The organism is Psychrobacter cibarius, assembly GCF_016107535.1.
In the GTDB taxonomy this organism is placed as follows: domain Bacteria; phylum Pseudomonadota; class Gammaproteobacteria; order Pseudomonadales; family Moraxellaceae; genus Psychrobacter; species Psychrobacter cibarius.
The window spans coordinates 230,686-288,356 of sequence record NZ_JABASQ010000001.1 but is presented as its reverse complement, the minus strand read 5'-3'; the positions used below and the strand labels follow the sequence as shown (position 1 = coordinate 288,356).

Genomic DNA, 57,671 nt, shown 5'->3' with positions numbered 1-57,671 from the left:
GAGGCTAAAGGTAGTGGTCAAAATGATTTTAAAATACCGCTGACTCGTCGTCTACTCAAACAAGTTATTCAACGCGCATTAGCGGGCAAGGGAGCATAATCATGTCATTATTGGATTCAATATTGCCAGCAGAACCGACCAAAAAAATGATGATGAATGGGTCAGTTGAGTCGCTTTTTGATAAAACAGCGAGCAAATTGGTGGGTAAGCCCATTAACCGAGTTGAGGGATCACTCAAGGTCAGTGGTCAAGCACCTTATACGGCAGAGATTCATTTAGACAATCAAGCCTATGGTGTTTTGGTGAGCGCAACGATTGCCAAAGGGCGCGTTAAGAAAATTGATAGCAGCTCTTTAGAGGGTATTCCCAACATTATTAAAGTAGTTACTGATCCTGAGCATTTTTTGCGCAATGCACAACAGGGCGGTGCAACCAAATCACCTAAGCAAGGCGTCAGTGAGATTTTTTATCATGGTCAGCCGATCGCGGTCGTCATCGCTGAGACGTTTGAGGCGGCGACAGAAGGTGCAAAAGCGCTCAAAGTGACTTATGAGGATGAGACTGAGCAGGCGGCATTAAACTTTACGACAGAGCTGCCAAATGCTCATGAGGTTAATGAAAAAAAAGGTTCGGATAAAAATTCAGAAAAGGGTAATCCAGAACAAAGTCTTGCTGATGCTGCGGTAACCCTTGACCGCTTTTATCATACGCCAAGTCAAAACAGCGCAGCGATGGAGCCTCATGCAACGCTTGCTCACTGGAAAGGTGAGAAGCTGATTATGTACTCCTCTAATCAAATGCTTTCTTCGTGCAAAAAGCAAATCGTTGATGCATTGGATTTGGATGCAGATAATGTGCAATTAATCGCTCGTTATGTCGGTGGGGGTTTTGGTAGCAAGCTTGGGATTTCTCCAGAATCGATAGCCGCCGCACTAGCAGCAAAGGACTTGGGTCGTCCCGTGTTAATCACTATGACACGTCCGCAAGTAATGGAGGCAACGATTAGACGCTCAAACACGCGTCAACGCATCGCAATTGGTTGTAGTAAAGACGGTATTATTGACACCATGATTCATGAGACGGTCTCTAGTAATTTGCCAGGAGAAGCCTTTTTTGAGCCAGCAGCACTCTCTACGCATTATTTGTATCGCGGTGAAAATCGCCGGGTCAACTATCAGCAAGTAGATATGAACCAAGTTTTGTCAGGCTCAATGCGTGCCCCCGGTGAAGCAGTGGGGCAGATTGCCCTTGAGTGTGCGATGGATGAATTGGCAGAGCAACTCAACCTAGACCCTGTCGAGCTGCGCCGTCGTAATGAGCCTGAGCAAGATCCTAGTAAAGGTGTCCCGTTTTCCACGCGTAAGCTCATCGCTTGTATCGATCAAGCGGCTGAACAGTTTGGCTGGAATCAACGCAATGCTAAGCCTGCCAGTCGCTTAGAAGGTGATTGGTGGATGGGTATGGGTATGGCAGCGGCAGCTCGCGGCAACAGCTTAGCGCCATCAGAAGCACGGGCGACCCTGCAAATAGATAACTCAAAAGCACTAGGCGTCAAAGCTGTGATTGAGACAGACATGACCGATATCGGTACAGGTTCTTATACCGTATTTACTCAGGTTGCTGCAGATTTATTAGGACTACCAATAGATCATATTGAAATGAAGCTTGGTGATACCAGTTTGCCACCTGCGGTTGGTTCAGGGGGCAGTATGGGCGCTGCCAGTTCAGGCAGTAGTATTTACCTTGCTTGTCAGCAGCTACGTGAGATGATCGCAGAAAAAGTCGGTCTATACCCTGACACCATTCAGTTGGATAACGGTCAAATTAAGCAGGTAGGTGAGCATGAGGCTAACTTTGTAGAAACCGTTATAGAAGCAGGAAAAGAAAAAGTAGCAGGTTTGGGCGATAATATCGTAGATAAAGTCGCTGATTTAAAAGACAAATTAGGTGAAGTAACGGGAATCTCACTAACTGAATCGAAAGAATATGACTTTAGTAATTTCCAGACTCATTCATTAGCCGATATCGTCGCTCAATATGATGACCAAAAAGTCAGTGCCAAAGGTCAAATTGCACCGGGTAAAAATGCCAAAAGTCATCGCCAAGCGTCATTTGGTGCCAATTTTGCCGAGGTCGCTGTACATCGAGTGACTGGTGAAATACGCGTTAAACGTATGACTGGTGCCTTTGCAGCAGGGCGTATCCTCAATTACAAAACCGCGACCTCACAGTGCTACGGCGGTATGATATTTGGTATTGGTTCTGCGTTGATGGAGCAGGTGATTCACGATAAGCATGACGGTCGGCTATGTAATCATAATCTTGCAGAATACCATGTCCCAGTCAGTGCGGATGTTCCTCAGCTTGATGTTATCTTGGTAGAAGAGGACGATCCGTATACCAATCCAATGCACATAAAAGGTATTGGGGAAACGGCGATTGCTGGTGCTGCCGCTGCTATTGCTAATGCCGTTTACAACGCCGTGGGTGTACGAGTTTATGACTTTCCTATTACCCTCGACAAATTACTTTATGAACTACCAGAGTAGGTTTTTAGTCAAATATATGGACAATATAAACCCTCTAATTATAGTCGTTAACGGGTTTTATAAACTGGTTTTGTAAGTTGGTCATGATGGATGTAGACCGTATATAGACATCAATGATAGAGAGTATATAAGAGACATTATGAATCAAATCGCTGATATTCTTAAGCTGGCACGCGAGGCTCAGCAACAACAGGTTGACGCGGTATTAGCAACCGTCGTGCGTACCGAAGGGTCAGCCTATCGCCGCGCAGGCGCGATGATGCTCATCTGTGAAGATGGTCGTTCGGTCGGGATGATTAGCGGTGGCTGTTTGGAGCCACATATTATTAAACGTGCTTTTTGGCTCACGCGTCAAGGTACAAACGTACAAGTCTATCAAACAGGCGATGATATTGAATATGCTGAAAATGGTAATGTGCCAGCAAGCGTATCAGAAGAGGGTTTTGACTTTGATAGAGGCAGTGATAATAAGGGTACAGATAATAAATACGATGAACAAGATATTGATTTGGACGAGTTAAATTTTGGATTAGGCTGTAATGGGCGCGTACATGTGTTGTTTGAAAGGCTAGTGACAGCAATGTCTTTGTTAAATGTCATCAGTCAGGTTCGTCAGTCTCAGCAGCCGGTAACGGTAGCAACTTTAATCCGCTCTACAATCCATTTTAATAACCAAAATAATCCAAACTCTCAACTTCAAATTGGTTTGCGTCTTAACCTAGATAATTATATCAAGTCAGGAAAACTCACCGCTATCGACGCTAATAATTCAGATAAAGTGGTATCTAATGCTTCAAGCACAATTATCCATGCTATTGAAAGTTTATCCGAATATAAACTGCTCCATAAAAATGCTGAGTACGTTATCGTAAAAGATGACAATGACAATGACAATGACAATTTAGTCACAGAATGGCTGATTCAGCGCCTACAACCACAAATTCGCTTGCTGATTTGTGGTGCTGGCAATGATGTGATGCCACTAGTTATGATGGCAAAGCTGCAAGATTGGCATGTGACAGTGGTAGACAGTCGAGCGCAATATGCTACGCAGCGGCGTTTTCCTCAGGCAGATAGCGTGATGGTACTGGCGTTAAATGATAGTGATACTTTACTAGAACTAAGTAAAAATGCTGCTGTTGCTTTGATGTCGCATAGTCTCAGCCAAGACCGTGCTCGCCTTGGCGTATTATTAGAGCATGCTAATCACTATAAATATCTTGGACAACTAGGACCACGCTACCGTACCGAGCGCTTAATCGAAGAAATTAGTACAAGGCTTACAAATCCTGCCAGTTTAAACCTAGGTATCAAAAAACTGCATTATCCGATTGGCTATAAGCTGGGCGGAGATGGTCCTGAAGCTTTAGCACTGGGTATCATGGCACAAGTCAATGCGGTCGTCTATAACCAGCTGCCGCCAGCAGAAAACTCAGACACTCATCTGTCAAACACTAACTTTACAACGCTATTTTCTACGCATATTGATTCTATAGAGATGACTGCTACAAGTGCTCGTGCATCGATAAGTTTATCATGAGCCGCGACGCATCTATTTTGGCATCTACGCAACTAAAGCCAATAAATCTATCAAATCCACCAAACTATGTGGTCATTATTTTGGCCAGTGGACTGAGCCTGCGTTTAGGTCAAGCAAAACAGTTACTGTGTAAAGATGGCGAACCCTTAATTTGCTTCATGACCAAACTCGCACTTTCTACAAAACCGCAAGCAATTATTATAGTCATTCCTGATAATCAGCCATCAATAGCCAGTGCGATGAATGAATTGGCTTTTCAGTACTCTATGATTCAAATGGTCGTAAATTCTACGCCTGAAATAGGTATGGCGTATAGTTTGAATTTGGCTATTGAGGCAGTCACGCAGTTGACAAGCTCATTAATCGAGCGCGTCGTCATTATGGGTGTTGATCAAGTTTTACTCGATGAGCAGCATTTAATGGGACTGCTGGCAGGTAAGGAGTCAGTGGTAGCAAGTGAATATAGTAGCTGGCAGCATTTAAATAATATGAATTTAAATGAAACGTCTGCTGCCACTGCATTAAAGCAAAATGTTATCGGACTACCTTTAACGATTGATTGTGATTTATTCAGAGAGTGGCAAGCATTGCTGGTAGGCGATAAAGGGCTGCGTTATTTAATTAGAGGTTTGCCGCCCAGTCAGATGAGTACCGTTGTTAATAATCAACTGAGCTATGATATCGATACTCCTGAGCAACTTGCTCATGCTAAGCAAAAAGGCTGGCTGGATAAATAGTATTAATAGTGTCAATCCATAAGTGATAAAAATGATAAATGTGATAGAAACAGAACGTCTTTACCTCAGGCAATGGCAAGCAAGTGACTTTGCTGTTTTTGCTGAAATAAATGCTGATCCTGAAGTAATGAAATATTTCCCCAAGTTATTAACGCCTAAAGTAAGTGACATCATCGCTAGTAAATGCCAGCAGCTTATTGCTAATCAAGGCTGGGGGCTTTGGGCCGTCAGTTTAAAAGATAGCACCAAAACATATGATGATTTTATCGGTTTTGTTGGCTTGAATGATACCCACGCAGATATGTCTTTTGCCCCGGCTGTCGAGATTGCATGGCGACTACATAAAGATTATTGGGGACAGGGCTATGCTACAGAGGCGGCACGCGCGGCGCTGAATTTCGCTTTTACTGAGCTGTCGCTCGATGAGGTTGTGTCATTCACAGCGGTTATCAATAAGCGCTCGCAATTGATTATGGAGCGTATTGGCATGATGGATACCCGAGCCAACTTCTACCACCCAGCCCTTAACCCTAACCATCGGCTGGCTGAGCATGTACTTTATAACATGACGCGGCAACAGTGGAACAATCAGTTAGCAGGCTTGTGACCACAAATCAATGCCCACACTCTGATATTAACAGGACTACTCGAAGATATTACTACCGTTATACAACACAAGGTAAGGTTTGCGATATAATTTATTTTCTATTAAATGTAAAATAAGGTCGTCTTATGAATCGTACACTGTGGTTAGTCATTGGCATCATTAGTATTCTTGGCGGTATCTTTGCATTTTTTAATCCTCTTAGCGCCACTTTGGCCGCTGAGCAGTTAGCAGGTTTTATCTTCCTTTTAGTGGGTGTTTTACAGTTTATTGCCTTGTTCCGAGCACATAGTACCACTGGAAAAGTGCTGGCTGCCATCGGCGGTGTACTTGGTGTATTGATTGGTATTGAATTATTACAAGATCCGTTGCAAGGCATATTAACCTTGACCATGGTCATTGCTATTTTATTTATGGCAACAGGTATAGTCAGAGTTGTTGTTGCTTTCGGTCTCCGTCGGACAGTGGCTTTTGTCCCAATATTACTCTCAGGTCTGCTCTCGATTATATTGGCTATCATGATATTTACCAGTTATCCGCAGTCAGCGACGTATATTCTTGGCATACTGTTGGCCGTCGAGTTGATATCTAACGGCATATCATTAATTATGTATTCACGTATACCATCAATTATAGTGCGCAATATATAAATGTAGTTCTAGGGCGTGTCCTCAATTCAATTGATCATATCTAAACGGGCTAAAAATGGCTAAATTTTGCCAAATATCGTTAAATAGCTGGTTAATATCCCGATATTATCTGCGCTATTTTCCTCGTTTGACGGCAATTTAACTCATTTTTATCACCATTTTTGAAATGAGGACACGCCCTAGCAATAAACAAAAAAGACGCTGTAAATAGCGTCTTTTTTTTATTTCATAATTTATTTGAATATCACATCTTAATAATGCGTAAAGCCTAAGTGCAATTTGTAATACCTTATCCTTGTATACAAATCGGCTATAGCAGAAGATGAGAGAAAGAGATTGAAAGAAGTGCGCTTGGTTTGATATAAGCGCACGGGTCAGTATGGCAGCGTGTCATACTGATATTTAATGGTATATCAAGCGGTTTGGTTGATTTAGCTAAGAAATCTTAAGCCAGACGTTTTCAATGCCCATACCATCTCAACAAAGGCGCGGCTATTAGTTAAAGGCTCGCCATCGATGATGAGGGCGTAACCTGAACCATCAATCCATAAAAACACAAAGCTGGTCTCAGGAATCAGTAAGTCAACTTGTTGAAAAAACGAGATGGCTTGGCTTTCGACCGCCCAGCCGCGTTGTTTTTGGCGAATCATAAAACCTGAAAAGTCAGCAGCTGCAACACTTAGCATGTCCGCTTCTTCTTGGCTGTAACCGATTCGTGCTAGGCAAAACCCTTCATCAGAGCCAATAGCGGCACGGCGTTTACCGGATAAGCTGGCAACCACATACGGTAAAAACTGGTCCAATGGCAGATTGGGTGCGGGTAACAACAAAGACAGCTTTTCAATCCAGCCGTGTTCTATAAAGCTCTGTAGCCATTCGTCAGAATAACGCTCAAGCCAATCAGCGGCGAGCAACGTCTCCCCATAGGACATTAAGTCTTGTAATGACAGCTGTTCATCAGTGGGCTCACTTTGTGAAAATGCCTCAAAAATACCGGCTGGAGTGAGGGTTAGATACGTTTTATCAGCATTTAAGTAAGAGGACATAGCGGCTACCATTGTGATGAAAGGGTTAAATCGGCGATAAATTAGGTCTTGATGGTCTGATCAAGATGCTGTTGACAGTTGTTCCAGCGCTCATCGAATTGCCAGTCGCTTTTACCCAAGCGAAACCATACTAACGAGAAGGCAAGTCGATCATTGCGAGCGATACAGTGAGCAAAGAATTCGTTTTCGATCTGCTCAATCGTGCCCCAATCTTTATCTTCACGCGCTTGCATGAGCTCAGCGGTGATGTCTTTGGATATTTCTTTGGCGTCATCGCTACTGATAAGCAATCGCTGTTTTTGCTCATTGAGAGACGGCGATATCAGGACACTCCAGCGAGTCGCCAGCATACTATTGCGTTGAATATATCGCTTCTTACTAATACAATCGCGAAACCCTTGCTGGACATGAGGGTACAAGCGATCTTTAATACGCGTAAACAGGTTATTTACATCGTAAGGAATGTCATACCAGCAGCCATAAAAAAAGTCTGCGACGGCACCTTGCAGCGGCTCTTTTTCGGTTAAAAGTAATGCGGCATTGATACGTTGTTCATGAAAATGACGGTTATTGGGTGCCAAAAACACTTTACGCGAATATAAACGAAATACTCGGCGCGCTTCCATCTCATTTTCTTTAATAAGGTCTAAATCAGACATAATAGTGTCCTTTAAGTCATAGTGTCTATTGTATGGCTAACAGCTTATGGCTAATATCGTATGGTCAAAATGATATAGCCACTATTGAGCGACAATAGCCTATGACTTCACTAAGCGAAACGGTGCAACGTGCCAATTAATAAGTAATAATTAATCAAGTAAAGTTTGCATCAAATCTATCATAAATTCAGCATCTTCTTCGTCCATGGCTTCAAACCCTTGAGGCATGCCAAGTTCAGCCAATGCTTCTCTACCATCGTCATCATTATGCAAGTTCAGGATCGCATTCATGAATATTTCTGTATCAGGAAAGCCATCTTTAATCAATAATACATGGCTAATATCTGCCAAATCACTTTCGATTAGCACTGACAGCTGAGTTTTGGTCAAGCGTGAAAAGCTATGAAAAATCTCTGCCAAGAAGAAAGCCGCTTGAGCATCACCTTTGATGACTTTACGGGCGGCTGCCTGATAAGTCTCAGTGATATCCCAGTTAAGATCAGACTCTTCTATATCCACAGCTTCTAGCAAGCGTAAGCCAATCAGCTTAACATCACGGTTGTCTGCCATTGCTACGGTCGCACCCGCTTTAATGTCTTCTAAGCGCTTGATATCACTGTTTGCCGCAGCAGCAATGACCATCTCATCCGATTTGCCGATAGGGCGTGCAACAGCGCGATAGCCTTGTTCACGGATCAAAGTAGCTGCATCAAATGGGTTGGCATAGATAACTTGAATGTCACCTGCCTCAATGATTTGCTCTTGTTCAGCATGTGAGGTAGGTATGTTTAGATGCATATTTAGGTTGGCACGTTTTTGAATCAAAATATTAAACATGTGCCAGCCTGCAAAACGCTCAGGAGAAAAATCAGGGGCGATTAACATATTGTGTGTCGTCATGATTTAGCCTTCCTCATTTTGATTCATTTGGGCATACTGAGCCATAGCAGCTTCGATTTTGCTACGTGATGGCTTACGGCGTACCGAGGTATAACCCACTGTTTCGCCGCGACGAATGTTCGGCACAACGGTCGCATAGACCCAATAGTGACTACCATCTTTGCATAAATTCTTAACGTAGCCATGCCATTTTTGCCCAGCCGCTGCGGTATCCCACAAATCTTTATAAGCGGCTTTTGGCATATCAGGATGGCGCAAAATAGATTGTGGCTGACCAATAAGCTCATCAACGCTGTAGCCACTGATTTCGACAAAAGCATCGTTGACGTGAGTCAGCACACCATCCAAATCGGTGCGAGATACAATCAGCTTGCCATCAGGATAAGGGCGTTCAATACCAGTATCATAGACAGTCCGTGATGTACCATCATAATAAGTCAGAGTAATCTGCTCAGCGGGCATATCAGGCTTATGTGCATCAGGGATTGGAGAACCCATCGTAATCTCCTTTATTTATCGTTATATTTATAATGATTAAAAAGCCAATCTGGTGTGGTAGTTGTCGATAACATCAGGTTGCCTTTCAGCTCAGTCGTCGTCCCAATATTTATCAGGCTATTATTCCATACAAATAATGTGTGCCATCTTAAATATTTTTTATGAGACAGTCACTTCATTTTGATTTAAAGTCATATTTATCAGTCGCGCTATGTGCTATATGACGTTAAATAATAAAAAATGTGTTATCGACAAAAATCCAAATTTACCAATTAGATAAGTTTTGCAAGGGCTTCTGAGGCACGCTTGATATCTAAGAATATCAAACCAAGTTTTGCATTCGGTTTTGCCATAATGGTAAGTACCGCTTCATCTCCAGATGAGGTCATAATCACGTAGCCTTTTTCACCTTGAATCATAATACGATCGATACTACCACGTGCCAACTCACGACCTGCGCGGTCACCCAATGACAATAAAGCCGCTGACATAGCGCCAACACGGTCTTCATCAACGCCCGTTGGTAGTGCTGAGGCAATCATCAGACCATCGTTAGAAATAAGGGCAGATGCTTCAACATCGGCTGATGAGCTGTTTAGGTCTTCCAAGATTTGCTGGAATGAATCTGTACGCATATCGCTTTCTCTATGACGGGTTATTCAATTAATCAAATAACAGTTAGTAATGGTGGAGAATAAATGTTGACTAAGTCGGCTATTATAAACCCTTGCTGTTAATATTGATATACATCAGCTCGAGCAAAAAGCCAAGTTTTTGGGTTTTTTATACCGTTTGGTGTTGATTATTGACCCTTCGTCTTTACTTAACGGTTATCAATACACAAATTTCCATTAATATTTGATTTATTGACCGATTAGAAAAACGAAAATTTTTTAGTAATACAGGACTATTTTTAGCACAATCAATGAGATCTGTAAGCTCATCAGTCGGTGTCTCAAGGTGCTATGCAAAGGCGCACTCTAGACTGTGCCAATAAAAATCGCTTATAACTTTTCATGATGGTGATATTTACTAGACTTATACGCCTCAAAAATGATATATATTATGGGATAAAAAATGTTCTTGTCTCTGAATGTGGCATCTAGGCATAAATTCAGTCAGCTTTTTTAATCCCATTTGTCTCTACACAAGCCAGCGTGTCGGGGCAATTTCAGTTTTACACCAGTGTCTACAATCCTCTCGTTTGTTGTCATACGATGTGACATCGGTGTAAGTAAGCACGATCACCATTTTTACCCTAAGGAAAAGATATGAGTATCAGTCAGGCCATCGAAAAAGTCGAAGCGCGTTACGCCCATCAACCTGAATTCGTTCAAGCGGTAAAAGAAGTTGCAATTACGATTGCGCCGTTATACGACGCCCACCCAGAATATGATACTTTTAAGATATTTGAGCGCCTCGTTGAGCCTGACCGCGTTATTGCTTTTCGTATTAACTGGGAAAATGACCAAGGTGAAGTTCAGGTTAACCGCGGCTGGCGTGTCCAGTTCAGCAATGCGTTAGGTCCTTATAAAGGTGGCGTGAGATTTCATCCGACTGTCAACCAATCTGTTTTGAAGTTTTTAGGCTTTGAGCAAATATTCAAAAACGCTTTGACTGGATTGCCAATGGGCGGCGGTAAAGGTGGCTCTGATTTTGATCCCAAAGGCAAAACAGACAGTGAAATCCGCCGTTTTTGCTATGCCTTTATGCGTGAACTACATCACTATGTGAATAAAGACATCGATGTACCCGCTGGTGACATTGGCGTGGGTGGGCGTGAAGTCAGCTATATGTTTGCTATGTATAAGAATTTAACGCACGAATACGGCGGCGTTTTGACCGGTAAAGGCGTTGGCTTCGGTGGTAGTTTGATGCGTACTGAGGCGACAGGTTATGGCGCGGTGTATTTCTTAGAAAACATGCTTACGGCGCAAAATGACGATATCAAAGGTAAAAGAGTATTGGTTTCAGGTGCTGGTAACGTCTCATTACATGCTGCTGAAAAAGCCCATATGCTGGGTGGCATCGTCGTCACTGTGTCAGACTCACAAGGGACTTTGTATGATGAAGCGGGTCTGAATCAAGAAAAAATTGATTGGCTCAAGGCGCAAAAAGCAAAAAGCAAACCGTTGGCTGAGTACGTCGATGTTTATGGTGGAGAGTGGTTTGCGAAGCAAAAGCCGTGGCAATTCAAAGGCGATATCGCGATTCCATCTGCGACGCAAAACGAAGTCAATGAAGAAGATGCCAAGCTCATGGTGGAAAATGGCATCACATACGTTGTCGAAGGTGCCAACATGCCATTGACTGCTGAAGCCATCGACTATATTCGTTTGCACCGGGTGCATTATGCCCCAGGTAAAGCCGCCAACGCGGGCGGTGTAGCAGTCTCTGCGCTTGAGATGTCACAAAACTCAGTCCGTCAGTATAAGAGCTTTGAGCAAATCGACTTGCGCCTCAAAAATATCATGAGAAATATCCATGACTGCGCAGCTGATGCCTCAGAACAGTATGGTCAAACGGATAATGGCTATATCAACTATATGGCTGGTGCAAATATCGTTGGCTTTAAACGAGTTGCCGATGCATTAGTTGCTTACGGTATTTTAAACTAAGCATTTTTATCATAGCCACCTATTAACGAATAACGCGTCTGTTTTAACGATAGGCGCGTTTTTTATGGATGAACCCTACCGTGAACAGTCAAAGTGGTTTTTATGAAGTGATACGATTGACCTATTGATAATGTGTGTTTTTTAAAAGATAATAATTTTAGAACACTCAATAAGATTAATTTTGTGGAGACCGTTATGAGCAAGATTTTCAAGCCATTTTCGCTAACGACTTTGGGTACTCGTGCTGCAGTAGTAGTGGGTGCGGCTATGTTAACTACGACAATCTATGCCTCTACGCAGCAACCGCTAGCAAGTGAGGTGCAAGCCGCCAAAGCCAGCAGAATAAGCTTACAACAAGCAATAAATATTGCGGCGAAAAAGTCATCTGGTCTATTGATGAGTGCCAGCTTTGATCACGATGATGATAAAGCGCAAGGCGGTGTGTATGAGATGGAATTTGTAACCAGTAGCCGAAACTATGAAATCAAAATTGACGCCATGAATGGTAGAGTGATTAGTACGGATGTGGAACGATTAGACAGTGATGATCTGGTAGATTATAAGGCACTTAAACAAGCGAAGATTGATGTTAAACAGGCAATGAAAATTGCTGAAAAACAATCGGGCGGCCGTGTTATCGAGATTGAGTTTAAAAACGACCGAGATTATAGTGATCATGCGTCCTATTATGAAGCTGATATCCTCAAAGGTAATAGTATCGTTTGGCTAAATGTTGATGCCAATACTGGCAGTGTATTCAACAATAAGTTTAAGAAATAGCTAAGTAAGTTAGACATACATACAGATAGATAGACAGACAGACAGGTATCGCTAATAGTCGTTTTTCTTACTACTCAGTTTTTTGAAAATGGGATAGCAAAGCTGTGCATTTATTTTTAAAAAAGCCCCAATCATTCAATGACTGGGGCTTTTTTAATGTGAGTAGTTAGATAAGTTCGCTATACCGTCTCACGCCACTTGCCTTGAACCATAATGCCGTTAATAGGGTTTAGTCCCATCTGATAAGCCAAATCCGCAGGGCGGGCGATATCCCATAGGACTAAATCTGCATCACAGCCAATCTCTATTTTGCCTTTATTAGACAATCCCAGCGCTTGTGCTGCATAAACAGTTGCCCCTGCCAGTACCTCTTCAGTGGTTAAGTAAAATAGCGTACAGCCCATGTTCATCGCAAGCAATAATGAGGTAAGCGGTGAAGTGCCAGGATTACAATCAGTAGAAATAGCCATGGGTACTTGGTGTCTTCGTAATGCCTCAATAGGTGGCAACTTGGTATCCCGCAGGGTATAAAATGCACCGGGCAATAGAACGGCAACGGTATCACTGGCCGCCATTTTTTTGATGTCGTCTGCTGATAAATGCTCTAAATGGTCGCTTGATAACCCTTTATATTCGGCAACCAATGCACTTCCGCCTATGTCAGATAATTGCTCAGAGTGCAGTTTAACTGGAATGTTTAATGAGCGCGCGACTTCAAAAACGCGTCTGATTTGCTCAGTGCTAAAGGCAATATTTTCACAAAAGCCGTCGACCGCATCGACTAAACCTTCTGAATGTAGTATCGGTAGCCAATCGCACACTTGCTCGATATAGTCATCCGAGCGGTCCTGCATGTGAGATTTGTATTCAGGTGGTAGGGCATGCGCTGCTAGATAAGAGGTGCTCACATGGATATTGTGCTTGTCACCAAGCTGGCGAGCAACCGTGAGCATTTTGCGTTCAGTATCTAAATCTAAGCCGTAGCCCGATTTGATTTCGATACTGGTCACGCCTTCTTTCATCAGTGCAAGCAACCGTTTTTCACTTTGTGCAAATAGCGATTCAATATTGGCAGCGCGGGTGGCAGTGACAGTTGAGACGATACCGCCACCTTGTGCCGCAATGTCTTGATAACTAGCGCCTTGCAAACGTGCCTCAAACTCGTTACTGCGATTGCCACCATAGACGATATGAGTGTGACAGTCGATAAGTCCAGGAGTTATCCATTTACCATCTACGTCTGTGATTTGGTGGTCTTGATAGTGAGTCAGATGAGCAGTGATTTGATTGTGCTCACCAATCCAAGCAATGCTGCCATTTTTAATACCGATAGCAGCATTGTTTAATTGACCATATGGGATGCTATTTGTATGTTCATCTGTAGACATGCCAAAACCATACTGCACTGAAAAAGTCGCAAGATTGGCATTGATAATGATGTGGTCAAACGATGTTAGGATGTCTTTATCATCTGTAGTATTGATAGATTTGTCGAGTATCTGTGCGCTAGAGTTGTTCATAATAAGCTCCTGCTTAATACTGATAGTCAGGTGAATATATAAAATTTATCTTTAAAGTTTTATTCATAAGTCTTTATTTGTAGAGTCAGTAAATGCTGCTCTATAATAGTCGCTAATAGTCTTGCCGCAACTTTGCAGCTACGCGCATCAATATCAAAGGTGGGATTAATCTCGGCAATGTCGGCCATTTTTACTTTACCAGTAGCCATAATGGTTTTTACCATGCGTTCAACAAAACCAAGCCCAATACCATAAGCCGCTGGGGCACTCACACCGGGCACAACACTGGCAGGCAAGCAGTCCATATCGATGGTCAGATAAACCACATCAACTTGATTGATAAAGCTTATAACCTGATCGGCAAGTATCTGCCAAGGCTGATAATGGCAGTCTTCATCACTGATGATATGCACGCCCAATTGCTCAGCACGATCAAACAGCGCCGCCGTGTTAGAGAACCGACTGACGCCAATGCAGCAATAATGAAAGGGCTGAACATGTGCGTCAAGATGCTCGGCAATTTGGCGAAACGGTGTACCAGAAGTCGCCACATCAGATTGACGAATATCAAGATGGGCGTCAAAATTAATGATGCTGATGGTAGGCGTGGCATTTGCTTCGCTTTCATTTTCTAATGCCTGCCACAATCCCAAAAAGCTACCATAAGCGATGGCATGACCACCGCCAAGCCCGATGGGTAAGCCGCCTTGTTTGACGATAGCGCTCACTTTATCCGCATATTTGAGCTGAGCTTGCTCAAGAGTGTGCGCAGCAAAGTCATCATCGTCATGACAATAGATATCGCCTGCATCACCTAGCAATGTTGCCAGTTGATTGTCATATCGTATTTGCAATGGCGCAATGACTGGCAGTGTCGCAAACGCTCGGCGAATCAGCGGCGGGGCAGCTCGTGCACCCACGCGGCCTTGATTGCGCCTAACCCCTTGATCACATGCAAAGCCGATTAGCCCAATATTTTGATCCTCGTAAGGCTGAGCAAGCTGGTACCAATAGCGGGCACGCGTAGTCTCAAATGGCTCTGCACGACCTGTCCACTCGGTCATGTCAGCAGGTGTATGGCCAATGGGTGTGGTATTCGGTGCTGTTGTTATCGCTATTGTCATCACTGCTCTCCGCACATCAATATTTATTTAGACTCGTACCAATCGCTGCGTAGTGACTGCCAATGTTCAGCAAGCGTACCGTCTAATACCAACTGCTTGGCCGCTTCGATATCAGGCGCTAGGTAGCGGTCTTTATCATAGAAAGTCACCTTCTCACGCAGTTTCTTATGTGCCACTGTTAAAGGCTCTGAAGTCTCTAATCCGCGATGAAAATCAATCCCTTGACCGGCAGCCAGTAGCTCAATACCGATGATAGTGGCAGTATTCTGTGCCATCTCATATAGGCGGCGTGCGCAATAGGTCGCCATAGACACATGATCTTCCTGATTGGCGGAGGTCGGGATACTGTCAACGCTACCCGGATGAGCGATAGACTTGTTTTCTGAGGCAAGCGCGGCTGCGGTCACATGGGCGATCATAAAGCCTGAGTTCACCCCAGCATTGTCGACCAAGAACGGCGGCAGACCACCTGACAGCGTCGCATCGATTAGCAAAGCGACACGGCGCTCAGACATAGAGCCAATCTCGGCGATTGCCAAGGCCAGAATATCAGCGGCAAAAGCGACTGGCTCAGCATGGAAGTTACCACCTGAAATAGCGACTGGGCCATCTTCATTATTAAAAATAAGTGGGTTGTCGGTCACCGCATTGGATTCGATTAGTAGCGTTTTACCTGCTTGATTGATGATATCAAGACAGGCACCCATGACTTGCGGCTGACAACGCAGGCAGTAAGGATCTTGTACTCGGTCATCCTGCTCGCCGTCATGCGAGGCGCGAATCGCACTGCCTTTAATGAGTTGACGGTGTGCTTTGGCGATTTCAATTTGACCATGATGCCCACGTACTTCGTGAATACGGGCATCAAATGGTGAGTCCGATCCTTTGGCAGCATCAATCGACAGTGAGCCTACAATGGTGGCGGTCTCCAGCAAGTCACGCGCTAAGAAATAACCCCGTAATGCTAATGCTGTTGAGACTTGCGTGCCGTTGATAAGTGCGAGGCCTTCTTTGGCTGCAAGAGTAATAGGCTCAAGTCCATGCTGAGCTAGGGCATCAGCGGCAGGCACTTTTTTACCACCAACAAAGACATCGCCTTCGCCCATCATCGCAAGCGTCATGTGTGACAAAGGGGCTAAGTCACCAGAGGCGCCAACTGATCCTTTGGCTGGGATATTTGGCGTGATTTGGTTGTTTATTAAGGCCAGTAAACTATCTACTACCTTGCGGCGTACACCAGAGAAACCTTGTGCTAGGCTGGCCACTTTCATGACCATAATCAGTCGTACTACGCCTGCAGGAAGTGCTTCACCAGTGCCCACTGAGTGAGAAACGATCAGGTTGCGCTGAAGTAGCTCAAGTTGGTCGTCACTGATACGCGTCTTTGCCAAGAGGCCAAAGCCCGTATTGATACCATAGGCGCTTTTGTCTCGGGCAATAATCGTACGCACATCTTCATGTGAGGCATCGATGGCCTTATAAGCACTCTCGGGCAGTGTCAATATGACAGCCTGCTCGTAGATATCACGTAGCATTTTAAAGCTAAGCTGGCGAGGGTGTAGCGTTAATTGTTTGATATCGTTCATAGGGGTAATCCTAGTTGCATAGTTATCTGGCTATTTATTTTTATAAAGTAAAATGATTCGAATTATTTAATCATCGGCAAATTTAGACCATAATCTTTCGCTGTTTTGATCGCTAGCTCATAACCTGCATCGGCATGACGCATAACCCCTGAACCGCAATCGTTGACCAGTACCCGTGCTAAGCGTTTGGCAGCGGCATCAGTACCGTCTGCGACGATGACCATGCCTGAGTGCTGCGAGTAGCCCATGCCAACGCCGCCGCCATGATGCAATGACACCCAAGTGGCACCACCTGCCACGTTGAGCATACCATTCAATAATGCCCAGTCAGATACCGCATCTGAGCCGTCTTTCATGCTTTCTGTTTCGCGATTTGGACTAGCCACTGAGCCTGTGTCTAAATGGTCACGACCAATGACAATAGGGCCTTTTAGCTCGCCGTTTTTGACCATTTCATTGAATGCGAGCCCTGCTTTGTCACGCTCACCCAATCCTAACCAGCAGATACGGGCAGGCAAACCCTGAAACTGAATGCGCTCTTTTGCCATATCTAACCAGCGATGGATATGTTGATTTTCAGGGAACAGCTCTTTGATTTTTTGATCGGTTTTGTAGATATCTTCTGGATCGCCTGACAGCGCCACCCAGCGAAATGGGCCTTTACCTTGGCAAAACAGCGGACGAATATAAGCGGGGACAAAACCTGGGAAATTAAAGGCATCTTTAACGCCTTCATCAAAAGCCACCTGACGGATATTATTACCATAATCAGTCGTTGGAATGTCCATTGCTTGTAAATCTAGCATCGCCTGTACGTGTACGGCACAAGACTGAGCGGCGGCTTTGGTTAATGCTGCATGTTGCCCTGAATCTTCTTGGGCAGCTTTCCATGCTTCCACTGTCCAGCCACTTGGTAGATAGCCATTGATCAAATCATGCGCTGAGGTTTGATCGGTGACCAAATCAGGCTTCATGCCACCATCGTGCGCACGCTTGACCATCTCAGGTAAGATGTCTGCTGCATTACCAAGTAGGGCAATAGAGACCGCTTCACCTGCGTCGGTATGCTGTTTGATGAGCTCGTAAGCATGGTCGAGATCATCGGCTTGCTTATCGACATAACCAGTACGTAAGCGGAAATCGATACTAGACTGTTGGCACTCAATGTTCAGTGAAGTTGCCCCTGCAAAAGTAGCCGCAAGTGGCTGCGCGCCGCCCATGCCACCAAGACCAGCGGTTAAAATCCAACGTCCTGCCCAGCTACCATCATAATGCTGACGACCTGCTTCTACAAAGGTCTCGTAAGTACCTTGGACGATGCCTTGGGTGCCAATATAAATCCAGCTACCCGCGGTCATTTGACCATACATCATCAAGTCTTTGCGATCGAGCTCGTTAAAGTGCTCCCACGTAGCCCAGCGTGGTACAAGGTTAGAGTTTGCAATCAATACGCGCGGCGCATTTTCGTGTGTTTGAAACACGCCAACAGGCTTGCCTGATTGCACGAGCAACGTCTCATCGTCTTCCAATTCTTTTAATGACGCTAGGATTTGATCATAGCTTTCCCAATTGCGGGCTGCGCGTCCGATACCACCATAGACCACGAGGCTTTTTGGGTTCTCAGCCACATCAGGATGCAAATTGTTTTGCAGCATGCGATAAGGTGCTTCGGTCAGCCAGCTTTTGCAATGTAGAGTATTGCCAGTGGGCGCGGCGATTTCGCGGCTCTCATCACGGCGAGTCAGCTTAGTCTCTTTATTGGTTCCATGGTCAGTAGTCATTATCATATCCTTGTGATATCTGTTAAGACGATAAAGTAATCAAAGTAAGTGTTTTACCGTCAGTCTATAAATTCAGCGAAATATTGATTAGATGACGCAGATTTTTTAGCACTGTCGTAAAGTTGTATATACAAATTATCAAAGATACTTTTTTCATGCAAGCAATTTTTTATAAATGACTCAATTATTTTTATGAGGATTTTGGTAGATAGATAAATGTCACAGTGTTTTGACAAGGTTCATGACGTTATCTCGTGATATTATGGCGCTACTCTTATTGGTGAAATTAACGGTTAAACACGGACATGACAAAGACGATTCCGGCATATCAGCGCATAAAAAACGCCATATTAGACAATATTCACTCGGGTAAATGGCAAGCGGGTAATGCAATTTCTACAGAAATGGCGTTGGCAAAAGAGTTTGGCGTATCGCGTATGACGGTCAATCGCGCTCTAAAAGAGCTGAGCGAAGAGCGAGTGCTAGAGCGTCGGCAAGGGTCGGGGACGTTTGTCGCCCAGCAGCAGTTCAATCACACTTTTGTAGAAGTGCGTAATATCGCGCAGGATTTAAAATCTGCCAACCGTGATTATCAGGCGCAAGTGGTGAGTAAACGCATACTTACGGCTGCGATGTTGGATGATGAATTACGGCGTAAATTTGATATTAATGAAGTAGCTGTGTCTTCTAATACAAGCGCTAACACAAACGCTGATACAACCGTGATGGATGACAGTACTGGCGCAGATAGTAGTAGCGACGTTGCTGTTTTATACGAGGTAAAAATCATTCACTTTGCGGATGGTCAGCCCATACAGTTCGAAGAGCGCTGGGTGGATGCGCAAAAGGTGCCAGAATTTATTGAGCAGGATTTTAGTGTGGTCAATACCAGTGATTATCTCATTGCCAAAAGTCCACTAGAGCGTGGTCGCTATACCATTCGTGCACTAGCGGCACCAGATGAGATTGCCGCGCTACTGCAAATCGCACCGCAATCGCCGACATTGGTATTGCGTCGTCAGACGTATTCAGCAGGTCGAGTATTGACCTTTGTGAAGATGTGGCATGCAGGCGATCGCTATCAATTCTCCGGTGAATTATAATAGTCTTACGCATGCTCACTGTTTTTGTACGTTTATTCTTTCTGAAGTGCGTTAGTATACGAATAAATGGCTATTTAATCGGCAATAATAACGTTAATATCTGCCTAAAAAATGTCCAAAAATTCAAAGATAATATAGAAACAGTATTGAAAAATATGCTGATCATCCTCAAATCGAGCAGCCAAAGCTAAATAATGCGGCGCAAATACTTTATTATAGTATTTGCCTGTGCTGGTCTTATCCTTATTTGTTGCTATGGTTTTATTGGCACGATACCTTTTTGCATTATTCATTCACTCTTATAAGGACGTCTTATGAAACGTCGTACTCTTTTAGCACTTGCCGCCAGTACTATGCTACTTGCCGCTTGTGGTCAGTCTACTACCAATGAAGCAGAAACCAATGCGACAGACAGTGCCGCGACGGGTGGCTCTGATTTGCTGCAACGTATCAATAATGGTGGCACCATCAACGTCGGTACAGAGGGTACTTATCCGCCATTCACTTATCATGATGAGAGTGGCAAGCTAACTGGCTATGATGTCGAAGTGACACGTGCGGTTGCAGATAAACTAGGCGTAGACGTCGAATTTAAAGAGACCCAGTGGGATGCTATGCTGGCAGGTCTTGACTCAAAACGCTTCGATATGGTGGCCAATCAAGTAAGCTTGACCACGCCTGAGCGTTTGGCTAAGTATGACAAAGCCATGCCTTATAGCTGGTCGGGCGCGGTTGTACTAGCACCGACTGATGACAATCGCTATAGCTCGTGGGAAGGTTTAAAAGGTCTGCGTACTGCGCAATCACTGAGCAGCAACTATGGTGAGCTTGCAGAACGCTACGGCGCAGAAATCGTCCCTGTCGATGGTATGGCGCAAGCGATTCAACTGGTTAAGCAAGACCGTGCTGACTTCACGATGAATGACAATCTGGCAGTATTGGATTATCTCAAAAAATTCCCAGATGCAGCACTTGAAATCAAACTGACAGCGCCTGCGAGTGAGCAGACTGGTTCAGGTTTAGTACTCATCAAAGGGGATGACGCTGTGGTGGCAAAACTAAATGAAGCAATGGCCGCATTAGCAGCCGATGGGACGCTGACCAAGCTTAGCGAAGAGTTCTTTGGTGCTGATATAAGTCAACAAAAATAATGCTAGCGTCTATCACGTCAATGCTAGCTGAGTTACTGGCACTACTACCATTTATGGATCCTGCGCGGGCGCAAATTGTCATCAATTCATTTTGGCCAATGCTCAAAGGCGGTATTTATTATTCGATACCGCTGGCGTTGATCTCATTTGCGATTGGTATGTCTATTGCGCTGACAGTAGCGCTGATTCGTATCGTACCGCGTGCTGGCTGGTTCCATGAAATCATATACAGATTTGCCCGTATTTATGTGTCTGCCATTCGCGGGACACCAATGCTGGTTCAGCTATTTATTATTTTCTATGGCTTGCCAAGTATCGGGGTAAAGCTTGATCCTTTTCCCTCAGCGATTATTGCCTTTTCGCTCAATATTGGCGCGTATGCATCGGAGACGGTGCGTGCCTCTATTTTGTCGATTCCAAAAGGGCAGTGGGAAGCAGGCTCGACCGTAGGCTTGACGTATCTACAAACCTTTCGCCACGTGATTTTGCCGCAAGCACTTCGGGTGTCAGTACCCCCGTTATCCAATACCTTTATTAGCCTAGTAAAAGACACCTCTTTGGCGTCATTGGTATTGGTGACTGAGCTATTTAAGCAGGCGCAAATCATCACGGCACGTAACTATGAATTTATGTTGGTCTACACCGAAGCGGCGATTATTTATTGGGGTATTTGTCTGTTCTTAACCTTTATTCAAGGTAAGCTTGAAACCAGACTTGATCGCTACGTGGCGAAATAAACCCTTGATAATGGGGGCAGTATAGGATGGTAATACCGCGTCGATAAGCGTGTGTTATTAGCAAACAGATATCAGTACAACAGGAAGCTTTATGATTCAAGTCACTAATATTCACAAAGCTTTTGGTGGCAATCAAGTGCTTAAAGGCATCGACTTGACCATCGAAAAAGGCAAGGTAGTGGTGATATTAGGACCGTCAGGGTCTGGTAAAACCACTTTTTTACGCTGCTTGAATGCGCTGGAAATTCCTGATCAAGGCATCATTGCTTTTGATGATGGTAGCTTAACGGTCGACTTCGCTACCAAGCCTAAGAAAAAAACATTGCTGGCGCTGCAGCGTAAATCAGGCATGGTATTTCAATCTTATAACTTGTTTCCACACAAGACCGCGATTGAGAATTTAATGCTTGGGCCGACGGTAGTGCAAGGGCAAACTAAGGCGCAAGCACGCGAACAGGCACTGGCATTACTTGATAAAGTAGGCTTATCGGATAAGGCAGATCTGTATCCGTTCCAGCTCTCTGGTGGTCAGCAGCAACGTATTGGCATTGCTCGTGCACTGGCTATCAAGCCGTCATTATTATTATTTGATGAGCCAACGTCTGCGCTCGATCCTGAATTGGTACAAGATGTACTGGGCACGATGAAGCAACTGGCATCTGAAGGCTGGACGATGGTCGTTGTGACTCATGAGATTAAATTTGCTCGTGATGTGGCAGATCATGTGGTGTTAATTGAGGATGGTCATGTGGTCGAAGAAGGGAGCGCTAAGCAGATGTTCGAAGTGTCTACTCATCCACGTACGCAGGCCTTTTTGCAGCGTATTGAACAGTAATATCATCAAGACAGTCCAAGTTATTTAGCAACCGTCTATGGCATAAATACTTACCTCTAAAGCAAAGTGTCAAGCAGAATAAAGCCCCGACTATATCGATATAGTTGGGGATTTTTTCGTTTGATAATACAGATATAAAAATATTTAAAATAATCAAAAGTCACCACTAAATTCTTTGTCGTCTTTTTAGCCAGCGTGGTACGCGAGTGGCAGTGCCTTTTAATATGGCATTAAATAAAGCTGCCAGTAAGATTAATACCACGCCCACATATTGAATCCAAGATAAGGATTGATGCAGTAATAGTATGGCAAGGGCAATGGCAGTCAATGGCTCAAAAATCGTAAATACTGATGCACGAGTGGCAGGTAATTTCTCTAATGCTTTCATATAAAGGGCAAAGGGCACGACGGTTCCAATCAAAGACAACCCTAAGGCATAGCCCCAAGTATGTAAAGGTAAGTTCAATAACTGCCCATAGGTTTGATAGGTTTCAGGTAATAATAACAGTACACCAGCACTGATGATAATAGAGGTAAAAAACACCAAAGGCGCAGGGTGTGCATCGTGCATCGCGCGCTTGCCCAGTACCCCGTATAAGGAATAACAGACGCCTGCTAGCAGTCCTAATAGGATGCCCCAGTTGACTTGCGCTTGCTCACCCAACATCGTCAATCCAACACCAAATACCGCCATGAGCGCCAGTAATGCCGACTGGCGAGTGATAGATTCATCAAGCAAGAATGCCGAAAACAATAAGCTAAACACAGGTGCAGTATAAAGCAAGGCAACCGCAGGGCCAGCACCGACATAGATCACAGCAAAAAAGTAGCATACTGACATACCAAGTACGCCAATCAAAGACTGCAATGCCAGTCCAAGCCACTGCTTTCGACGAAGCTTGATAAGATGCGGCCATAATTTTGGTAGCATGACAAGAATAAGAAAAGCCGCGGTCACGATACGTAAGATCGTAATCTGCCAACCACTAAAGCCGATTTGATTGAGGTAGGTCGAAAATATCCCTAACGTACCCCAGCAGACCGCCGCCGTGATGATTTGAATGGTGCCTATCCATGACTGCCGTGCTGACATTACGCCATCGGTATTTGCCATATCGCTCTCTATTTTATTTTCTAGAAAATCCAAACAATAAGCTATGTCAGTTTTTTAGTTAAGGGTGTTTTTTTTGACTCGTCGCTCATTACTGTGCTGAAATAACAAAAGACAACCTTGTTAAAGGCTGCCTTTTGTTTGTTGTTTTCAGTCTATCATTAAAGCGTTAATTAAGTTCGAACACAAGTCAGTTAGACATAAAATTCAATTTATTTGAGTTAGAGGTACGCTTGTTTTTAGCTTATGTCTTTAGCTTATTATTCTTTGGTGTCATATCCCCCAAACTTAAGCATCAAGATTTACACTTGTAGTAAAAAATTCGTCAGCAAGCGTTTGGCACCTTCCGTCGCAAATGACTCTGGGTGAAACTGCACACCTTGAATGGGATAGTCTTTATGCTGTAGTCCCATAATCTCCTCACCTGCTAGCGCAGATTCGGTTAGGCTGAACCCAGCATGAGAATTATTGGCGACGACAGCTGTGACAGTCAAGCAATCTGGTAAGGTATCCGCTTTTACCATCAAGGAATGGTAACGCATGATTTCAATCTCTTGCGGCAATCCTTGATAAACACCCGCGCCATCATGGCGAATCGATGAGACCTTACCATGCATCGGCACGCTTGCCCGTACCACATCGCCGCCGAACACATGCGCAATCCCTTGCATACCTAAGCAGACACCCAATAACGGCGTCGTCTTACCCATGACTTCAATTACTTCGGCACAAATACCGAAGTAGGCAGGGTCGTCAGGAGCGCCAGGGCCCGGTGAAATGATAATGCGATCAAGATTCATGGCCTGTACATCTGCTAACGTTATCTCATTATTACGTTTAACAATGACGTTTGCGGCTTTATCGCCGTCCATCGTCTGTAAAATCTCGCCGATATATTGGTAAAGATTAAAGGTAAACGAGTCGTAGTTATCTATAATTAAAACATTCATGGGTTATCAACTCTTTGGCAAAATATACACAATTTACGGATTCATAAAGCTGTCTAAAACTACTTTCATGGCAGACAATTTACGCTGAATTTCTAGATATTCATCAGCAGGATTGGAGTCATAGACATTGCCGCCACAGGTTTGCGCATAAGCGGATTCGCCATTGATGAATAGGCTGCGAATAGGAATGGCAAAAATACAATCACCATTGAAATTAAACGATCCAAGTGCACCACCATAAGCACCGCGACCATCTGGTTCTAGCTCATTGATGACTTTAATCGCTTCAACTTTTGGTGCGCCTGACAACGTCCCAGCGGGGAAGTTGCTGGCAAGGGCGCTAAACATATCTTCATTAGGATGCAAGATTCCGACGATTTCAGACGAGATATGTTGCACGTGAGAGAAGCGTTTGATATCCATGAGACTACGTACTTTGACGGTGCCAAATTGTGCCACACGGCCGATATCGTTGCGATGCAAATCGACTAGCATATTGTGCTCGGCAATCTCTTTGGCATCGTTGAGCAATGCACGGGCAAGCTGTCGGTCTTCGATGACATCGACACCGCGCTTGGCAGTACCGGCCAGTGGATAGGTTTCCATCTCACCTTGGCGCAAGCGAAATAGCAGTTCAGGCGAGGCACCAATGATGCACTGCTGGGCAAATTTCATAAAATACATGTGCGGCGACGGATTGACCGACCGCAATTTCTCATAAATGGGCATTTTATCGCCGGCAATACGGTATTTGGATTTAAAGCCAACCTCACACTGAAAGATACGCCCTGAGATGATGTCTTCTTTGACTTGCATCACGACTTTGGCATGCTCTTCTTGACTCATGCCATCACCCAAAAACTCAACTGTAGGCGGCTCATAGTTTGGAATTTGCTCATCAAGTAGCGCTTTGATTTGCTCGATACGGTTTTCTTGCTGCGCAGTTGGATAGTAAAAGTAGAAAATCTCACCGGTCATCTTATCGAGCGTCAAACCATCCAAATATACGCCAAATTTAAACGGTTCAAAGTCATCGCTCGCTTTAGCATTGAGACTGGGTTCAAAGAAATTGACACTGTCGTAACCCAAATAACCGACAAGACCACCGCTTTGGTCGCGAGCAATGACGTGCTGTGGCGTAATTTTGCGCAGTAGCTCGTAAGGATTATCCGTTTGATAACGGCTAGTTTCAGCAGTTTTATTATCAGTAATCGCGAGGGTTGTACGATCGATGGCAGCAATGGTCATAACGGGGTCGAAACCAATGGCATGGTGGCGCGCCATATGTCCATCTTCGCCCAATGATTCGAGCAAATAACAAGTCTCAAAAGCGCGCTCAATACGTTTGAACAACGCAAAGAAATCAATATCCTGAGTGAGTTTAATGCGCTGTGGTTTACTAGGAATGTCAATAGCAGCAGGTTGGTTAGGTTTTGAGTTAGGAGAGGTCATAACAATATCCAAATTGGTTCAATGGTTGATCAAATAAAAAGTAAGACAAATTAAAACTCTAGTTTCTGATTAATTAGGCGGCCTTTTCAGCTGTGTCTTTTATGAATTTTTTCTATGAGTCATTAGTAAGGCACTCACATCATGAACTTGCATGGCTTTGGCGCCGCGCGAGACGGTAGCGATACCGACACCTAGCTGCTCGGATATCTCGCGCTGGGTGACACCGCGCTCAAGCAAGTCAAAAATGCGGATACGATTGGCAATTTCCTGCTGCTCTTTTTCCGTCAATAGCGCACTGAATAGTAGGTCGATAGCGGTGCTGTCATGACAACTGGCTAAATGGCTTAATAAGCTTTGATAAGGGTCTGTGCTCATAACATTCATCTTAATGGAAAAGAAAAGGGAAGCTTACTTCGTTTCAGTATTCTAGTACGATAGTACATAAAAGGCAAGTAGCCTATGTAGATGTTTTGCTACTGCTGTTAAATGGGTACTGTGTTTTGGAAGATGATTATTTATATAGGATGGATCCTACATTCATAAAGATAAAGCCAGCTAATCTTTATTAACTGGCTTTATCTTTATGAATGGTTAACAGCTCGTTTACAGACCCTAATTAAACGGAAGAGTGCTAACTGGCAAGTTCAATTTGCACCTGCCAATCCTCTATATCCAGCTCATAACAGTTTTTGCCTTCGCCATTGATGCGATCTATCACCAAAAAATCAGAGTCACAACCGAGGGCAAGTAGCGGATGATGCCAGACATTGGCATCGTATTGCACACCTTGATGAGATTGGACATAAAACACGGTCAAATCATCTGCAGACTGTGGCGGCGCACCAGCAGACGCAACGATGACGATATAATCCTGACCATTCATCGAAAAGAACGCTTGCGTGCCAAACGGATGATATTCCATTACCGATAAGGCAATAGGAAATTCACGCTTTTTGGCGCGGAAGATACTCATGCCGACATCGCCGCCGTCCAGTTTGGCTTCAGCGATGGCGTGATGGCGGCAGGCATAGCCTTTATTGATATGGTAGCTATTTTCAGGCGTCTGTGCTGCCTTGTCATAGGGTTCTATTACGGTGCCGTAGGGCGCAAACTCAGCTTTGGTTAAAGGTCTTGCAACGATCGTAGTCTTCATAAGAGTACTCATGACTTTGCCTTACTTTTGGTGATCACTGTTTATAATTGCTATGAGCCACTTTGCCATAAGCCCGTACGCGAATTAAATCAACATCTGGGAATAAATGACATATTCGAATGAACGATTATGCCGCTATATTGCTCATCGTTCTGAATGGTTTGTTGTTCTGGTTATTATTTACTGCGCAGGGCTTATCGTGCTGGGCGAATAAACGGCATATGACGATTCACGTCTTTGTATAGTAAGTATCTAAATGGACCAGGTCCGCCAGCGTAACAAGATTGTGGGCAAAATGCGCGTAGCCACATAAAGTCGCCCGCTTCCACTTCTACCCATTCACCATTTAAGTGATAGACGGCTTTACCTTCTAGGACATACAAACCATGTTCCATCACATGAGTTTCATCAAATGGAATCACGCCACCTGGCTGAAATGTTACGATATTCACATGCATGTCGTGACGCATATCCGACTGCTCGGTAAATCTGGTGGTTGCCCATACGCCATTAGTACCCGGCATCTCAATCGCTTCAACATCGTGATCGCTGGTTACAAAGGCTTCAGGCACTTCAATACCTTCACAGTGTTGATAAGCTTTACGAATCCAATGGAATTTAACGTGCTTGTCGCTATTGTTTTTTATCGTCCATTTGCAGCCGGGTGGTAAGAATGCATAACCGCCCGCTTCAAGATGATGCGACACGCCTTCGATAGTCATGTCCATTTCACCTTCAACGATGAATATAACACCTTCAGCGTTTGCATCTAGCTCAGGCTTTTCTGAGCCGCCATTAGGCTCAACTTCGACGATATACTGCGAAAAAGTCTCAGAGAAACCTGAAAGTGGGCGTGCAAGCACCCACATGCGCATACCTGTCCAAAACGGCAGATAGCTAATAACAATGTCGGTCAGTACACGTTTGGGAATAATGGCATAAGCTTCGGTGAAGATAGCGCGATCTGATAGTAATTGTGTTTGTGGAGGCAAGCCGCCAGTGGGTGCGTAATATGTACTCTTTGTTGACATTGTTGATGTTCCTTAGTGGTGTTGTGCCGCAATAAATTTGTGTCTAAACGTATGGTTACATCCAGTTTGCAGTGTTATCGGCAGTGGCTGGATGGCTTTTATACCAGTGTTTGGCAATGTCATCACGGCGGCATACCCAAACATCGGGCTTGCTGGTGATATATTGCAAAAACTTTTTGAGGGCAACGATGCGACCGGCGCGACCAATGATGCGGCAGTGCAGCCCGATGGTCAGCATCTTGGGTGTGTGCGTGCCTTCCTCGTATAAGGTATCGAAGCTGTCTTTTAAGTATTGATAAAAAGGCTCGGCGTTGGTAAAGCCTGGGCTTGAGGCAAAACGCATGTCATTGGTCTCTAAGGTATAGGGAATGACCAAATGCGGCTTACGAGCGATTTTATTACCGTCTTCTACTTTGACATTGAGCCAGTAAGGGAGCTCATCTGCGTAAGAGTCTGAGTCATAAATATAGCCACCTTGTTCGGTGACCAACTCACGAGTATTCGGGCTATCTCGTCCCGTGTACCAACCAAGCGGCTGACCGCCGATCATGCTCTCGAATATTTCAGTGGCACGGCGCACATGCTCGCGCTCGGTCTCGCGGTACATATTTTGATAAGTAATCCAGCGTAGACCGTGACTGGCGATTTCGTGCCCATCTTCTAATACTCGCTCGATAATATGTGGCGTTTTTTCGGCAGCAGCAGCGCAAGTGAAGGTCGTAATAGGCAAACCGTATTCTTTAAAAGTATCCAATACTCGCCAAACGCCCACACGGCTACCATACTCAAATGCCGACTCAATCGACTGATGACGATTGTTAAATTCTGGTGTCCCCAAGACATCCGATAAAAACCGCTCTGATTGACCGTCACCATGAATCACGCTGTTTTCTGCGCCTTCTTCGATATTGAGGACGAACTGTACAGCGATTTTAGCGCCGCCTGGCCAGTTGGCTTTTGGCGGCTTATCAGCATAGCCTTTTAAGTCGCGAGGGTAGGCGTCTTGATTGAAATCGCTGATTATTTTTTTGGTCATTGTCAATATATCCTAAATATTTTAAAGCAACTTAAGTCAATTAAAGCAAAATAAGGCGTAACTTTGGATCTATATAATATTTATCTGCGACCTTTATCTATAATCCCGATGCGTAAGCCACCATTTGCTGACGTTCTTCATCAGTCAATTTTGTGAGATTACCCAGTGGCATATAGCCCGTTTGTACGGCAGTGACGATTTTTGCTTTATGAGTTTTCATGTCGGTCGGTGTTTGCAAGATGATACCAGCTGGCGGCGCGGCAAATCCTTGCTGAGTAGGCTGAGCGGCATGGCACGTGCTACAGCGCGTGTGCACGACATCCATAATGGCATCATCAGCAGAGGCAGTTACTGGCACGACGTCGGCAGTGATATTTTCATTTGAGGCTGCATCAGTGCTTATAGTAGAACCGTCGACTGCACTATCAGTAGTTGTTGGTGGCACACTATTTGGTGTCGCCGTTTCAGCAGCGACTGCAGCATTGACAACAGGTAATGGCTCAATTGGTTCTGGGCGCATCCAAATAATTAATGATACGGTTAAGACAGCAGGGATGACCAAATAACGCGGCTTATGATTGTCTAAATGCTTTTGGTTAAAATAGTGACGTACAATAGCCGTGATGATACCCACAAATACCAATACCAACCAGCCGTGAGCATGAGAGTACATCATCGGATAATGATTGCTAATCATGGTAAAGATCAGCGGTAAGGTAAAATAGTTGTTCATCAGCGAGCGATTTTTTGCTTGTAGTGCCAAGTCCGCTACTTCTTTGCCTGGTTTTTCGCCACGCCTCACGCATTCTACCAGCGCTCGTTGAGCAGGCATGATGCCGAAGAAGACGTTACCTGCCATTACCGTACCTAAGATAGCACCGATATGAATGAACGAAGCACGGTCACTAAATAGCTGATAAGAACCCCAGCAGGCGATGATTAATAGGATAAAAATAATGGTGCTAAAAATGAAGGAGTTTTTGCCTAAATGGCTGCGGACAATTACTTCATAAATGAAATAGCTGCCGAATAAAAATAACAAACTGGTCGAAATGGCACCGATACTACTACCAAAATCGACTTTGCTGGGATCAATCAAGTAGGCAGTCGCATTGGCATAATAGACGATAGAGAGCATCGCCATACCCGTCAGCCAAGTGGTATAAGCTTCCCATTTAAACCAGTGCAGGGTCTTTGGCATCTCTTCGGGCTCAAGCTTATATTTGGCAATTTCATAAAAGCCGCCACCATGTACCGCCCATAAGTCGCCTGAAATACCTTTGTCAGCCTTCCACTGTGGTGGTTTACGTAAACTAAGATCTAGCCAAACAAAGTAAAAAGACGCACCAATCCATGCCACGCCAGCGATGACGTGGAACCAGCGAAAAAATAAGTTAAACCAATCGAGATAATAAGCGCCCATGTTGCAAATGTCCTTTTTACAATTTTCTTTTGTTCAGCTTTTTTCAATTTTTCGACGCGTTTTGCTATGGCGACGTGCTTTTATGATGTTCTTTTATATGGTGATGCTATATAACTACATAACTACGAGCCGCGATACGTGCTGTAGCCATGTACGCTAAGCAGTAGCGGTACATGATAGTGACCATTATCACTTATCATAAAATCAATGACTACTTTTGGATAAAAAGCCGTGAGATTTTGTGCATCGAAATAAGACTGCGTATCAAAGGTTAAGGTATAACGACCAACATCTAAATGATATTCAGCAATATCAATCGTTGGGTCAAACGACCAGCTGTCTGGTGCCACGCGTCCATCCGCATTGGTGACGCCATTGGCTAATAGAGAAGCCTCGCCATTTGCGCTTACGCGATCTAGCGTCACGGCAATACCAGCGGCTGGTTTGCCCAAATGGGTATCTAAAATATGCGATGAGAGAGTACCTGACATAATAATTCCTTTTATATAAATTGAGTCAGATGGGCTGAATGCGTTAAGCGTCACTCAGCAGTTTCTGTAAACGTAAGCGGGTGATTTTATTTTGCTCAGCCGCCGCATTGACCAGTTCAGTAGCGCGATCATTGGGCAAGCGTGCCAACAATAAATCGAGCATTTGCTGCGCGCTCTTACCGGTAGCAAATACGATAAAGATAAAGCCAAATTTATCAAGGTAGTCTTGATTGCCTTGTGCCAAAGCTTCAATCACCTCGTCATTGGCATCATTGGCACCCGACTGCTCATGGGCAGCACTGTCTTGAGTATTGCGGTATTTTTCTTTTAATGAGTCAACGTTGCCGATTTGTGGATGACCATCAAAAGCCTCTAGTAACTGGGCTTCTGCTGTCTGTGCTTGTTGCCAAGTGTGGTCACTATGGGCAAGTAATGTAGATATATCTGAAAAAGGACGTTTTTTTTCTAAAGCCTGCGCCCAATGGGTGCTGGTACAGCAGGTCAATAGATGTGAAATTGCCTCAGCTGTTGAGAGCTCATTAAACTGCTGTAAAGATAATTTCACGATGACATCCTTTTCTTTTCTGACAAAAGCGGTGGAGTAACATTTCTCGATAACATCTCATGCTAAAGTAGTATTTATCGAATAATAATTGGTTTACTATGAGCTATTCTGCTTAAACCTGACCATTTGGTCAACTACTTTGTGTAAATATTTTATTTAGACTGGTGATATTTCATAAAAATTAGCATATGAATCCAGTTATTGGCTGGGATATGGCTCTTTATTCATCACAATAATGACAGGTAACATTTATCATGGCTCAACATAACGATATAGAACCACAAGCCGCGTCTGACGCGCCTGTACAGCGCAATCAGCAAGATATCCGCGCCCACAATCAAACCGTCATTTTGGCGGCGGCAGAAGAGGAGTTCGTGCTGCAAGGTTTTCGCGGTGCGACGATGCAAGGTATTGCCGATAGAGCCGAGCTGCCAAAAGCTAACGTGCATTACTACTTTAAGAATAAAAAAAATCTGTACCAAGCCGTGCTGCATTCTATTATTCAAGAGTGGAACGATGGCTTGGTCGCTATGAGTGTCGATAGTGACCCTAAAACGGTCATCGAAAAGTTTGTCCGTACCAAATTGCATCAAGCGTTTGCTCATCCCAATCGCCATAAATTGTTTGCGCTGGAAGTCATCGGCGGTGCTCCTCATCTGCATGAATTTATGTCGGCGACCATGAAGGCGTGGGCGCTAGACAAGGCGCAAGTGATGAAAACTTGGCATGAGCAAGGCAAAATTGGCATCGCTGACCCTTTACAGCTATTGATTTTGATTTGGGCAACGACGCAGCGATATGCAGAATTTGAGACAGAAATTGTCGGTTTGATGGAAAAGAGTGAGTACGATCAGCAGGATGAAGCGCGGGCGGCAGAATTTTTAGTGCCGTTTATCTTGCGTGGCTGTGGTCTTGAGTAATGCTTATGTATTATTATTTTACGTCTATAACATGCCATTAATACGAAAGCACTTTAAATGCTTTCGTATTAATGAGCGCTAAAAGAGTCAATGTGCAGAACCAGAACAGCAATGCTGATTGGTAAAGAATTTGACTATCCTAACGTACGTTTAAGAAGCCTTTTGTCTAAGAGGCTTTAGACCGTCATCCAGATGCTGTTCTACCGTATCAAATTCGACACCGTAGTTTTTGGGCAAAATCATATCGAGAGTAATGGCCACAATACCTGACATAGTAACCGCCGAACCAAAGATATTACGGAAAAGCTGAGGCGCTTGTGCGAATACATCAGGAACAAAAGCCACGCCCATGGACAGACCTAGCGAAGTGGCAATGATTAAGATATTACGATGGGTAAAGTTGACCGTTGATAGGATGCGAATACCAGCAGTCGCTACCGTTGCAAACATCAATAACGTCACACCGCCAACGACTGGTTTGGGCAATTGGGTAAAGATAGCACCCAAAATAGGGAATAGCCCCATAGTGAACAAGATAGCCCCAACATAGAAGCCCACATAGCGACTGGCAATACCAGTCATCTGAATAACGCCGTTGTTTTGGCTAAAAGTCGTTACAGGGAACGTGTTAAACACCGCCGCAATTAATGAGTTGACACCGTCTCCCAATACGCCACCTTTAATACGTTTCTCGTATAAAGGTCCTTTGATGGGTTCGCCCGATATCATCGAAGTCGCCGTCAAATCACCAGAGGTTTCAATACTGGTAATGACATACATAAAGGCGATAGGAATAAAAGCCTGCCAATCAAACCCAAAGCCAAACTTGAATGGTACAGGTAGCGTAAAGATAGGGGCATCAGAGACCAAAGAGAAATCAATACGTCCCATAAGAATGGCTGCGATCAGACCAAGCATCAACCCTATAAAAATAGCACTGGAGCGAATGACTTTATTATTAACAATACTAATCAATACCACACTGACCAAAACACCGCCACCGAGCAGCAGATTCTGTATACTCCCGAAATCTTCAGCGCCAACACCGCCTGCCAAATCCGTCAGACCAACCTTGGTTAATGACAGACCGATAGTCACAATCACACAACCCGTCACGATAGGGCTCATCAGAGATTTGAGTTTGGTGATGAATTGGCTTAAGAAAATCTCAACGAAGGCACCAAGAAAGGAGACGCCAAAGATAACAGAGAGAATCTCCTCCGGACTCCCGCCTTTGTTTTTTACCACAAAACCTGCTGCCAATACCGCAGCCAAGAAGCCAAAACTGGTTCCTTGTAACGCCATCAGACCTGAACCTACCGGTCCAACTTTATGCGTCTGAATAAAGGTAGCGACCCCTGATACCATCAATGACATGCTGATGAGATAAGGGATATGTTCACCCAGACCCAAGACGCCACCTATGATTAATGAGGGGGTGATGATACCGACAAAGCTGGCAAGTACGTGTTGTACTGCGCCCAAAAAGGCTTTTGTAGGGGTAGGGCGGTCATGCAATCCGTATAGTAAATCGGGGTTCCCTTGAATGTGTTCGCTCATCTTGGCTTCCTCCTAAAGTGACTTTTAGTCCAAGCTCTGTGGAGAGAGCTAAGCAGTGTGATGAGTTTAGAGATGGATATCGACACACCGTTTATCTTCATATTGCTTAGTTGTCTCACAAAGAGTCGCACTTATCCTTGTGCTAATAAATATCAGCAGCTAGCTATTATTTATCAATATGACTAATAGTCGTAGGTTTAAACCTGACTAATTGGTCAACTATATAAGGGTATAGTGAAAGGGTTGGCTATTGCAATGTTTTTTTTCATGTTGATGGCTTTATTTTTTAAATAATAACAGTCTATTAGACGAACATAGCGCAGCGAATTTGGTTTGCTCGCTATTTCTACTCGTCTAAAAACAGTAAGCAACAAAACGGAATAAGTCAGCCAGATTTAGCGCTATTTTTTAATATTAAATTTCTCGCATTAATTATTGCCAAATTGTTAATACTTCGTTATTATGCCTCTCATTATTTAAATGCTAACAATTATCATTAACATTGTTATTCGTATGAAAGACTTTGGCTTTGTCAAGACTCCAATCGTCTAAAAAATGGTTTTCAACAATAAGCGGTGCAACTGCCACAAGCTGTGCTCAACAGTAAATAGCTTTTAAAAATTCTAATTTGTGATAGTCAATAAGGTGAGTGTGTTATGCGTGAAGTAAAGTTATCAAAACTATCTAGTCAAATGACGGTATTGTCCATGGGCGTGGCAGCGGTATTATGGTCACAAGCAGTCAGTGCAGCACCTGCAGAAGACATGCCAAGCACCACGTTGCAGACCATTACGGTGACAGCCAATAGCTCAGTACGTGATAAAGTGCAAACCGATTCTGTTTACATAGAAGACTATACGCCTGCACAGCAAGCAAGCCATTTAAGCGATTTCTTAAATGTGGTGCCAGGCGTGACCATAGGCGGTACGTCATCGGTCAACCAGCGCATTCGTATTCGCGGTCTTGAAGACAGCAACCTAAAAGTCACCATTGATGGCGCGCGCCAAGAAGGCAAGCTGTTCTATCATATGGGCGATATCACCATTGATCCTGATTTGCTCAAACAAGCGGATGTGGCAGTGGGCAACAATTCTGTCACGCTCGGTAATGATGCACTTGGCGGCGCGGTTGCTTTTAAAACGGTCGATGCCGCTGACTTACTTAAACCTGGTCAAAAGATTGGTGCCAAGCTAAAAGCAGGTTATGCCAGTAATAATGATGAGCTACTGACGTCAGCCACAGTTTTTGGCGCACCATCTGATAATGTCGATTTATTGGCTTATTATGGCAAGCGTGATACCAGCTCGGGTGAAGACGGTGAAGGCCGTGAGTTGTTTGAAGACAGTGAGAGCGAGAGCTTCTTATTAAAAGCCGGCGCCTATGTTGGTAATGACCATCATGTAGGCGCAAGCTTTAGCCGTACTGATAAAGAAGGGACTTTCCCATTCCGTCCGGATTTTCCAAGCCTCGGCGATGATCCAATCCCGCAAAAAGTAAAGCGTGATACCTATACGCTTGATTATAACTTTAACCCAGCAAGCTCGCTGGTTGACGTTGATACCACCATTTATCAAACCGAGACCCAAATTTCACGTGATAATGACCCGAAAACATCGCCAGGCTATGATTGGGATGCAAAAGTGAAAACTACTGGTGGTAAGATCGAAAACACCAGTGTAATTGATGCAACGTCAGGACGCCATAAACTGATCGCAGGATTAGAGCACTATAAAAAACAGTCAGATTTTTACACCGCTAAAGACCGTGCAACAAAACTGCCCGCATCAGGGGAAGATAGTGCTAAAAATACCTCAGTTTATTTAGAAGACCAATGGCAAATGGGTAAATTTAGCCTAACGCCAGGCGTGCGTTATGACCGCTATGAAGCACCTGATTTTATTGCTGGTGGCAAAACTTACGATAATGTTGTCGGTGCACTTGCCGCAAGCTATGAGATTGCGCCGAGTACGCAGGTTTTTGCTAGCTATACTCAGCTGTTCAATGGCCCAGATTTAGGCCAAGCTATCTTCAATCGAGATGGTGCTGGCACAGTGGTTAACAACGACCTAAAAGCAGAAGAGGGTGATAACGCTGAAGTGGGTGTCGTAACCACCTTGCGTGATCTCACTACGGCTAATGATTCGCTACAACTAAGCGGTAAATACTTTGAAACCAATATCGAAAACTATATTGAATTTATACGCTCAGGTCTAAGCTGTGGACCAAACCTTGGGAATGATTGCCAAGGTGCGGTCAATAAGGACGAAGATTATAAAATAAAAGGTGTTGAGCTGGCCGCTGATTATAAAATGAATAACTTTAGCATGGGTTTAAGCTATGCTCATGCGCGTAGTAAAGGTGAAGATACGGGTTATAGTTTTTATTCACAAACAGGGTCAGGATCAGATGCAGGTGATAAATACATGGTCAATCTAGCGTATCAGCCAACTGATACCACTGAGCTTGGCTGGCGCAGTACCTATGTAGCCCCTGTTACGCAAACCTTTATACTTCGAGGTGACGTTACGGAGCTTAAGAAACCGAGCTATGATGTCCATGATATCTTTATGAGCTACTCTCCAGCTCAAGTAGATGGCTTGAAAGCCACAGTTGGGGTTTATAACCTGTTTGATGAAACTTATGCTAGCCACGGTTCGCGCTTAAATCCAGCTAATGCTACGGCTACAGATTTTGAGATGGGTCGTAATATCAAAACCTCTTTGACCTATCAATTCTAATCTAACTGTTATTGGTAATATCTAAAAGCTAGCTGTCTTTGTATGAGAGCTGGCTTTTTTATGGTCAGTAAATGATGAAGCATGTGATAGCAATTACAACTTTTTTTAAATACCAATCAAAACAACCAATGAATAAAGAAACGATGAATAAAAAACCAATACTAATGACTTCATTTCCCCCTACGTTACGTCAGAGCTGTTTATGGATTCATCGTTATACTGGGCTTGCGATGGCAGCTTTTTTGATCATTGCTGGTATCACGGGCACGCTATTGGCGTTTCATGATGAGTTAGATGATGTGTTCAATCACAAGCTGGCAAATATTGAGTCGCAACACAAGCCGCCACTACCGATCGCCACACTGCATGATGCTGTTATCAGCGCTTATCCACAGTATCAATTTTCTAGTATGCCAACGTCAGTAGCGCTGAACAAATCAGCGGTTTTTTCGGTAGATAGAGTCCGAGGTGAAAGCGCCAAAAATCAGCCCAAAGCGCCATTTCAAGAGGTATATGTCAATCCCTTTACTAGTGAAATCATCGGTACACGTGATAAAGAGGTGTGGGCATGGCGCAATACGATGTACAAGGTATTTTGGTTGCACCGAGATTTATTGCTAGGTGATATCGGCAAATTAATACTGGGTATCGTGTCTTTAATTTGGACGATTAATTGTTTCATCGGCTTTTATTTAACCTTTCCAAGAGCAGTTAGTGCCAATAAATCTCAACAAACCGCATTGAGAAAACCATCTGGCAAACCCCGCGCTTCATTTTTTAAACGCTGGCTACCTGCTTGGAAAATCCGCCGAAAAACCAATACTTTTAAGCTTAATTATGATTTGCATCATGCGTTTGGCTTATGGCTCTGGCTCATGTTATTTGTCATTGCGTGGTCGAGTGTTGGTTTTAATTTAAAATTGGTATATCAGCCTGTAATGCAAGCGCTGGTAGGACTTGAAGGTAGAGATGAAGGCAAAGGAAAGAAACAAAATAAGCCTGCGATAAACACTGAATCTAGTAGTGATGAGGCGACTACTATTGGCACTAATATGAACAGTACTAATAAGGTAGACAAGGCTAATAGTATTGCTTATTTAAGCAGGCAGGCAGAGATAGCCGCACAAAAAAATGGCGTCGACGTCCAGCAGCTATTGGGAGTGCGTTGGGTAGAAGAGGACAATCAATGGCAAATGCGCTTTAAAACCAATAAAGATATCGGTAAAAAAGGCGGTGCGTCATCTATCACGGTTGACGCCGCAACAGGCAATGTCGAGCGTATTAATTTTGGGTATCAAAGCTCATTTGGTAATCAAGCTGATCAATGGATGGCAACGCTACACATGGGACATATCAGCCATGGCGTAGTTCATTTGTTGTATCAAATATTTTTAGCATTGACGGGGTTAGCCGTGGCGGTCTTATCTGGCACAGGTGTGTATTTATGGGTCAAAGGGCGTCAAAGTCGGTTAAAGCAAAGGCAAAAATTGACGGTTAAAGACAACTCTTTGAAGCGATTACGCGAAACCAGCCATTAAAGAGCAACTATAAGATATGCTGTACTTAAACCATATCCATAATGATGATTATGCAACCTTCAGAGGTAAAAGTGGTAATGTCAATATTACAGAGTACGGCTATCTTTGATAGTATTTATTAAGATCGCTAACTAAAGCTTTAATTGCAAAAATATACTGTAGGCTATCCCAACGGTAAGGAGCAAGGAGGCAAATAGCTCACCTAGCATGACATTTCTATGCCAGCTATTATTTTCGTCAAAGTTTTTTGTATAATCTACTGCAGCAATATTTTGAGTAAAATCCATCGGAATAACCACCAATCTTAGCACATACAAAGTCATGCCTAACCAAAATAGGGTATCTGCTATCTCTTTATTCACAGCGTAATAAAGGCATAGGCAAAAGCTAATGGTTAAAATTAATAGGGATAAGTTTTTGTAATTTATCCATCGATGATTCAATAAGATTTTATGCATCAACAATTCCTTTTATTGTTTGCAAAGCTCTGTACTTAAACCGCATCGACAATCACTGGGCGACCTTGATGATTGAGCACGGTAACATCGACGTTATACAGATCCTTCATGGTTGCTTGGGTGATGACATCTGCAGGTTGACCAACAGCCATCACCTGACCCTCTTTCATAGTGACCACGGTATCGGCAAACTGCGCGGCTTGATTGATATCGTGCAGCACGATGACCACAGTTTTTTGCTGGCTATGACTCAATTCGCGCAGCTCACGCATCAGGCGACCAGCATGATACATATCCAAATTATTGAGCGGCTCATCGAGTAATAAGTAAGGCGTATCTTGGCAAACGATCATGGCAATCAATACCCGCTGACGCTGACCACCTGATAGTGTCGATAAAAAACGCTCGGCTAATGGCGCAAGCTCAAAACGTTCGATAATTTCTTGCACTTTTTGCTGATCATCAGCCGTCGGCTGTCCTTGATGATAAGGATAGCGCCCAAACATCAGCAGCTCATGCACGCGAAGTCGTCCTTGTACTTGGTTGTCTTGTCCAAGCATCGCCACAGTTTTGGACAAGGTTCGCGCATGACAACTAACAATATCACGTTCCTCATTATCTACAGCGAAACTGACCTGTCCCGACTGTAGCGGTTGCAAGCGTGCCATGACCGAAAATAAAGTAGATTTACCCGCGCCATTGGGACCAATCAGGGCAATCACCTGTGCGCTTGGTAACGACAACGTAATGTCATGAAGAATTTGCTGTTTGCCAATATGGTGCGAGATGTTATTGAGTTTAATCATAGTGGTTCTTATTTTTACAAAGGATCTGATTTTTCATTACTATATCAATGGTTTTTAGATGATTGGCTACTAGGTCAGTGATTATTAAATAAGTACGGTCTTAACGACGCTGAGTCATAAAAATCAATATTAAGAATACCAAACCACCAGCCAATTCAATGACCACCGATAGTACCCCTGCCATGCCCAATAGTTGCTCAAATATCGTCTGACCGAGTACCAAGCAAATCATCGCCACCAAACAGACCAATATCAGACGCTCGCTGTGATACATATTCCGAGCGATACGATTGGTTAGCGCACAAACCAACAGCCCAAAGAAAGTCACTGGACCGACCAATGAGGTTGCCGTGGCGACCAATACCGCAATGACCGTTAATAGTCCAAACGCTAGGCGTTGATAATTGATACCGAGGTTAATGGCTTGTGATTTGCCAAGCATCAATACGTCACATTGATAACGCCAGCGCCAGATAAATAGCGCGCTAATGGCACAGATAACAATGCTGATACCAAGCAGCTGCGGATTGACCGTATTAAATTGCGCGTAACTGGCAGATTGCACGACGACGAAATCATCAGGATTGATCAATCTGGCAATCAGGGCTGATAAGCTACGAAACAATACCCCAAAGATAACGCCGACCAATATTAGTCGTGTCAAATCTTGACTGCTTTTTGAAAACAGCAGCTTAAATAATAATAATGACGCGCCAAACATTAGAACAATTTCAAGGGTGAATTTGGCAAGAGGATTGATACTGGTAAAACTTATTGCACCCAAAAAGAAAACCAACAGGCTTTGTAATAAAACGTATAGCGAGTCAAAGCCCAACAGTGATGGCGTCAGGATAGGGTTGTGCGTTAAGGTTTGAAATAATAGAGTCGATACGCCAATCGCATAACCGACGACCATTAACGCCAGTAATTTCTTACCTCGCAGTGGTAGCGCAAAGTCCCAATGGCCGTTGACATTGACTGTCAAAAATAGGGTGGTTGAGATCAGCAATATGATAGCGGCAATGGATTTTGGGTGATTGACTACAAATGTCCAGAGTCGCGCAAGACAACTTTGTCCAAAAGTAGTTTTGTCGTTATTTTCTGAAGCACTGTTATCTATAGTGTTATTGGCTGTGGTGCTAGGCTTAGACGGTGAAAACATGCGTAAATCCTATAGTGCTAGGCTTATCTAATCAGACAAAACAACGATAAAATAGAGAGAAGAGGCAAAGAGGTTTGATCAGTTGTTATGAATAAAGAACTTTATGGCGAGCTATTTTATTGCTCAGCAGGCGCACGCAATAATAGCCATAAAAACAGCACCGTACCAACGACCCCGAAAACCGTCGCCACAGGCACTTCAAATGGATAGCGAATCGAGCGTCCAATAATATCGCACAATAGCACTGCCGAAGCGCCCAATAATGCCACCGCTGGTAAGCTACGGCGCAATTTATCCCCCATCAATCGGCTGACGATATTAGGCACGACCAAACCAATAAAGGGAATCATGCCAACGGTTACAACGACAACCGCACTCATCATCGCCACCATACCAACACCAACCCACGTCACTTGTCGTTTGCTGATCCCTAAATTGAGCGCGATATTGTCACCCAGACCGACGATGGTCAGCTTGTCAGCAATGATATACGCCAGCACGCACAGTCCGCCCGTCAGCCACAAAAGCTCGTAACGACCTGCTAAGACGCCAGAGAAATCACCAAATTGCCAAACGCTGAGCATCTGTAACGATTCGGTTTGATAGGCGATAAAGGTCGTCACTGCCTCGATAATGCCACCGAAGACGATACCAATCAGCGGGATCATTAAAAAATCCGTCGGCGGAATGCGGTGGATCAGTAGCATAAAGAGCATCATGCCAAATACCGCGGCGATGGTAGCCACGCCCATTTTGACAATGAGCGCACTGGCTGGAAATAGCAGGCTAACCACCAATAATCCCAGTGCGGCGCTTTGAGTTGCACCGACCATCGATGGCTCAACGAAGCGGTTTTTGAGCACCACTTGAATAATCATCCCAGCAACTGCCATGGAAACACCGGTCAAGATAATAGCGATGGTACGCGGTAGGCGACTGACCAGTAGCAGTGAGCTGTCGGAGTTGGCGCTATGGTTGATAAGGCTGTGAAATATACCTGACCACGAAAAATCAGCCACACCAATTGATAAGCTTAATAACACCAAAAGCCCCATAATAATGAGGCTGCCCGTGTTGATGACCCACGGCGGTATAGAAGCACGGCGATTTTTAGAGCTTAGACCACGGCTTGCGCTTTTTTGCCAACTCGTTGATGCGGCTGGTAAAGTAGGGCGGGCTTTAACGCTGGTCTGCGCCCGAGAAGAAAATAACGGCATATCAGCTACTGGCTTAAAGTGAGGGTTGGCAACTGACAGTGATGACAGTTGCCTAAAAACGAATGACGCTTATTTAACATGTTGCTTGTTTAGCATATTGCTTATTTAACGCATTATTTATTTAGCGTTAGCAAAAGCCTCTTTAATGGTCGTCAAATCCTGCATCCATTGATAATAACCGCCAAAGGCAAGGTATGAGTCTGGGCTAAGGTAAACGACTTGATTTTTACTCCATGCGTTGGTTTGCGCGACCAATGGATTGTCCAATACGGCTTTGGCACCAGCACCATCTTCACCAATGGCGGCACTGCGATCGACGACGAATAACCAGTCTGGATTGGTTTTTTGGATGTATTCAAACGAGATTGGCTGACCGTGGCGCGCATCGGCGATTTGGTCATCTGCCATCGGAATATCTAGCACGGTATGGATAAAACCGTAGCGTGATTTGTCGCCGTAGGCAGACAGCTTATTGCCATTGACCATGACCACTAAGCCTTTACCTTTATCTTTGGTTAATGCTTTGGTCTCATCAATGAGCCCGTCGATATTGCCTTGCAGTTTCGCTGCTTGAGCACTTTTACCGAACAATGCACCCAAATCATGCAAACGCTGCTTGCTCGATTCATAGATATTTGCGGTATCAATCGTCATGTCGAGCGTTGGCGCAATACTAGACAGCGCATCATATTTTTCTGCCATGCGTGAGCCGACTAAGATAGCTTGCGGCTGCATCGCGTTCAACGCCTCAAGATCTGGCTCAAATACGGTGCCGACTGTTTTTGGTTCAGGCTGTGTCTTAGACTGTAAATTGTCTAATTTTAGACCGCTTGGCATACCATCGACAGCAACATCAAGCGCGGCCAAATCCTGCATCAACGTCATATCATAGACCACCAACGGCGATGGATTCATTGCCAAGTCGACATTACCTTTTACCGTGTCGACCGTGATTTTTTCAACAGAGACCGCATCGTTATTAGCGACATTCGAGGCATGATCTGCTGTTTGATTTTCAGTCTTAGCGTCTGCGGGTTCGGAGTCGTTAGATTCAGGTGAGCTACAACCTGTCACACTGATCGTAGCAACCAGAGCGGTCACCATAGCAGTCAGCAAAGGGCGTTTGAAAAAAGGAGTAGAGCGGTTAGGCAATAAAGTAATAGACATAAATAACTCGGTATATCAGCTGGTTGGACAAAGGATGTATCAAATAATCGGTCATATAAAAGTAAAAAGAACTTCATCGATGTGATGCTTCACACCATATAATGCTTGACGGTATTACTTTTGACGTTATGATTTTTCATTGGTTGTTTTACGCTTAGCTATTGAGACGTTCAACATGCCTTGATATCTTGAGATTTTGTAATCTTAAAAGATACGCAGTCGATTAGGGGCTATGATAAATTAATTGAGACTCATTATCAATACAAATGATAATGGTTTTTATTACGTCACTTTATTACATGGGGTTTGACTGCCTTGGCACAATAAGCATGCATAGCGATATTTGAGAAAGGGTGGTCGAATGCCTAAGCAAATTTTGCTTATTAATAACGCTAAATGATTAGCCGATCATTTGCCTGCTAAGCAAAATTATTATAAATTTATTATTGATAATAATTATCGTTTGCATTATTATCTACGCCATTCTACCTCGGTTAATGAATATTAGGGTGTTATGAGTTCAACGGATTTAGACGCGCCACCACTTAAATTGATACTCGCAGCTATTATTATAGTGGTGGGCTTGCACGTGCTGACGGCAGTCGCATTGGTGGCGATCAAGACTCCTGAGATAAAAGTTGAACCAAAAAAAGACACCCCACCTATCGAGATAGAGATGGTGACGTTACCTGTCAAAACGGCCGTCCCTGAAGTAGAAAAAGTTCAGGAAGTAACGCCCAAAAAAGCAGCGCCTAAAACAGAGTCAAAACCTGAACCTAAAAAACCGGCACCGTCAAAACCTAAAGTAGCTCCAGTAGTGAAGGCTAAGCAAAATACACCAGAAAAACCGGTGGTAAAAGCCAAAAAGGCTGATATAGCACCTGTCGTAAAAGTAGAAAAAAAGAAGCCTGACATTATTAAAAAAGAGATGTCGAAAAAGCCAATAGTAGAATCGAAAGTCGATACCTCAATGGCTGATAGTCAACGTGAAGCTGAAGAACGACGTAAAATTCTAGCAGCAGAATCACAAAAGGCCGCTCAAGAAGCCCATGATAAAGCAGTGCAAGACGCTAAGAGAATAGCCGATGCCAAGGCTGCCCGAGAGGCTCAAGCCGAAGCGAATGCCAGAAAAGCAGCAGAAGACAAAGCGGCTAAAGATGCCGAGCAAAAAGCAGCAGCCGCTGCAAGTAATGAACCCGTGAGCTTTACTGCTAGTGCTGCAGACTGGGCATCAGCGCCAAACTTTAGCTTTCCTACTCGAGCCGCTCGTAGAGCATCTTCGGGTGATACATTCAAAGTGGTATTGATATTAAGAGTGAATAAGCAGGGCGGTATTGATAGCGCCCGGGTTGCTCAATCTTCAGGCAATTCAATAGTAGATAAAGAGGCGCAGCGTCAAGTAAGCTCTGGAAAATTCAGACCTTTTACTAAAAATGGCGTGCCAGTCGTCGGTAATGTGACATTACCTGTTACTTATAATGTGCCATAAATACATGGTTATTAGTACCAAGCATCGGCTCAATCGTAAATAATCGAACAATGGTAATAAAATACAAAGGAGTCTGACATGGACTTTATGCAATACTGGCAAATCAGCGACATGGTGACAAAAACTTTGTTCTTTTTGTTGCTTGCTTTATCTATTCTTTCTTGGGTGACAGGCATCATTCGTGTGCTACAAAGCCGCAAATTGGCCGCCAATGTTGCAGATGATTTGAGTCAGCAGATTCAAGTAAAACAGGCTGAGATGATAGCAGCAGATGCCACTACTCGCCGTTTGGTTACTGAGCAGATCTTACTCAAGCATATTGGTCGTTACCGTTTTGCTAGCGAGCGCGGTTTACCTATTCTTGGGACGACAGCCGCAATTGCGCCATTTATCGGTTTGTTTGGGACGGTATGGGGGATTTTTCATGCGCTACATAATATTGGCATGAGTGGGCAAGCGGGTTTGGGACAAGTGGCAGGGCCAGTCGGTGAGGCACTTATCATGACAGGTTTGGGGATCGCCGTGGCGATTCCAGCCGTGGTGTTTTATAACCTTGCAGTGCGTATCAATCGCCGTGTGATGTATCACGCCAACGATAGAGCGCATGACTTATTGGCACGTTCTGCCGAAATGGTCGTTACCCAGAAGCCGTTAACGGACAGCAAATCGACTGTTACCCAAGATTCGTTAGCAAAGGGTATGCACTCAAACGCAGCAGATGCTCAGCAAGTGACTCATTATCACAGTTCAGCCGCGTCGCAGCCTTAACGATTATCCATTGATGGGACAGTCCGTTAGGCGATAGTCAAGCGAGCTATATTGCGAATAACCAAATGTATTGAGAGTGATTATGGCATTTCAATTGGGTGATGATGACAGTCAAAGTATGAGTGAGATGAACCTCATTCCGCTTATCGACATTATGCTGGTATTGATGATTATATTTCTATTGACGGCGACCGTACTGAATCCGACAGTGCCATTAGAGCTGCCGAAGACCAGCGCTGCGTTAAATGAGGCGCCACCAGAGGCTATTCAAATTAGCATCGATAAAGACGCAGGGATATTTTGGGACAGCGATGCGATTAGCATGGAGGAGTTAGAGGCACGGTTACAACAGCAAAGTGCTGGAGGTAAAGACCCTTCTGTACAATTGCGTGCTGACAAAGACAGTAAATATGACACGGTCGCTCAAGTGCTAGCCGCTGCCAGTCAAGCAGGACTTACAAAGATAGCCTTTGTCAATGAATAAGGCGAGTCTATAAAAGACGTGATTATCATATGATGTTTGCTAGATAGCCAACCATCAAAAAGGTAGCTAATATAACAATATAACAATAAAACAAAAATAATAAACTTTTCTCCAGCCTCAATGAGTACTTAAACCTCAAATTAAGTACTCATTGGGGTTTTCTTTTTACCAGCCATAGCCAAAGGGATGATAGCCGTAACCGAAGCGCCCAGGCCCGTAGCCAAACGGATAAGGCGAACGTAGGTAATCGAGATCACGTTGACGGATATAGTAGTAACGTCCTTGCGCGTAAGCTTCTTCTAGCTTTTCGATGCCTTCGAGCGGACAAACGGGCTGCCAGTCGTAGCCTTCGCGACCAAGTTTATAAGCATTGAGCTCGGTGCAGTAGCTTTTGAGACCTTGCTGTCGCCCTTGCTCCCATTGTATGCGGTTGGGCATAGGACCACCTACCTTTGCGCAGCTATCAGCGTAATGACCGAAATAAGCACCTGAACGCCCTTGCAAGCCATCAGCATAGCCGACTTCTTGCCAGTTGCTTTCCTGACATTGCTGCGGGGTAAGATTTTGCGTCGTTGCACAGCCTGATAGGGTAAATAAGGCAGCGCCTACTAGCGAGAGGGTAAGTCCAGTTTTACTCATGAGTTTATGGACACATTTGCTCGCTAGTGAAGTGGTCGATGAGTTTCGCTTAAGAAGATAATTCATAATAAACCTGCGCGCGTTTAAAATTATGGTTTATCATAGCACTTTTTGATGCTGACAACTTTTTGTATCTCGTTATTATGCTGTTTTTTATTCGAGCTAAGTATTTGATCTATTAGCACATATAGCCAAACCATCGAGATTCGAAAACGTGAGTGGTTGGTGATTATCAACTCATCATGCTTGATTTTTAACGGTTCGTGCTCATTATAAGCTTCTATATAGTAGCCAGTATTCAGACAATCATTTATTAAACAGTCGCTTGTCAGGGTGCTACTGGTTAGAAAATTACTGGTTAAAAGTTACGGTTCAAACAATCAATGATTGCTTTTTTATAGTTAACTAGGTAATCGCTATCTTTATAGTAGCGTGTTGTATAAATAGTGGCAGTTTTATTTTTTAGTACATTTTTATTTATCCAAAAGGCCGGACCATCATGGGAACATTCATTGGCGTTATCATTGTACTATTTGTATTAGGGAGTATGATGGCGCTCAAACCTAACGGTATCGATCAGCGTTTGGATAAGCTGCGCATGACCGCGCGTCGTTTACAATTGAATCCAAAGCTGGTGAGCTGTCCTGATTGGATCAAAGGTAAAGACAACGAATATGGACGTGGAATGTTAGGTCAATACTGTTTAGTGCTAGATGATGTGCAGCTGCCGCACACGCGCTATCAAGTGATTGATGGGCAATGGCGACCAGATAGTAGTTTTGTCGATACAACCAAGGATGATGTTAAGCTCACGATTCCAAGTGTGATTCGTGCTAATAACAGCACTAATAATACGATTATCAAGAAGACCAATTTTAGCTTGGATAAAGCACCGCTAGACTTGCCAGTCAGTATTGAGCCGTTTGTTAAAGGTTTGCTGACTAAGGCCAATAGTATCGTGATTTATTGGGAAGATATCGCTTATGTGCGTCCTTCATCCAATCCTGCTTATCAGCAAAAATTGATTGAAGCAGATTTGTTGGTGCTCAAAAAACAGCTTGAACAATGGGCGTCAGAGATGCAAAAGCGCCTATAAAACGGCTACAAGGTAGAAAATCATTTTTTAATCTCCATTTATAAGCAATATGCAAGCACTTTTAGCAAACTCTCAGTCATTTACAGTTGACAGTGTAACGCTTAGCAGTGTAACGTCTTTATAACTGACTCTTTATCTTATGGTTATTGTTTGTTTTATAAACGTTTTTTTAAGCAGCTATTACTATAATGATTCACCGCGCTACTATAACTCACAATTATAAATTGCCATGCTGCTGTATTTATTCTTACTTTTAATTTACTCATATAATAATGGTGTCGTCACATATGGCAAAAACCGCAACCAAAAAAAGTCCAGCGCCCGCTGCTGGTAATCCCAAAGGCAGTCCAAAGGGCAAGTCTTTGGTGATTGTAGAATCACCTGCCAAGGCAAAAACAATCAATAAATACCTTGGCGATGACTTTATCGTGCGCTCCAGTATTGGTCATGTCCGTGATCTACCAGTTGGCGCAAGCAAAAGTGCAAAAAAACCAACAACGACCAAAAAAGATGACAGTCTAAGCAAAGAAGAAAAAACCCAGCAAGCCTTGGTACGGCGCATGGGCGTCGATCCAGAACATGACTGGGCAGCAGTTTATGAAGTATTACCTAACAAGACTAAGGTTATCAAAGAGCTGAAAGCTTTAGCTAAAGACGCTGACAAAATCTATCTGGCAACGGATATGGATAGAGAGGGTGAGGCGATTGCTTGGCATCTTAAAGAAGTCATCGGTGGCGCTGACAGTAAGTATGAGCGCGTGGTTTTTAATGAGATTACCAAATCTGCCATTCAAAATGCCTTTAAGCAGCCCTCCAAACTTGATATCGATCGTGTCAATGCCCAGCAAGCGCGGCGCTTTTTAGACCGTGTCGTTGGCTTTATGGTATCGCCGCTGCTATGGCAAAAGGTTGCTCGCGGTCTCTCTGCAGGTCGCGTCCAGTCCGTTGCTATGCGTTTGGTCGTAGAAAGAGAACATGAAATTCGCGCCTTTATACCAGAAGAGTATTGGCAAATTCATGCCGATACTCACGTTGCCAGTAGCAAAAAGGACGCTGAGCAAATTGCGATTCGCTTAGAGGCGACCAAGCAAGGGGGCAAGACGCTTAAGCTCGTTAATAAAGAGCAGACAGATAAAGTCTTAGAAATTCTTAACTCAAGTGACTTTATCGTCAAAGAGCGTGAAGAGAAGCCTACGCAATCGCGTCCGAGTGCGCCATTTATCACCTCGACATTGCAGCAAGCAGCCAGCACACGATTGGGTTTTTCAGTTAAAAAGACCATGATTTTGGCACAGCGCTTATATGAAGCGGGTCATATTACTTATATGCGTACCGACTCGACTTTCTTATCTGGTGATGCACTTGCTGCGGTACGTGGCTATATCGAAGACAGCTATGGCGCAAAATACGTACCAGAAAAGCCAAATTTCTACGGCAACAAACAAGGCGCACAAGAGGCGCATGAGGCGATTCGTCCATCTAACGTCAATATGAAGTCAACGCAGCTTAAAGGGGTTGAGCGTGATGCCATCCGCCTGTACGAGCTGATTTGGCGTCAGTTTGTCGCTTGTCAGATGCTGCCAGCAAAATACTTGTCAGTGAATCTATTCGTCGCTGCCAATGATGTCGAGTTAAAAGCACGTGGTCGTACGTTAGTATTTGATGGTTATACCAAGGTTATGCCACCAGCGAAGACTGACGATACTTTGCTTCCGGATGTCAAAAAAGGCGATAAATTAATACTAGATAAGCTCGATCCGAGTCAGCATTTCACCAAGCCACCCCCGCGCTATACCGAGGCAAGTTTGGTGAAAGAGCTTGAGAAAAAAGGCATCGGTCGTCCATCAACTTATGCGTCTATCATCTCGACCATTCAAGATCGCGGCTATGTGAAGCTTGAGAACAAGCGCTTGTTTGCTGAAAAAATGGGTGATATCGTCACCGACAGACTAACCGCAAGTTTCCCAGATTTGATGGATTATACCTTTACCGCCGCGCTAGAAGACAAGCTTGACCATGTCGCAGAAGGTGATACAGATTGGAAAGACGTCCTCGATAATTTCTATGGCGACTTCAAAATAACGCTTGATCGCGCCAAAGAAAAAGACGGCATGCGTCCAAATGATCCCACTGACGTACCAGACGTGCATTGCGATCTTTGCGATCGTCCAATGCAATTACGTACCGGCTCAACGGGTGTATTCTTAGGGTGTACTGGCTATAATTTACCGCCAAAAGAGCGCTGTAAAGGCACTAAGAATTTAATGCCCGTCGAAGCTTTTGCCAATCTTGATGAGGCAGAAGGTGATGATGAAGCGGCAGAAGTTCGCGATTTGATGGAGAAAAAGCGTTGCCCGAAATGTAGCACGGCAATGAATGGCTATATCGTCGATGGCGGTCTGAAACTGCATGTGTGTGGTAACAATCCTGATTGTGATGGTTATGTCTTAGAAGAAGGCAAATTCGAAGTGCCTGGCTCTGATTCTCCAACCATTGACTGTAATAAGTGCGATGGACAAATGGAGCTAAAGACGGGACGTTTTGGTCCTTACTTCGCTTGTCAGCAATGTGATAATACGCGTAAAGTGCTAAAAACAGGCGAAGCCGCACCGCCGCGCATGGATCCCATTCATCTGCCAGAGCTGAAATCAAACAAGCACGATGATTACTTTATCTTGCGTGAAGGGGCAGCTGGGATGTTCTTGGCGGCGTCTAAATTCCCGAAAGTACGCGAGACACGCGCACCAAAGCTGGCTGAGCTACGCGAAATCAAAGATAAAATGGAAGATAAATTCCAGTATTTGTTTGAAGGTTCAGATGAAGATCCAGATGGTAATCCAACCATTCTACGCTGGTCACGTAAGAAGAAAGAGCAATATATCGGCTCTGAGAAAAATGGTAAGGCCACACGTTGGGGTGTGTATTGGCGTAATGGCAAATGGGTAGAGGAGTAAGTCTCCTTTACCTTTTATATTGGTGATTGATTGTTAATATATGAGCTTCTGTATCACCCATATTATTTTAAGCTATAAAATTTTGAATAATAAAAAGCCTCTTAGATTCTAAGAGGCTTTTTTTGTGCTATTCATATTTGTGATATCAATCACAGCTAAGTTCAGATGCTATTAGTTCTTTTCGATGATACCGCAAGCAACGCGGTCGCCTGCATTACCAGCTGGTTGGCTAGTATAGTCGTCAGCACCGCTATGTACAATAAAGGCTAGACGATTAACGCTATATTTACCAGCATCAGCGACAGAGATTTTCTTATTCACATAGTTAATAGTAGCCACGCCATCTGCATTGGCAGTCAGGTTAGGCAAGTCGCCAGCATGACCATTCATATCATCAGGATTAGAGTGAGGCTTATTGTCTGGATTAAAGTGACCACCTGCCGCTTTACCCATATCAGCACAGCTGCCTGTTTCGTGGATATGTAGTGATACCGTTTTGCCTGGCTGCAAATTCATCAGCTTACCGTAGACTTGTACGCCGCCATCAACTGGACGTAAAAATACTTGACCCACTTCATTTTTATTACCAGCGACTGCATTGATAGTAGATTTTAAGGCAGGTTGGCTAAGTGGATTGCCAGTTTGCATTTGACCTTCGACCGTTTGGCAGCCCGTCATTACTAACGTTGAACCACATAATAGGGCACTTGCAAGCATTGTCTTATTCATTATTATCTCCAATTATTTTTAATATGTAGTTATTTTTGATAAAAAGCTAACTCTTGAAGGTTTATAGATAAATACCTTTTGATTTCTATAAACATTCGTTAATATCGTTATTAGTATAGCCAAGCGTTAGATATAGTTATTCACCAAATGCGCAACAATCGGTTAATAAATGTAAGTATCGTATGGGTTTTAAATTGTTTACGGGATTGTCTTTACTTCGTTTTGCCATACTAGAGTTTCGCCAGTCTCCATCGTTTGCAATAAATTATAGCGAGGCATATCAGTCTGATCGTCTGCTGTTGGCGATATTGATTGTGAAGGTTGCAAACTCAAACTAAGAGTGCTCTGGCTATTACTGATAAGCTTAGCAAGCTCGCCCTCAATTCTATTACCAGTAACACCGCAGCCCATGAGCGTTTGTGGTCCCGAGCCAACTAGCAATGTATAATCTTTCATCAAAATATAAGGACCACCGATACCATTGCAGCTAGAACTAAAAAATGCGTATTGACTATCGTCATACCCTCTAAATTTTAGCGACACTGGAAACTCTGGATGATAAAAATGACCAATAGACTCTCGAGATATTACCTGCCCTTTGTCATTAATAGTATTACGAACGGCGCTAACCAGCCGCCAGTCATAGTGCTCTAATAATGCCTTATCAATAGGCAGTCCAGTCGGTTCTTTAAATGTCCTAGGTGGTGTACCATCAAATGTTAACGTATTGCCATTTTCGATTTTAACGACCAAGCTTTTCGATGCCATTTGAGTATTAACGAGTTTGCTTTTTGCGACTGGTAATAGCTCAACATCTAACTTAATAATATTATTATCCTTAGGAAATAACTTTTTGATATTTGTATTACTTACTTTATTTTCAGGAGCAGTTTTGCAGGTCGAGGGTCTTGCTCTGAGCTCGCTACCGTACTCAAAAGGCGGTGCGGACATCCAGACGAATTTGATAGCAAAATGTTGGCAGCCTTGAAATAAGCTTAACGAACTGGGCGTGATTTCTAAAGTAATCGGTGTATCATTACTTATATTAATAAAGTTACTTTGCTGATCTTTTACTTGTATTAACTTCCACTCATAATTACTTGCCCATTGAAGGGTATTTGCTTCAGTGGCTGTTTCGTTAGCTACCACTACAATTTTTTCTTCCAGCTTTTCAGTTTTTATGATGGGCTGATATGATACTGGGGTAGAAGTGCTAGAGCCAGTCACCATTGAGTTAGTTGGTATAGAGTTATCTTTTGCAATATTGGACTGACAGCCTGCTAATACTGCTGGAAACAAAACAACAAGCAATAAGGATAGAGTTAAGCGGTTTAAAATCAGGTGGTTTAACATTATAGCTATTACCAAATAAACATTTGTCTAAAATATAGCATAAGGTATTATTAAAGATGTTCTTTATTTTTGCCAAAAAAAAGCCGCTCATTATAGTAATGAGCGGCTCTTATTTCTTAAGAATTGAATATCAAATAATCAATTAGTTATGCAATGCTTTGCTTGAGGTTTTATCGACTGTGACTTTCGCAAGCTTAAGAGGAACTGGCATACTGACCAAGGCAACCTTCAATATCTCATCAATCGTTGCCACTGGCTGAATAGTCAGACCGGCTTTGACGTTATCAGGGATATCAGCTAAGTCACGCTCATTAGTCGCTGGAATCAACACATGCTTGATTCCACCTCGATGAGCAGCTAGTAGCTTCTCTTTGAGACCACCGATACGCAGGATTTTACCGCGTAGTGTAATCTCACCCGTCATAGCGATATCTGGACGAATAGCAATGCCCGTCAATGCAGAGACTAGCGCTGTGGTAAGAGCACCACCAGCTGATGGGCCATCTTTCGGGGTCGCGCCTTCTGGCATATGCACATGGACGTCAGTCGTCTTAAAGGTTTCATAATCAATACCTAAGCTATCACCGCGAGCACGTACCACGCTCATGGCAGCGCGAATCGACTCTTTCATCACGTCACCGAGCGAACCGGTAAAGCTTAGCTCGCCTTTACCTTTCATCGCCACCGCTTCGATAGTAAGTAGCTCACCACCGACTTGCGTCCAAGCAAGCCCCGTAATACGACCAATCTCAGGCTCTTCTTCAGCCAGACCATAATCGTACTGATGGACACCGAGATAATCATCGATATTTTTGTCATCGACCACAACCAGCTGACGTTCTGCTTTTTTCGGAGCGCGGGCGCCATGGCTTTCAACCGAACCGCGAACCACTTTACGGCAGATTTTATTGACTTCACGCTCAAGGTTACGCACACCGGCTTCACGGGTATAGCTACGCACGATGCTATGTAATGCCGCTTCTACAATCTCAATTTCGCCTTCTTTGAGACCGTTATTCTTGATCGCTTTTGGCACAAGATACTTCTGCGCGATATTGACCTTTTCTTCTTCGGTATAGCCCGGCAGACGAATGACTTCCATCCGGTCAAGCAGGGCAGGCGGGATATCCATGCTGTTGGCAGTACAGATAAACATCACTTGCGATAAATCTAAATCCATATCTAAATAATGGTCGTTAAACGTATCGTTCTGTGAGGGATCTAACACTTCAAGCAATGCTGAGGCTGGATCACCGCGGAAGTCTTGCGCCATTTTATCGATTTCATCTAACAAAAACAGCGGGTTTTTAACTTCAACTTTGGCCAGCGATTGAACAACTTTACCCGGCATCGCGCCGATATAAGTGCGGCGATGACCACGGATTTCCGCTTCATCACGCACGCCGCCAAGCGCCATACGTACAAATTTACGACCAGTCGCACGGGCAATCGACTCGCCTAATGAGGTTTTACCAACACCTGGAGGACCGACTAAACAAAGAATCGGACCGCGAAGTTTTTTCACTCTTGATTGCACGGCGAGGTATTCTAAGATGCGATCTTTCACATCTTGCAAGCCGTAATGATCTTCGTCCAATACCGTTTTTGCTTTTTCTAAATTGATGGAAACCTTGGTTGTGGCATTCCACGGTGTGTCCAAAATCCATTCAATATAGTTGCGCACCACTGACGACTCACTCGAGGCAGGTGGCATCATTTTGAGCTTTTTCAGCTCTTGATCCGCTTTTTTACGCACATCTTCTGGCAAGTCGGCATCTTCTAGACGCTGCTCTAGCTCAGCCACATCATCTTCGCCATCAAACGCACCGTCATTCATATCTGACAGCTCATTTTTAATGGCTTTCATCTTCTCGTTTAAGAAGTATTCGCGCTGATTGTCTTCCATTTGCTGACGGACAGCTTCTTGGATATCTTGCTCGATATTTTGTTCAGCACTCTGCTTAACTAAATATTCGGTTAAGGTATTGATATGGGTTTTAAGATCATCATTTTCTAAGAATGATTGCTTAATATCTAAATCCATCGACACACGGGTTGAGATGAAATAAACCAGCTCAAGCAAGTCATCGATACGTTTTGCCACACGAGTCAGCTCGCGAGCATTACGCAGACGCGCATCCGCATAGCTTTCAAACAATGTGGTCAATGCTTGAATCGTGTTTTTCTGTTGGCTCTCATCCATACTGACATCAAGGTCAGCACGCTCAAAGCTTGCCATTAATAATGTTTCGTGATTTTCTATAGTATCAACGCGCGCACGATATTGACCTTCGATCAATACTTTGATGCAGTTCTCATCACTGTCATGCGGCATGGTACTGACGATGCGGCAAACCGTACCGTATTGATACAAGTTATCTTGATCAATGTCTTCAGTCAGCGAGTCTTTTTGTGCCACGACCAAGACTTTATTGCCGTACTCAGCCTGTGCCAGTTCAACGGCTTTGACTGAAGGCTCACGACCGACGAACAAGGCAATCTGCATGTGCGGATAAACGACAACATCGCGCAATGCCAGTAGTGGTAAATAGTTTTCTGTACCGTCACCTTTTATACTATCGTCTTTTGCGTCATCGTCTTCAATAGTGTTGTCCTTGTCTTCATTATCTTTATCATCACTATCTTTGCTATCACCATCTTCAACGCGATCAGCTGTTGCAGCTACATCACCTGTCGTATCGTCAGGCGCGCTGTCTCGCTCCTGATCATCAGCAACAGTAGATGAAACGTCGACATCGATGTCGATATTGTCTTGGGCAATTTTATGTTCACTCATATATTCTTCCTCGTTCACCAGACTTGTAAAGTCAAGTTCGTGGTTCATGTTTAGATAAATGGTGCTCACCGATAAAATTGCAAGGCTTGTGGGCAAAGTCACACGCTTATCTGCGCAAAATAGTTATATCTATCTAAAGACTGCGAGTCATATTGTTATTCATAATTTTAAATATTAGCTGAAATTTAATGTATACAGAACATGGGTAAGAAGTCGTAGCTAACACCTATTGGGTTCTGTGCGTAGGATTTGTGTGCAAAATAAGGTAAACTGACGCGCGTCTTAAACGGTGGTTTTAGCGTCAAGCGGTTTAGAGGCGAGGGTGATATCCATCGCCCATGAGATATTAATAGGTCTTAATCAGGCTATAGCAGACAGAATAAGAGGCAATATATGACCATCAATGCGGTACTGCTGGCAGTCGTCATCATGCTAGGGCTGTCTTTGGCGCGTGTACACGTGGTACTCAGCTTATTAATCGGTGCGCTGGCAGGCGGACTCATCGCTGGTTTGGGTATGACCGATACTTTGAATGCCTTTCAAGAAGGTATCCGAAATGGCGCACAAATTGCACTGTCCTATGCGCTGCTTGGGGCTTTTGCAGTGGCGATTGCGCATTCAGGATTGCCACAGTCACTGGCAGGGGCGGTGATAAAACGCATTGATGCGGGCGGCGCAGGTATAGGGGCAGGTGGCATGATTAAATACATGCTGTTTGCAGGTTTAATCACCATGAGCTGCTTTAGCCAAAACTTAATTCCTATTCATATTGCCTTTATTCCATTGCTGGTACCGCCATTATTGCTCGCCTTTAATCGTATGCACATCGATAGACGTTTAATTGCTTGTCTACTGACTTTTGGTCTTGTGACCACTTACATGTTTATTCCGTATGGCTTTGGCGATATTTATCTCAATCAAATCATGCTGAAAAACGTCGGTGAAGCAGGCATTGATATCAGTAACATCTCAGTTACCAAAGCCATGGCAATTCCGGCTTTGGGTATGTTTGTAGGCTTGCTCGGCGCCGTATTTATCAGCTACCGTAAACCGCGCCAGTATCAGCAGCTAGCAATTGATAAAGCTGCGCATGATGACGTGTTAGAGGGTGATGCGTTAAGCAAAACCGCAGCTAGTGCGCAAGCACAAAGTAAGATGAAAACGTTGGTGGCGCTTGCCGCGATTGTGACGGCATTTGTGGTGCAGATGTATACCGACTCACTTTTGCTTGGCTCAATGTTTGGCTTTGGCGTCTTTATGGCGACGGGCGTCGTTAAATGGAGTGAAGCCGATACAGTCTTTAATGACGGTATCAAATTGATGGCGATGATTGGCTTTATTATGATTACGGCGCAGGGTTTTGCGGAAGTCATGAAAGCGACTGAGCAGATTCAGCCCTTGGTTGATGGTGCCGCGTCATTATTCGCAGGTAATAAAGCGATAGCCGCATTTATTATGCTATTAATTGGTTTAATTGTGACCATGGGTATTGGTTCGTCATTCTCGACCATTCCTATCTTGGCCGCGATTTATGTGCCGCTATGTATCTCTTTAGGGTTTTCGCCTTTAGCAACCGTGGCGATTATTGGTACGGCTGGCGCGCTCGGTGATGCAGGTTCTCCAGCGTCAGATTCGACTCTTGGACCCACTTCTGGTCTAAATATCGACGGTCAGCATGACCATATCAAGGACAGTGTGGTGCCGACATTCTTGCATTACAATATTCCATTATTGATATTTGGTTGGATTGCAGCGATGGTGTTGTAGGCTATCAAAGTTAAGTAGAGTTTGGTGTAGGCTGGGTTTTTAACCCAGCTTTAAAATGTCAATTACCTTGTTATTAAACTGATTCTCTACGAAAAAATCGCCTTAAAACACATAAATAGACCTGCCACAAGCAAAGCAATAAAAATAGCAAAGAGGACAAAAACGTCCAAAAAATCATCCCACTTAATGACGGCGGTGCATGCATCGCCATCATACCGAAACCAAATAAAAATAAAATGCTAGTCCCCAGCATAGTGAAAAACTTCCAGCGACTATCCATATATACATCCATAGTCACCAGTAAGCTTAAATGAAACAGCATTGCCATTATTAATATAACGACTAATTCTATAGGATAGGGATGCGGAAGAGGAATATTCTGAACGTGAAGTAAATAGG

The 57,671-nt window shown here is 44.0% G+C and carries 51 protein-coding genes (2 of these 51 only partly in view); 21 read left to right on the top strand and 30 right to left on the bottom strand.

Going from position 1 to position 57,671, the window contains the following annotated elements; translation table 11 throughout:
• The 6 genes from JFC08_RS01265 to JFC08_RS01240 form a co-directional block, all read left to right on the top strand.
• Positions 1 to 99 carry the 3' portion of an FAD binding domain-containing protein gene (locus JFC08_RS01265; RefSeq protein ID WP_198329409.1) on the top strand. 894 nt of this gene lie to the left of the window's left edge, so the window shows 99 of its 993 coding nt (coding positions 895-993); the start codon falls outside the window, past its left edge; its stop codon occupies positions 97 to 99.
• 2 nt (positions 100 to 101) lie between these two features.
• Positions 102 to 2,549, top strand: a complete 2,448-nt coding sequence (locus JFC08_RS01260; protein ID WP_198329408.1) for a xanthine dehydrogenase family protein molybdopterin-binding subunit — start codon at positions 102 to 104, stop codon at positions 2,547 to 2,549.
• 139 nt (positions 2,550 to 2,688) lie between these two features.
• On the top strand, positions 2,689 to 4,089 hold the full coding sequence (locus JFC08_RS01255) for an XdhC family protein (RefSeq protein WP_198329407.1): 1,401 nt from the start codon (positions 2,689 to 2,691) through the stop codon (positions 4,087 to 4,089).
• Positions 4,086 to 4,826: an NTP transferase domain-containing protein gene (locus JFC08_RS01250; RefSeq protein WP_198329406.1), complete on the top strand. Its 741-nt coding sequence runs from the start codon at positions 4,086 to 4,088 to the stop codon at positions 4,824 to 4,826. Before JFC08_RS01255 ends, JFC08_RS01250 begins: the two co-directional genes overlap by 4 nt.
• Positions 4,827 to 4,857: 31 nt before the next feature.
• The gene (locus JFC08_RS01245; protein WP_198329405.1) at positions 4,858 to 5,433 is read left to right on the top strand and encodes a GNAT family N-acetyltransferase; all 576 of its coding nucleotides are present in this window, start codon (positions 4,858 to 4,860) and stop codon (positions 5,431 to 5,433) included.
• A 125-nt stretch (positions 5,434 to 5,558) separates the two neighbouring features.
• On the top strand, positions 5,559 to 6,080 hold the full coding sequence (locus JFC08_RS01240) for an HdeD family acid-resistance protein (RefSeq protein WP_060491698.1): 522 nt from the start codon (positions 5,559 to 5,561) through the stop codon (positions 6,078 to 6,080).
• Between the two features lie 431 nt (positions 6,081 to 6,511).
• Here the strand turns inward: JFC08_RS01240 and JFC08_RS01235 are convergent, their stop codons facing one another.
• The 5 genes from JFC08_RS01235 to JFC08_RS01215 all read right to left on the bottom strand — a co-directional run bounded on the left by JFC08_RS01235 (position 6,512) and on the right by JFC08_RS01215 (position 9,818).
• Positions 6,512 to 7,126 (bottom strand): hypothetical protein, encoded by a 615-nt coding sequence (locus tag JFC08_RS01235; RefSeq protein ID WP_045444387.1) that lies wholly within the window; start codon positions 7,124 to 7,126, stop codon positions 6,512 to 6,514.
• A 41-nt stretch (positions 7,127 to 7,167) separates the two neighbouring features.
• Positions 7,168 to 7,785, bottom strand: a complete 618-nt coding sequence (locus JFC08_RS01230; protein ID WP_060491697.1) for a hypothetical protein — start codon at positions 7,783 to 7,785, stop codon at positions 7,168 to 7,170.
• A gap of 150 nt (positions 7,786 to 7,935) precedes the next feature.
• A complete protein-coding gene (locus tag JFC08_RS01225; RefSeq protein ID WP_045444391.1) occupies positions 7,936 to 8,685 on the bottom strand; it encodes a PhnD/SsuA/transferrin family substrate-binding protein in 750 nt (249 codons plus the stop codon).
• Between the two features lie 3 nt (positions 8,686 to 8,688).
• Complete coding sequence (locus tag JFC08_RS01220) at positions 8,689 to 9,183, bottom strand: PAS domain-containing protein (protein ID WP_055124629.1); 495 nt, start codon at positions 9,181 to 9,183, stop codon at positions 8,689 to 8,691.
• A 272-nt stretch (positions 9,184 to 9,455) separates the two neighbouring features.
• Positions 9,456 to 9,818 (bottom strand): roadblock/LC7 domain-containing protein, encoded by a 363-nt coding sequence (locus JFC08_RS01215; RefSeq protein WP_010201036.1) that lies wholly within the window; start codon positions 9,816 to 9,818, stop codon positions 9,456 to 9,458.
• 636 nt (positions 9,819 to 10,454) lie between these two features.
• Here JFC08_RS01215 and gdhA point away from each other — a divergent pair.
• Positions 10,455 to 11,801, top strand: a complete 1,347-nt coding sequence (gdhA, locus tag JFC08_RS01210; RefSeq protein WP_055124628.1) for an NADP-specific glutamate dehydrogenase — start codon at positions 10,455 to 10,457, stop codon at positions 11,799 to 11,801.
• Between the two features lie 195 nt (positions 11,802 to 11,996).
• A complete protein-coding gene (locus JFC08_RS01205) occupies positions 11,997 to 12,581 on the top strand; it encodes a PepSY domain-containing protein (protein WP_198329404.1) in 585 nt (194 codons plus the stop codon).
• 179 nt (positions 12,582 to 12,760) lie between these two features.
• Here JFC08_RS01205 and hutI read toward each other — a convergent pair whose 3' ends face one another.
• The 4 genes from hutI to hutU all read right to left on the bottom strand — a co-directional run bounded on the left by hutI (position 12,761) and on the right by hutU (position 18,592).
• Entirely contained in the window at positions 12,761 to 14,101 is a 1,341-nt protein-coding gene (gene hutI / locus JFC08_RS01200) for an imidazolonepropionase (protein WP_198329403.1), read from the bottom strand.
• 59 nt (positions 14,102 to 14,160) lie between these two features.
• On the bottom strand, positions 14,161 to 15,225 hold the full coding sequence (gene hutG, locus JFC08_RS01195) for a formimidoylglutamase (RefSeq protein ID WP_198329402.1): 1,065 nt from the start codon (positions 15,223 to 15,225) through the stop codon (positions 14,161 to 14,163).
• Between the two features lie 23 nt (positions 15,226 to 15,248).
• Positions 15,249 to 16,811, bottom strand: a complete 1,563-nt coding sequence (gene hutH / locus JFC08_RS01190) for a histidine ammonia-lyase (protein ID WP_198329401.1) — start codon at positions 16,809 to 16,811, stop codon at positions 15,249 to 15,251.
• A 62-nt stretch (positions 16,812 to 16,873) separates the two neighbouring features.
• Positions 16,874 to 18,592: a urocanate hydratase gene (hutU, locus tag JFC08_RS01185; RefSeq protein WP_198329400.1), complete on the bottom strand. Its 1,719-nt coding sequence runs from the start codon at positions 18,590 to 18,592 to the stop codon at positions 16,874 to 16,876.
• Between the two features lie 305 nt (positions 18,593 to 18,897).
• On the opposite strand from hutU, the gene JFC08_RS01180 reads away from it, so the two are divergent.
• From JFC08_RS01180 to JFC08_RS01165, 4 genes are all read left to right on the top strand, one after another.
• On the top strand, positions 18,898 to 19,695 hold the full coding sequence (locus JFC08_RS01180; protein ID WP_198329399.1) for a UTRA domain-containing protein: 798 nt from the start codon (positions 18,898 to 18,900) through the stop codon (positions 19,693 to 19,695).
• Between the two features lie 314 nt (positions 19,696 to 20,009).
• Positions 20,010 to 20,846 carry an amino acid ABC transporter substrate-binding protein gene (locus JFC08_RS01175; protein ID WP_045444411.1) on the top strand — a complete coding sequence of 279 codons (837 nt, stop codon included), beginning with the start codon at positions 20,010 to 20,012 and terminating at the stop codon, positions 20,844 to 20,846.
• Entirely contained in the window at positions 20,846 to 21,583 is a 738-nt protein-coding gene (locus JFC08_RS01170) for an amino acid ABC transporter permease (RefSeq protein WP_276509871.1), read from the top strand. The genes JFC08_RS01175 and JFC08_RS01170 overlap by 1 nt, the downstream gene beginning before the upstream one ends.
• A 91-nt stretch (positions 21,584 to 21,674) precedes the next feature.
• The gene (locus tag JFC08_RS01165; protein ID WP_198329398.1) at positions 21,675 to 22,418 is read left to right on the top strand and encodes an amino acid ABC transporter ATP-binding protein; all 744 of its coding nucleotides are present in this window, start codon (positions 21,675 to 21,677) and stop codon (positions 22,416 to 22,418) included.
• A gap of 166 nt (positions 22,419 to 22,584) precedes the next feature.
• Here the strand turns inward: JFC08_RS01165 and JFC08_RS01160 are convergent, their stop codons facing one another.
• The 10 genes from JFC08_RS01160 to uraD all read right to left on the bottom strand — a co-directional run bounded on the left by JFC08_RS01160 (position 22,585) and on the right by uraD (position 31,630).
• On the bottom strand, positions 22,585 to 23,532 hold the full coding sequence (locus JFC08_RS01160) for a DMT family transporter (protein ID WP_198329397.1): 948 nt from the start codon (positions 23,530 to 23,532) through the stop codon (positions 22,585 to 22,587).
• A gap of 299 nt (positions 23,533 to 23,831) precedes the next feature.
• The gene (locus JFC08_RS01155) at positions 23,832 to 24,479 is read right to left on the bottom strand and encodes an anthranilate synthase component II (RefSeq protein WP_198329396.1); all 648 of its coding nucleotides are present in this window, start codon (positions 24,477 to 24,479) and stop codon (positions 23,832 to 23,834) included.
• 33 nt (positions 24,480 to 24,512) lie between these two features.
• Complete coding sequence (locus JFC08_RS01150; protein WP_198329395.1) at positions 24,513 to 25,931, bottom strand: anthranilate synthase component I family protein; 1,419 nt, start codon at positions 25,929 to 25,931, stop codon at positions 24,513 to 24,515.
• A gap of 99 nt (positions 25,932 to 26,030) precedes the next feature.
• Positions 26,031 to 26,306, bottom strand: a complete 276-nt coding sequence (locus JFC08_RS01145) for a Trp family transcriptional regulator (RefSeq protein WP_198329394.1) — start codon at positions 26,304 to 26,306, stop codon at positions 26,031 to 26,033.
• Positions 26,307 to 26,562: 256 nt separating this feature from the next.
• Positions 26,563 to 27,096, bottom strand: a complete 534-nt coding sequence (locus tag JFC08_RS01140; protein ID WP_227697569.1) for an ureidoglycolate lyase — start codon at positions 27,094 to 27,096, stop codon at positions 26,563 to 26,565.
• 182 nt (positions 27,097 to 27,278) lie between these two features.
• Entirely contained in the window at positions 27,279 to 28,115 is an 837-nt protein-coding gene (locus JFC08_RS01135) for a bifunctional allantoicase/(S)-ureidoglycine aminohydrolase (protein WP_198329393.1), read from the bottom strand.
• A gap of 55 nt (positions 28,116 to 28,170) precedes the next feature.
• Positions 28,171 to 29,151, bottom strand: a complete 981-nt coding sequence (gene puuE / locus JFC08_RS01130; RefSeq protein WP_198329392.1) for an allantoinase PuuE — start codon at positions 29,149 to 29,151, stop codon at positions 28,171 to 28,173.
• 97 nt (positions 29,152 to 29,248) lie between these two features.
• On the bottom strand, positions 29,249 to 30,574 hold the full coding sequence (locus JFC08_RS01125; RefSeq protein WP_198329391.1) for a urate hydroxylase PuuD: 1,326 nt from the start codon (positions 30,572 to 30,574) through the stop codon (positions 29,249 to 29,251).
• A 122-nt stretch (positions 30,575 to 30,696) separates the two neighbouring features.
• Positions 30,697 to 31,065 carry a hydroxyisourate hydrolase gene (gene uraH / locus JFC08_RS01120; RefSeq protein WP_198329390.1) on the bottom strand — a complete coding sequence of 123 codons (369 nt, stop codon included), beginning with the start codon at positions 31,063 to 31,065 and terminating at the stop codon, positions 30,697 to 30,699.
• A 43-nt stretch (positions 31,066 to 31,108) separates the two neighbouring features.
• Positions 31,109 to 31,630 carry a 2-oxo-4-hydroxy-4-carboxy-5-ureidoimidazoline decarboxylase gene (uraD, locus tag JFC08_RS01115; RefSeq protein ID WP_198329389.1) on the bottom strand — a complete coding sequence of 174 codons (522 nt, stop codon included), beginning with the start codon at positions 31,628 to 31,630 and terminating at the stop codon, positions 31,109 to 31,111.
• Between the two features lie 254 nt (positions 31,631 to 31,884).
• Between uraD and JFC08_RS01110 the strand changes: the two genes are divergently transcribed.
• Positions 31,885 to 32,550, top strand: a complete 666-nt coding sequence (locus JFC08_RS01110) for a TetR/AcrR family transcriptional regulator (protein ID WP_198329388.1) — start codon at positions 31,885 to 31,887, stop codon at positions 32,548 to 32,550.
• A gap of 150 nt (positions 32,551 to 32,700) precedes the next feature.
• Here the strand turns inward: JFC08_RS01110 and JFC08_RS01105 are convergent, their stop codons facing one another.
• Complete coding sequence (locus JFC08_RS01105; RefSeq protein ID WP_198329387.1) at positions 32,701 to 34,110, bottom strand: uracil-xanthine permease family protein; 1,410 nt, start codon at positions 34,108 to 34,110, stop codon at positions 32,701 to 32,703.
• A gap of 656 nt (positions 34,111 to 34,766) precedes the next feature.
• Here JFC08_RS01105 and JFC08_RS01100 point away from each other — a divergent pair.
• A complete protein-coding gene (locus JFC08_RS01100; RefSeq protein WP_193008655.1) occupies positions 34,767 to 36,848 on the top strand; it encodes a TonB-dependent receptor domain-containing protein in 2,082 nt (693 codons plus the stop codon).
• 164 nt (positions 36,849 to 37,012) lie between these two features.
• Positions 37,013 to 38,386 carry a PepSY-associated TM helix domain-containing protein gene (locus JFC08_RS01095; protein ID WP_198329386.1) on the top strand — a complete coding sequence of 458 codons (1,374 nt, stop codon included), beginning with the start codon at positions 37,013 to 37,015 and terminating at the stop codon, positions 38,384 to 38,386.
• A 131-nt stretch (positions 38,387 to 38,517) separates the two neighbouring features.
• Here JFC08_RS01095 and JFC08_RS01090 read toward each other — a convergent pair whose 3' ends face one another.
• From JFC08_RS01090 to JFC08_RS01070, 5 genes are all read right to left on the bottom strand, one after another.
• Positions 38,518 to 38,844, bottom strand: coding sequence for a hypothetical protein (locus JFC08_RS01090; RefSeq protein ID WP_198329385.1), 327 nt, complete (start codon positions 38,842 to 38,844; stop codon positions 38,518 to 38,520).
• A 35-nt stretch (positions 38,845 to 38,879) separates the two neighbouring features.
• Positions 38,880 to 39,650, bottom strand: coding sequence for an iron ABC transporter ATP-binding protein (locus JFC08_RS01085; protein ID WP_198329384.1), 771 nt, complete (start codon positions 39,648 to 39,650; stop codon positions 38,880 to 38,882).
• Positions 39,651 to 39,750: 100 nt separating this feature from the next.
• On the bottom strand, positions 39,751 to 40,812 hold the full coding sequence (locus JFC08_RS01080) for an iron chelate uptake ABC transporter family permease subunit (protein ID WP_198329383.1): 1,062 nt from the start codon (positions 40,810 to 40,812) through the stop codon (positions 39,751 to 39,753).
• A gap of 116 nt (positions 40,813 to 40,928) precedes the next feature.
• Complete coding sequence (locus tag JFC08_RS01075) at positions 40,929 to 42,029, bottom strand: ABC transporter permease (RefSeq protein ID WP_095849340.1); 1,101 nt, start codon at positions 42,027 to 42,029, stop codon at positions 40,929 to 40,931.
• 117 nt (positions 42,030 to 42,146) lie between these two features.
• Positions 42,147 to 43,196, bottom strand: a complete 1,050-nt coding sequence (locus JFC08_RS01070) for a siderophore ABC transporter substrate-binding protein (RefSeq protein WP_198329382.1) — start codon at positions 43,194 to 43,196, stop codon at positions 42,147 to 42,149.
• 514 nt (positions 43,197 to 43,710) lie between these two features.
• Here JFC08_RS01070 and JFC08_RS01065 point away from each other — a divergent pair.
• From JFC08_RS01065 to JFC08_RS01055, 3 genes are all read left to right on the top strand, one after another.
• On the top strand, positions 43,711 to 44,685 hold the full coding sequence (locus JFC08_RS01065; protein ID WP_198329381.1) for an energy transducer TonB: 975 nt from the start codon (positions 43,711 to 43,713) through the stop codon (positions 44,683 to 44,685).
• Positions 44,686 to 44,763: 78 nt separating this feature from the next.
• On the top strand, positions 44,764 to 45,453 hold the full coding sequence (locus JFC08_RS01060) for a MotA/TolQ/ExbB proton channel family protein (protein WP_198329380.1): 690 nt from the start codon (positions 44,764 to 44,766) through the stop codon (positions 45,451 to 45,453).
• Positions 45,454 to 45,535: 82 nt separating this feature from the next.
• On the top strand, positions 45,536 to 45,937 hold the full coding sequence (locus tag JFC08_RS01055; protein WP_045444454.1) for an ExbD/TolR family protein: 402 nt from the start codon (positions 45,536 to 45,538) through the stop codon (positions 45,935 to 45,937).
• A gap of 165 nt (positions 45,938 to 46,102) precedes the next feature.
• Here the strand turns inward: JFC08_RS01055 and JFC08_RS01050 are convergent, their stop codons facing one another.
• Positions 46,103 to 46,576 carry a DUF2799 domain-containing protein gene (locus JFC08_RS01050; RefSeq protein ID WP_109589456.1) on the bottom strand — a complete coding sequence of 158 codons (474 nt, stop codon included), beginning with the start codon at positions 46,574 to 46,576 and terminating at the stop codon, positions 46,103 to 46,105.
• 499 nt (positions 46,577 to 47,075) lie between these two features.
• Here JFC08_RS01050 and JFC08_RS01045 point away from each other — a divergent pair, with 499 nt between their 5' ends.
• Together JFC08_RS01045 and topA are read left to right on the top strand one after the other, a co-directional pair.
• The gene (locus JFC08_RS01045; RefSeq protein ID WP_198329379.1) at positions 47,076 to 47,672 is read left to right on the top strand and encodes a hypothetical protein; all 597 of its coding nucleotides are present in this window, start codon (positions 47,076 to 47,078) and stop codon (positions 47,670 to 47,672) included.
• 287 nt (positions 47,673 to 47,959) lie between these two features.
• Positions 47,960 to 50,626, top strand: coding sequence for a type I DNA topoisomerase (topA, locus tag JFC08_RS01040; protein ID WP_198329378.1), 2,667 nt, complete (start codon positions 47,960 to 47,962; stop codon positions 50,624 to 50,626).
• Between the two features lie 171 nt (positions 50,627 to 50,797).
• Here topA and JFC08_RS01035 read toward each other — a convergent pair whose 3' ends face one another.
• The 3 genes from JFC08_RS01035 to lon all read right to left on the bottom strand — a co-directional run bounded on the left by JFC08_RS01035 (position 50,798) and on the right by lon (position 55,283).
• The gene (locus JFC08_RS01035) at positions 50,798 to 51,355 is read right to left on the bottom strand and encodes a superoxide dismutase family protein (RefSeq protein ID WP_198329377.1); all 558 of its coding nucleotides are present in this window, start codon (positions 51,353 to 51,355) and stop codon (positions 50,798 to 50,800) included.
• A 198-nt stretch (positions 51,356 to 51,553) separates the two neighbouring features.
• A complete protein-coding gene (locus JFC08_RS01030; protein WP_198329376.1) occupies positions 51,554 to 52,708 on the bottom strand; it encodes an META domain-containing protein in 1,155 nt (384 codons plus the stop codon).
• Between the two features lie 142 nt (positions 52,709 to 52,850).
• A complete protein-coding gene (gene lon, locus JFC08_RS01025) occupies positions 52,851 to 55,283 on the bottom strand; it encodes an endopeptidase La (protein WP_198329509.1) in 2,433 nt (810 codons plus the stop codon).
• 615 nt (positions 55,284 to 55,898) lie between these two features.
• On the opposite strand from lon, the gene JFC08_RS01020 reads away from it, so the two are divergent.
• Entirely contained in the window at positions 55,899 to 57,272 is a 1,374-nt protein-coding gene (locus JFC08_RS01020) for a Na+/H+ antiporter family protein (protein WP_198329375.1), read from the top strand.
• A 73-nt stretch (positions 57,273 to 57,345) separates the two neighbouring features.
• On the opposite strand, the gene JFC08_RS01015 is transcribed toward JFC08_RS01020, so the two are convergent.
• On the bottom strand, positions 57,346 to 57,671 hold the 3' portion of the coding sequence (locus JFC08_RS01015; RefSeq protein ID WP_193008667.1) for a hypothetical protein. The gene runs 136 nt beyond the window's last position; only the last 326 of its 462 coding nucleotides appear in the window; its start codon lies off the right edge, out of view; the stop codon is at positions 57,346 to 57,348.

Excerpts from the sequence above, each read along its gene's own strand:
- JFC08_RS01260 (WP_198329408.1), top strand. The coding sequence starts at position 102 with ATGTCATTATTGGATTCAATATTGCCAGCAGAACCGACCAAAAAAATG.
- JFC08_RS01255 (WP_198329407.1), top strand. The coding sequence starts at position 2,689 with ATGAATCAAATCGCTGATATTCTTAAGCTGGCACGCGAGGCTCAGCAA.
- JFC08_RS01250 (WP_198329406.1), top strand. The coding sequence starts at position 4,086 with ATGAGCCGCGACGCATCTATTTTGGCATCTACGCAACTAAAGCCAATA.
- JFC08_RS01245 (WP_198329405.1), top strand. The coding sequence starts at position 4,858 with ATGATAAATGTGATAGAAACAGAACGTCTTTACCTCAGGCAATGGCAA.
- JFC08_RS01240 (WP_060491698.1), top strand. The coding sequence starts at position 5,559 with ATGAATCGTACACTGTGGTTAGTCATTGGCATCATTAGTATTCTTGGC.
- JFC08_RS01235 (WP_045444387.1), bottom strand. The coding sequence starts at position 7,126 with ATGTCCTCTTACTTAAATGCTGATAAAACGTATCTAACCCTCACTCCA.
- JFC08_RS01230 (WP_060491697.1), bottom strand. The coding sequence starts at position 7,785 with ATGTCTGATTTAGACCTTATTAAAGAAAATGAGATGGAAGCGCGCCGA.
- JFC08_RS01225 (WP_045444391.1), bottom strand. The coding sequence starts at position 8,685 with ATGACGACACACAATATGTTAATCGCCCCTGATTTTTCTCCTGAGCGT.
- JFC08_RS01220 (WP_055124629.1), bottom strand. The coding sequence starts at position 9,183 with ATGGGTTCTCCAATCCCTGATGCACATAAGCCTGATATGCCCGCTGAG.
- JFC08_RS01215 (WP_010201036.1), bottom strand. The coding sequence starts at position 9,818 with ATGCGTACAGATTCATTCCAGCAAATCTTGGAAGACCTAAACAGCTCA.
- gdhA (WP_055124628.1), top strand. The coding sequence starts at position 10,455 with ATGAGTATCAGTCAGGCCATCGAAAAAGTCGAAGCGCGTTACGCCCAT.
- JFC08_RS01205 (WP_198329404.1), top strand. The coding sequence starts at position 11,997 with ATGAGCAAGATTTTCAAGCCATTTTCGCTAACGACTTTGGGTACTCGT.
- hutI (WP_198329403.1), bottom strand. The coding sequence starts at position 14,101 with ATGAACAACTCTAGCGCACAGATACTCGACAAATCTATCAATACTACA.
- hutG (WP_198329402.1), bottom strand. The coding sequence starts at position 15,225 with ATGACAATAGCGATAACAACAGCACCGAATACCACACCCATTGGCCAT.
- hutH (WP_198329401.1), bottom strand. The coding sequence starts at position 16,811 with ATGAACGATATCAAACAATTAACGCTACACCCTCGCCAGCTTAGCTTT.
- hutU (WP_198329400.1), bottom strand. The coding sequence starts at position 18,592 with ATGACTACTGACCATGGAACCAATAAAGAGACTAAGCTGACTCGCCGT.
- JFC08_RS01180 (WP_198329399.1), top strand. The coding sequence starts at position 18,898 with ATGACAAAGACGATTCCGGCATATCAGCGCATAAAAAACGCCATATTA.
- JFC08_RS01175 (WP_045444411.1), top strand. The coding sequence starts at position 20,010 with ATGAAACGTCGTACTCTTTTAGCACTTGCCGCCAGTACTATGCTACTT.
- JFC08_RS01170 (WP_276509871.1), top strand. The coding sequence starts at position 20,846 with ATGCTAGCGTCTATCACGTCAATGCTAGCTGAGTTACTGGCACTACTA.
- JFC08_RS01165 (WP_198329398.1), top strand. The coding sequence starts at position 21,675 with ATGATTCAAGTCACTAATATTCACAAAGCTTTTGGTGGCAATCAAGTG.
- JFC08_RS01160 (WP_198329397.1), bottom strand. The coding sequence starts at position 23,532 with ATGGCAAATACCGATGGCGTAATGTCAGCACGGCAGTCATGGATAGGC.
- JFC08_RS01155 (WP_198329396.1), bottom strand. The coding sequence starts at position 24,479 with ATGAATGTTTTAATTATAGATAACTACGACTCGTTTACCTTTAATCTT.
- JFC08_RS01150 (WP_198329395.1), bottom strand. The coding sequence starts at position 25,931 with ATGACCTCTCCTAACTCAAAACCTAACCAACCTGCTGCTATTGACATT.
- JFC08_RS01145 (WP_198329394.1), bottom strand. The coding sequence starts at position 26,306 with ATGAGCACAGACCCTTATCAAAGCTTATTAAGCCATTTAGCCAGTTGT.
- JFC08_RS01140 (WP_227697569.1), bottom strand. The coding sequence starts at position 27,096 with ATGAGTACTCTTATGAAGACTACGATCGTTGCAAGACCTTTAACCAAA.
- JFC08_RS01135 (WP_198329393.1), bottom strand. The coding sequence starts at position 28,115 with ATGTCAACAAAGAGTACATATTACGCACCCACTGGCGGCTTGCCTCCA.
- puuE (WP_198329392.1), bottom strand. The coding sequence starts at position 29,151 with ATGACCAAAAAAATAATCAGCGATTTCAATCAAGACGCCTACCCTCGC.
- JFC08_RS01125 (WP_198329391.1), bottom strand. The coding sequence starts at position 30,574 with ATGGGCGCTTATTATCTCGATTGGTTTAACTTATTTTTTCGCTGGTTC.
- uraH (WP_198329390.1), bottom strand. The coding sequence starts at position 31,065 with ATGTCAGGTACTCTCTCATCGCATATTTTAGATACCCATTTGGGCAAA.
- JFC08_RS01110 (WP_198329388.1), top strand. The coding sequence starts at position 31,885 with ATGGCTCAACATAACGATATAGAACCACAAGCCGCGTCTGACGCGCCT.
- JFC08_RS01105 (WP_198329387.1), bottom strand. The coding sequence starts at position 34,110 with ATGAGCGAACACATTCAAGGGAACCCCGATTTACTATACGGATTGCAT.
- JFC08_RS01100 (WP_193008655.1), top strand. The coding sequence starts at position 34,767 with ATGCGTGAAGTAAAGTTATCAAAACTATCTAGTCAAATGACGGTATTG.
- JFC08_RS01095 (WP_198329386.1), top strand. The coding sequence starts at position 37,013 with ATGACTTCATTTCCCCCTACGTTACGTCAGAGCTGTTTATGGATTCAT.
- JFC08_RS01090 (WP_198329385.1), bottom strand. The coding sequence starts at position 38,844 with ATGCATAAAATCTTATTGAATCATCGATGGATAAATTACAAAAACTTA.
- JFC08_RS01085 (WP_198329384.1), bottom strand. The coding sequence starts at position 39,650 with ATGATTAAACTCAATAACATCTCGCACCATATTGGCAAACAGCAAATT.
- JFC08_RS01080 (WP_198329383.1), bottom strand. The coding sequence starts at position 40,812 with ATGTTTTCACCGTCTAAGCCTAGCACCACAGCCAATAACACTATAGAT.
- JFC08_RS01075 (WP_095849340.1), bottom strand. The coding sequence starts at position 42,029 with ATGCCGTTATTTTCTTCTCGGGCGCAGACCAGCGTTAAAGCCCGCCCT.
- JFC08_RS01070 (WP_198329382.1), bottom strand. The coding sequence starts at position 43,196 with ATGTCTATTACTTTATTGCCTAACCGCTCTACTCCTTTTTTCAAACGC.
- JFC08_RS01065 (WP_198329381.1), top strand. The coding sequence starts at position 43,711 with ATGAGTTCAACGGATTTAGACGCGCCACCACTTAAATTGATACTCGCA.
- JFC08_RS01060 (WP_198329380.1), top strand. The coding sequence starts at position 44,764 with ATGGACTTTATGCAATACTGGCAAATCAGCGACATGGTGACAAAAACT.
- JFC08_RS01055 (WP_045444454.1), top strand. The coding sequence starts at position 45,536 with ATGGCATTTCAATTGGGTGATGATGACAGTCAAAGTATGAGTGAGATG.
- JFC08_RS01050 (WP_109589456.1), bottom strand. The coding sequence starts at position 46,576 with ATGAGTAAAACTGGACTTACCCTCTCGCTAGTAGGCGCTGCCTTATTT.
- JFC08_RS01045 (WP_198329379.1), top strand. The coding sequence starts at position 47,076 with ATGGGAACATTCATTGGCGTTATCATTGTACTATTTGTATTAGGGAGT.
- topA (WP_198329378.1), top strand. The coding sequence starts at position 47,960 with ATGGCAAAAACCGCAACCAAAAAAAGTCCAGCGCCCGCTGCTGGTAAT.
- JFC08_RS01035 (WP_198329377.1), bottom strand. The coding sequence starts at position 51,355 with ATGAATAAGACAATGCTTGCAAGTGCCCTATTATGTGGTTCAACGTTA.
- JFC08_RS01030 (WP_198329376.1), bottom strand. The coding sequence starts at position 52,708 with ATGTTAAACCACCTGATTTTAAACCGCTTAACTCTATCCTTATTGCTT.
- JFC08_RS01020 (WP_198329375.1), top strand. The coding sequence starts at position 55,899 with ATGACCATCAATGCGGTACTGCTGGCAGTCGTCATCATGCTAGGGCTG.